The organism is Pseudomonas syringae group sp. J248-6, assembly GCF_032586995.1.
Taxonomy (GTDB): Bacteria; Pseudomonadota; Gammaproteobacteria; order Pseudomonadales; family Pseudomonadaceae; genus Aquipseudomonas; species Aquipseudomonas amygdali.
In genome coordinates, this window is the sequence record NZ_JAWHOP010000004.1 from 138572 (window position 1) to 196242 (window position 57671).

The window sequence follows — 57671 nt, forward strand, 5'->3', positions numbered from 1 at the left end:
GTGACCCGCTTGATCTGGGTGAAACGCCCTCTGTGCCGCCTGTCAGTGATGATCTCGAGCTTCCGGAAGACTTTGATCTGTCGCTGGCGGACGAGATTGAAACCGATCAGGCCAGTCAGGCATTCGCGACCGAAATCGACGACGTCAATGCCGAGCTGGACCGGCTTTCGCAGAATCTCGAGCATCCGCCGCTCGATGAACCAAGGTTCACGGCCGAAGATGCCGCGGCACTGGATGACGAACCGGACTTCGACTTCATGGCCGGCACTGACGAAGCCGCAACCAAGCTTGATCTGGCGCGCGCCTATATCGACATGGGCGATGCAGACGGTGCCCGGGATATTCTTGACGAAGTGGTCACCGAGGGCGATGACGGACAGAAAAGCGAAGCGCGTGAGATGCTTTCGCGGCTGGCCTGATCCCACTAAGGCAACCTGCAAACGGCCGCTTATGCGGCCGTTTGCATTTCAATTGTCCGGCTTGGTAGCGTGTTTTTCTTGCGACCGTATAATGACCGACTTTTCGCGAACCGACAGGCTGTACCACTTTGGCGAACATAGACAACCCGGCAGCTGAAATGGCTGCCGAGGGCTTTTCCCGAATCGCGCTGGGCGTTGAATACAAGGGCTCGCGCTATTGCGGCTGGCAACGTCAGGCATCCGGTGTGCTGACCGTGCAGGAAACTCTTGAAGACGCTTTGTCAAAAGTGGCTGCGTCACCGGTATCACTGATGTGTGCCGGCCGCACAGATGCTGGCGTGCATGCCTGCGGGCAGGTGGTGCATTTCGATACGCAGGCCGAGCGCACCATGAAGGCCTGGGTCATGGGCGCAAATATCAATCTGCCCCATGACGTCAGCGTAACTTGGGCCCGGGTCATGCCCGCTACGTTTCATGCCCGCTTCAAGGCCATTGCCCGTCGTTATCGCTACGTGATCTACAACGATCAGATTCGCCCGGCGCACCTGAATCAGGAAATCACGTGGAATCACCGCCCGCTGGATGTGGAGCGCATGGCACTGGCAGCCGAGTATCTGGTCGGTACTCATGACTTCAGCGCTTTTCGCGCCGGCCAGTGTCAGGCCAAGTCGCCAGTCAAACAGTTGCACCACCTGCGCGTGACGCGTCACGGCAAGATGATCGTGATCGACGTGCGCGCCAATGCCTTCCTGCATCATATGGTGCGCAACATCGCCGGTGTTCTGATGACCATCGGCACTGGCGAACGTCCGGTCGAGTGGGCGCGGGATGTGCTGGAAAGCCGGGTTCGGCGTACCGGTGGTGTGACGGCTCATCCTTATGGTCTGTACCTCGTGCAGGTCGAGTACCGTGATGAATTTCCGCTGCCCGAGCGTTTTGTAGGTCCGCATTTTCTTACGGGCTTTGCAGAACTGGACGGCTGACGACCCGAGCAGCATTTGCTAACATCCGGGACTTTCCGAAAGGTCTGAGGTTACTCACTACATGTCAGCCGTTCGCAGCAAGATCTGCGGGATTACCCGCATAGAGGATGCTCTGGCTGCAGCCGAGGCGGGAGCCGATGCAATTGGCCTGGTGTTCTACCCGAAAAGCCCGCGTGCGGTAACGGTGTTGCAGGCTCGCGCCATCATCGCCGCGTTGCCGCCGTTCATCACCACTGTCGGCCTGTTCGTCAACGCCAGCCGCTGCGAACTCAACGAGACGCTGGATGCGGTTGCGCTGGACATGCTGCAGTTTCATGGCGATGAAACGCCGGAGGAGTGCGACGGTTATCATCGTCCCTACATCAAGGCTTTGCGGGTCAAGGCGGGGGATGACATCGCTCAGGTTTGCCGTACCTATCGCAATGCGCGAGGCGTGCTGCTCGATACCTATGTAGAGGGTGTTCCTGGCGGTACCGGGGAAACCTTCGATTGGGCGCTGATTCCGGACGATCTGGATAAACCGGTCATTCTGGCGGGCGGGCTGACGTCGGCGAATGTGGCACAGGCCATTGCCCAGGTCCGGCCCTACGCCGTGGATGTCAGCGGCGGTGTCGAAAAGAGCAAGGGCATCAAGGATCGGGAAAAAATCCTTGCGTTCATGAGTGCAGTGCATGGCACCTGATGTGACGGTTGCCGGTCGGCCGCCGTCCATAAGCCTGTCCCTGCCACAAGGCATGCGGGTCGAATCAAGTAAGCGGTGGTGCCAGGGTGCAACGCCGTCGTTGTGAAAAATCGGGGGTGAGGGGTGTGCAGGTCCGGCCTTGGGTCGATCGCTATCCTTTCATCGTCGTCCATATACGAATTTATCTGAGGGCATGCGACTGGCGTTTGATTTGTCAGTCGTTCGAGCCACACCGGTACTGGAGATATAAAGCATGAGCAACTGGTTGGTAGACAAACTGATCCCATCGATCATGCGTTCCGAGGTCAAGAAGAGCTCGGTTCCCGAAGGCCTCTGGCACAAATGCCCGTCCTGTGAGGCGGTGCTGTATCGCCCGGAGCTGGAAAAGACCCTGGACGTCTGCCCCAAGTGCAACCACCACATGCGTATCGGCGCGCGTGCCCGCCTGAACATTTTTCTGGATGTCGAAGGCCGCGAAGAGCTGGGTGCCGATCTTGAGCCGGTCGACCGTCTGAAGTTCCGTGACGGCAAGAAATACAAGGACCGCCTGACCGCTGCGCAGAAACAGACCGGTGAAATGGATGCGCTGATTTCCATGAGCGGCACGTTGCTGGGCATGCCGGTGGTGGCTTCAGCGTTCGAGTTCTCGTTCATGGGCGGTTCCATGGGTGCCATTGTCGGCGAGCGTTTCGTGCGCGCCGCCAACTACGCCCTGGAAAATCGTTGCCCGATGATCTGCTTCGCCGCTTCCGGCGGTGCACGCATGCAGGAAGCACTGATCTCGCTGATGCAGATGGCCAAGACCTCGGCCGTTCTGGCACGTCTTCGTGAAGAAGGCCTGCCCTTTATCTCGGTGTTGACCGACCCGGTCTACGGCGGCGTTTCCGCCAGTCTGGCCATGCTGGGGGATGTCATCGTTGCCGAGCCCAAGGCGCTGATCGGTTTCGCCGGTCCTCGCGTGATCGAGCAAACCGTTCGCGAGAAGCTGCCAGAGGGCTTCCAGCGTAGCGAGTTCCTGCTGGATCACGGTGCTATCGACATGATCATCTCGCGTAGCGAGCTTCGTCCGCGTCTGGGTAACCTGCTGGCGCAGATGATGAACCTGCCGACGCCTCGTTTTGTAGCGCCGGTCATCGAGCCTATCGTCGTTCCACCGGCACCGGCCACGATATGACCTCTACATCCCTGAGCGACTGGCTCGCTTACCTGGAGCAACTGCATCCATCCGCCATCGACATGGGGCTGGATCGTTCCCGGCAGGTAGCGCAGCAGTTGGGGCTTACGCGTCCGGCTCCCAGGGTGATTACGGTGACGGGCACCAACGGCAAGGGGTCAACCTGTGCCTTTGTCGCTGCCTTGTTGCAGGCTCAGGGCTTGAAAGTCGGTGTCTACAGCTCCCCACATTTGATTCGCTATAACGAGCGGGTGAAAGTGCAGGGTGTCGAGGCCACCGACCTGGAGTTATGCGATGCGTTCGCGGCGGTTGAAGCGGCGCGTGGTGATGTAACCCTGACTTATTTCGAAATGGGCACGCTGGCGGCATTCTGGCTGTTCGAACAGGCCCGGCTGGATGCGGTGGTTCTGGAGGTCGGTCTGGGTGGTCGCCTGGATGCGGTAAATCTTGTTGATGCGGATTTCGCGCTGGTCACCAGTATCGGTGTTGATCACGCCGAATATCTGGGTAACACCCGTGAGTCGGTCGCCTTCGAAAAGGCCGGAATCTTTCGTGCCGGTTGCCCAGCGTTGTGCGGCGATCCGGAACCACCCGAGCCGCTGCTGGCCAAGGCTCGTGAGTTGGGTTGCCCGCTGCTGATGCGTGGTCGTGATTTCGACCTCTCGATAGGCAAGGACAGTTGGGACTGGCGTGGTGTTGCTCACGGCGAACAGGTCGAACTGCGCGGTCTGCCACTGCTGGACCTGCCTATGCAGAACGCAGCGTTGGCACTTCAGGCGTTTGCCTTGCTGGGGTACCCGCTGCAAACGGATGCAGTAGGGCAGGTTCTGGCGCAGACCCGGCTCGCCGGTCGTCTTGATCGCAGAACTGTCAGCTGGCAAGGCAAGCGGCTCAATCTGCTCCTCGATGTGGGGCACAACCCCCATGCGGCGCAATTTCTGGAGCAATGCCTCGCGCGCCAACCGGTTGCCGGCAAGCGTCGCGCCGTATTCGGCCTGTTGAGTGACAAGGACCTTGAAGGTGTAGTCGCGCATCTGGTCCCGGTCATCGATGAGTGGGCCGTTGCACCGCTTCCTACCTCGCGCAGCCGACCCGCAGAAGAGTTGCATTCGGCCTTGCAGAACCTTGGCGCCTGCGTGACGTCCTATCAGAGTGTTGCGTTGGCGCTGGAAGCTCAGTGCGCGCACGCCACGCCCGATGACGAGATTCTGCTGTTCGGATCATTTTACTGTGTTGCCGAGGCCCTGGAATGGTTGGCCCGGTACACCGATGAGGACGCTGCAAATGGCTTTGCTGGATAACGTATTCAAGCAGCGAATGGTTGGCGCACTGGTACTGATTGCTGTGGCGGTGATCTTCTTGCCCATGCTCTTCACACGTGAAGATGAAACGCGTCAGGTGCGGGTCGATGCACCGTCCGCACCCCAGGCACCTGCTGCTTCGCAGATCCGTGTCGACCCGGTGCCTGTTCCGGAGCCTCAGGCCCTGCCTCAGGAGCCTGTGCCCAACGACGATGACATGAGCAGCAGCCAGCCGCCGTCCATGCCGATCGCGCCTGCCCCAAGCACTCCGGCTGCACCCCCGGTTGCCAGCGCCCCGGCGCCGAAGCCTGCTGCCAAGCCGGCACCTGCACCTGCGCCTGCGGCAGCCCCCGCAGCCCCGGCGGCACCCGCCAAGCCAGCAGCACCTGCTGGCGTCGATGCCAACGGGCTGTCGATCAGTTGGTCGGTTCAACTGGCAAGCATGTCCAACCGTGCCAACGCCGACAACCTGCAAAAGACCCTGCGAACTCAGGGTTACAATGCCTACATTCGCACTGCCGATGGCGTTAATCGGGTATTTGTCGGCCCGCTTATCGAGCGTGCCGAAGCTGATCGTCTGCGTGATCAGCTCGACAAACAGCAAAAGCTCAAAGGCATTGTGGTGCGCTTTCAGCCTGAGCGGGGCTGACCGTTCGGCACCTTGTGCCCTTGCATCAAAGGAAAATGCCTCGCGCCGGTAATCGCTGCTTACCGGCAGGCGGGCGCTCTGCTAAAATGCGCCGCCTTATCCGTCTGCAGGCTGCAACGTGCCATTTACTCCGGTTGACTGGGCAATTCTGGGAATTGTCGCCATCTCCGCCCTGATCAGTCTGAAGCGCGGCTTCGTAAAAGAAGCACTGTCGTTGACGACGTGGATCATTGCAGGCGTTGTGGCCTGGATGTTCGGCGCAGGGCTGTCGCAGTATCTGGTCAATTACATAGAAACACCCTCGGCCCGCGTGATTGCGAGCTGCACCATTCTTTTTGTCGCCACCTTGCTGGTAGGCGCCATGGTCAACTTTCTGATAGGCGAGCTGATTCGCGTCACCGGGCTTTCCGGGACCGATCGTTTTCTCGGCATGGTCTTCGGCGCAGCGCGCGGAGGCCTGCTTGTCGTTGTGGCGGTAGGGCTGTTGAGCCTGGGGCCGGTGCAACAGGATCAATGGTGGCAGCAGTCCAGGCTGGTGCCGCAATTTCTCATGGTCGCTGACTGGTCGAAAAACCTGATTCTAGGGATGTCCAGCAAGTGGCTCGCCAGCGGCATCAGCGTACCCGCTGATCTGCCGTTCAAGGAACAGATCCTGCCGTCTACAATGCCGCAGGATGTGCTCGGTAAATCCAGTTCCACTAAGTAGGGGTTGTGTCGCATGTGTGGCATCGTCGGTATCGTCGGCAAGTCGAACGTCAATCAGGCGCTGTATGACGCGCTTACCGTCCTCCAGCACCGCGGCCAGGACGCTGCCGGTATCGTAACCAGCCACGATGGCCGGTTATTCCTGCGCAAGGACAACGGATTGGTGCGTGATGTGTTTCATCAACGTCATATGCAGCGCCTGGTCGGGCATATGGGCATCGGTCATGTGCGCTATCCAACGGCGGGCAGCTCGACGTCAGCAGAGGCCCAGCCGTTCTACGTCAACTCGCCTTATGGCATCACGTTGGCGCACAACGGCAACCTCACCAACGTCGAACAACTGGCCAAGGAGATTTACGAATCCGACCTGCGCCATGTGAACACCAATTCCGATTCGGAAGTGCTGCTCAACGTCTTCGCTCATGAGCTGGCCGTGCGTGGCAAGTTGCAGCCCACCGAAGAGGATATCTTCGCCGCAGTGACCGACGTGCATAATCGCTGCCGTGGCGGCTATGCGGTCGTGGCAATGATCACCGGCTACGGCATTGTCGGCTTCCGTGACCCGGACGCCATTCGTCCTATCGTGTTCGGCCAGCGTCATACCGACGAAGGCGTCGAATACATGATCGCGTCGGAGAGCGTGTCGCTGGACGTGCTCGGCTTTACCCTGATTCGCGACCTGGCACCGGGCGAAGCGGTCTACATCACTGAAGACGGCAAGCTGCATACCCGCCAGTGTGCGGCCAACCCCAAGTATGCACCGTGCATCTTCGAACACGTTTATCTGGCACGTCCAGACTCGATCATCGACGGCATTTCGGTCTACAAGGCGCGCTTGCGCATGGGCGAGAAGCTGGCCGACAAGATCCTGCGCGAGCGTCCGGATCACGACATCGATGTGGTCATCCCGATTCCGGACACCAGTCGTACCGCTGCGCTGGAACTGGCCAACCATCTGGGCGTCAAGTTCCGCGAAGGTTTCGTCAAGAACCGTTACATCGGTCGGACCTTCATCATGCCGGGCCAGGCAGCACGCAAGAAATCCGTGCGTCAGAAGCTCAACGCAATCGAGCTGGAATTCCGCGGCAAGAACGTGATGCTGGTGGATGACTCCATCGTGCGCGGCACGACCTGCAAGCAGATCATCCAGATGGCCCGCGAAGCCGGTGCCAAGAATGTCTACTTCTGCTCGGCGGCCCCTGCCGTGCGCTACCCCAACGTCTACGGCATCGACATGCCGAGTGCTCACGAGCTGATCGCCCACAACCGCTCCACTCAGGACGTTGCCGACCTTATCGGTGCCGACTGGCTGGTTTATCAGGATCTGAATGATCTGATCGAAGCGGTCAGTGGCAGCAAGAAGATCAAGATCGATAACTTCGACTGCTCGGTTTTCGATGGCAAGTACGTGACCGGTGACATCGACGAGCATTATCTGAACAGGATCGAGAGCGCGCGTAACGACGCCTCCAAGATCAAGACTCAGGCCGTGAGCGCGATCATCGATCTGTACAACAACTAAATTGGACAAGGAGTGGGCGGCATGACTCAGGAATGGGATGCAGGTCGGCTGGACAGCGACCTTGAAGGTGTGGGGTTCGATACCCTTGCCGTACGTGCCGGGCAACACCGCACCCCGGAAGGTGAACATGGCGACCCCATGTTCTTTACCTCCAGCTATGTCTTTCGCACGGCTGCCGATGCGGCCGCGCGTTTCGCTGGCGAGGTGCCCGGCAACGTCTACTCGCGCTATACCAACCCGACCGTGCGCTCTTTTGAAGAGCGCATTGCCGCGCTGGAAGGCGCCGAACAGGCCGTCGCTACGGCCACCGGCATGGCGGCGACCCTGGCGGTCGTGATGAGCCTGTGCAGTGCCGGTGACCATGTGCTGGTGTCGCGCAGCGTCTTCGGCTCGACCATCAGCCTGTTCGACAAGTACTTCAAACGCTTTGGCATCGAGGTGGATTACGTTCCGCTCGCAGAGCTGAGCGGCTGGGACGCGGCGATCAAGCCCAACACCAAAATGCTGTTTGTCGAGTCGCCGTCCAATCCATTGGCCGAGCTGGTGGACATCGCTGCATTGGCTGAAATCGCTCACGCCAAAGGTACGATGCTGATCGTCGACAACTGTTTCTGTACGCCGGCCTTGCAGCAGCCGCTGTTGCTGGGTGCTGATATCGTCGTGCATTCGGCTACCAAGTTTATCGACGGCCAGGGTCGCTGCATGGGCGGCGTGGTTGCCGGCCGCAGCGAGCAGATGAAGGAAGTGGTGGGTTTCCTGCGCACCGCCGGGCCGACACTCAGCCCGTTCAACGCGTGGATCTTCCTCAAGGGCCTGGAAACCCTGAACCTGCGGATGCGCGCCCATTGTGCCAATGCCCAGGCGCTGGCCGAGTGGCTCGAGCAGCAGGACGGTATTGAAAAGGTCCATTACGCCGGGCTCAAGAGCCATCCGCAGCATGAGCTGGCGCAGCGTCAGCAAAAGGGTTTTGGTGCGGTGGTAAGTTTCGAAGTCAAGGGTGGCAAGGATGGCGCATGGCGCTTCATTGATGCCACGCGGCTGATCTCGATTACAGCCAACCTGGGCGACAGCAAAACCACGATTACCCACCCGAGCACCACGTCTCATGGTCGTTTGGCGCCTCAAGAGCGTGAGGCAGCGGGTATTCGCGACAGTCTGATACGGGTTGCTGTGGGCCTGGAAGATGTGGCTGACCTGCAAGCCGACCTGGCTCGTGGTCTGGCGGCGTTGTGAGCGACAAGGCCGGTAACAAAAACAGTGGCGAGACGGGCGAAGAGTGGGCGTTGAAATTTGCCAGCACCCACAACGGCCGTGTCGCGCTGGTGACGGGTGCCGCGCGCGGCATCGGGCTTGGCATCGCGGCTTGGCTGATTGCCGAGGGCTGGCAAGTCGTGCTGACCGATCTGGATCGTGCAAGGGGCGTCAAGGTGGCGGGTGCGCTGGGTGAAAACGCCCTGTTCATTGCCATGGACGTTGCCAGTGAAGAGCAGGTTGCCGCAGGTGTGGCCGAGGTGCTCAGGCAGTTTGGCCGTCTTGATGCGCTGGTGTGCAACGCAGCGATCGCCGACCCGCATAACACTACGCTTGAAAGTCTTGAGCTGTCGCACTGGAATCGGGTGCTGGCTGTCAATCTTGGTGGCCCGATGCTGCTCGCCAAGCATTGCGCGCCTTACTTGCGCGCGCACTGTGGCAGCATCGTCAACCTCACATCGACTCGCTCCCGCCAGTCCGAGGCCGATACCGAAGCTTACGCGGCCAGCAAGGGCGGCCTGATGGCGCTGACGCACGCACTGGCAATCAGTCTGGGGCCGGAGATACGTGTCAACGCCGTCAGTCCCGGCTGGATTGATGCGCGCGACCCATCGTTGCGCAAGGCCGAGCCGTTGTCCGAGACCGATCACGCCCAGCATCCTGCCGGCAGGGTAGGGACGGTGGAAGATGTTGCCGCGATGGTTGCGTGGTTGTTGTCCAGAAACGCCGGTTTCGTGACCGGGCAGGAATTTGTGGTCGACGGTGGCATGACGCGCAAGATGGTCTACGCCGAATAGTTTTGTGCAGTCTGCCTACATTGACTCTTTGTTGTGCTTTTGATGTGTGGTAGCGGTTTTGCGATTGAGCCTGTTTTTTAAAAAACTTCAATCAGGCTATTGACTTAGGTTCGTTAGGTGCGTAAATTTCGCGGCCTCAACGAAGCAAAGGGTGATTAGCTCAGCTGGGAGAGCAGCTGCCTTACAAGCAGCGGGTCGGCGGTTCGATCCCGTCATCACCCACCATCGTTGAGTTTGAAAGCTGAAGTACGAGGGCTTTCAAAGTATCAAAAGGACGCAAGTCCACAATGCGCAGCGGTAGTTCAGTCGGTTAGAATACCGGCCTGTCACGCCGGGGGTCGCGGGTTCGAGTCCCGTCCGCTGCGCCATATTTGTACAGATCGGGTTCGCCGGGTCTGCGATTGAAAAGCCCAAGGGTCTTTTAATCAGAAGTACAGGAAGCAAACTACCGAAGGTTTGTTTCAAACAGGTTTACAGCGATACGCAGCGGTAGTTCAGTCGGTTAGAATACCGGCCTGTCACGCCGGGGGTCGCGGGTTCGAGTCCCGTCCGCTGCGCCATACATCGCTTCAAGGCCCTTGAACTCCTTGAAGCAAACACGAAAGCGACCCTCGGGTCGCTTTTTTGTTGTCTGCGTTTTGTCCGTAGGCGAGTAGGGTGGTTGTCCTGAACACGTGTTGTATCCAAATCCTTTTGATCTGTACGTTGATCCAGCGTCGGCCTTGTTGCAGACTTACCGCCATTTCCCAGTTCGCAGTCTTGCTGGCAGTCTTTTCCTTCCTCAGGATTTTCGATGTTTAAGCTACTGAACGTTCGTACCGCATTCTGGATCTCTGCCGTGTTGATGGCAGCTGGTTGTTCATCGCCGAAGCAGGCGGTGTATGACCACGAACATTTCGATGACGCCGGGACCTTCTCGCGTAGTTATCCCGCCACCGACCTGGCTTATTGCGAAGCGGGGCGGCGTGCCTTGTTGAGCCAGGGCTATATCATCACCAGCAGCGATCCGAAGATGATTGCCGGTCGCAAGAGCTTTCAACAGACCGGCGATGCGCATATTGAAATCAGCTTCAATCTGGTGTGCGCTGCTGATGCGAAGGATGGCAGTTCCACCATGTTCGCCAACGCTCTGCAGGACCGCTATGCGCTGAAGAAGACCAACAACTCGGCCAGCCTCGGGGTTGGAGTGCTGGGTTCCGTCTCGATGCCGATAGGCTCCACTGATGACTCGATGGTCAAGGTGGCCAGTGAAACCGTGTCATCGGCGAAGTTCTACGAGCGTTTTTTCGGTCTGGTGGAAAACTTCCTGCCACCGGAAGTGAAAAAGGCTGCGCATATTGTCGAGAAGCCCAAGGCAGATCTGGGTGTTCCTGATGTAGCCCCTGCCGCACCCGAGCCTGCCAAGGCGGCCAAGGCGGCCGAACCCGCCAAACTGGCTCCAGCAGCAACGGAGTCGCCCGCCAAGGCCGAACCCGCTGCCGAATCAGCCACGCCGCCTGCGGCAAGCGAACCATTGCCAGCGCCAGCCGAGCCTGCATCGTTCAAGGCGGAAACGGTCGACACACCGGCAGCCGAGCCAGCAGACAGCGCCAAGCCAGCCGAGGCTGAGCCCGCTCAATAACGGCTGTCGTGATCATGCACGGCGGACGCAGAGCGTCCAGAACTGCATCCCCACGCAGAGCGTGGGGACGATAATCAAGGTGTCCAGAGAACCTCTATCGCGCCCATGCTCCGCGTAGCTATGCCGGTCCGCATGAGGAACGAGGAGTATCTACGTCCTCAGCCCAGAAACAAGCGGTACGCCGGGTTCTCGCTCTCGTCCCAATACGGGTAACCAATCTCGTCCAGCGCTGCGCCCACCAGATGCCGCTCTTCCTCCGGCACCACCAGACCAGCGACCACACGGCCGTCTGCTGCGCCGTGGTTGCGGTAGTGGAACATCGAGATGGTCCAGCGTCCGCCCAGGCGGTTGAGGAAGTTGAACAGCGCGCCCGGCCGCTCAGGGAATTCGAAACGCAGCACCACTTCATCGTCGACGCGCTCGGCATGCCCGCCGACCATGTGGCGGATGTGCAGTTTGGCCAGTTCGTTGTCGGTCAGGTCCAGCACCGGAAAACCCTGCCCGGTCAGGCTGGCGATCAGTGCGCTGCGCGGGTCGTTCTCCGGGTGAGTCTGCACGCCGACGAAGATGTGTGCTTCACGGTCGGTGTGGTAGCGGTAGTTGAATTCAGTGATCTGGCGCTTGCCGATGGCCTCGCAGAACGCCTTGAAGCTGCCCGGTTGTTCAGGAATCGTCACGGCAATGATCGCCTCGCGGCCTTCGCCCAACTCTGCACGTTCGGCCACGTGCCGCAAGCGGTCGAAGTTGACGTTGGCCCCTGAATCAATCGCCACCAGCGTCTGGCCGCTGATGCCGCGCTGCTCGACGTATTTCTTGATCCCGGCCACGCCCAGCGCGCCGGAGGGCTCGGTGATCGAACGGGTGTCGTCGTAGATGTCCTTGATCGCCGCACATATTTCATCGGTGCTGACGGTGATCACTTCATCGACATAATGACGGCACACTTCAAAGGTGTGATGGCCGATCTGCGCCACCGCCACTCCATCGGCAAACAGCCCGACCTGGCTCAGCACCACGCGCTCCCCGGCGGCCATTGCCGCTTGCAGGCAGTTGGAGTCGTCCGGCTCTACACCGATGACCTTGATCTCCGGGCGCAGGTATTTCACGTACGCAGCGATACCCGCGATCAGACCGCCGCCACCGACCGGTACGAAGATAGCGTCCAGTTGCCCCGGCTGCTGGCGAAGAATCTCCATCGCCACGGTGCCTTGCCCGGCGATGGTGTCGGGGTCGTCATACGGGTGGATGTAGACGAAGCCTTGTTCGTCGACCAGCTTCAGCGAGTAGGCCAGCGCTTCCGGGAATGAATCGCCGTGCAGCACCACTGTGGCGCCCCGCGAGCGCACGCCTTCGACCTTGATTTCCGGGGTGGTGCGCGGCATGACGATGGTCGCCAGAATGCCCAGTTCACGCGCGGCCAGCGCCAGGCCCTGCGCGTGATTGCCCGCCGAGGCCGTGACCACGCCGCGTGCGGCCTCTTCTGCGGTCAATTGCGCCAGCTTGTTGTACGCACCGCGAATCTTGAAGGAGAATACCGGCTGTAGGTCTTCGCGTTTTAGCAGCACCTGATTGCCCAGCCGCTCTGACAGCTGGCGGGCGCCGTGCAGCGGGGTTTCGATAGCCACGTCATAAACGCGGGAGGTGAGGATCTTGCGGGCGTAATGGTTGAGCAGATCGTGCTGGCCTTGGCTCATCGCGTTGATCCCTCATACATGCGCAGCGCCGCAACAGATGGCAGAGCGATAATCAGGTTCAGTGAAGCACGAAGGGCGATAGAGCGAGGGATAACGATCATGTCTGACTCCTGGTTCAATAATGTTGCCCAGGAGACAGAAGAAACCCGCCTCCAGGGCGGGTTTTTGCAAACGTCGGCTAACCCGCCATGACTGGAATGACGGTAATAATAATCTGGCCGAGGTTTTGCTTGATGAGGTTCATGGCCCTGAGGTTAGGTCGACACGGGCCTGCAAGTCAATAGTGCCTGACTGGCAGCGTATAGCGACACGTGCTGAATCGGCGACGATCTTTTTCGTCTGTTTGATAGGGATCAACATTTTTATTTCACATTGGCACTTTAATGTTGATCTTGCGGTCAGTTATTTCAGCTTTAATTATCACCCATACTCAATCAGCCAAGAGGGCGAAGAAATGGACGAATACCAGGAAGAACTGCTTGAATACCGTGCATCGGAGCTGGACCCGGTAGAGCCTGCCGACGACGCTACCGAGCTATGAACGGCTTCATGCGCTTTGGCGCTGGCTGCGGCGGAACTCTCCCGGAGTCTGTCCGTTCCAGCGTTTGAAGGCGCGTTGAAAGGCTTCGGCAGAAGCGAACCCCAGCAGGTAGGCGATCTCCCCGAACGCCAGTTCAGTGTCGCGAATATAAGTCATCGCCAGATCACGCCGCGTGTCATTGAGCACGGCGCGAAAGCATGTGCCTTCCTCGGCCAGCTTGCGTCGTAGTGTCCAGGTCGGCAACTTGAGCCTTGCCGCCACTTCTTCCAGATCCGGTTCCCTGCCGCCGTTCAATAGCGGCCCAAGCAGTTGAATGATGCGTTCACGCAAGCTGCGGGTACGGGTCTGTTGCTCCAGCTCGGCTTCGCATAATTGCAGCAGATGCCGCCAGGTACTCGGGCAGTGGTCCGGGTTGCGTAATGCAAGGCAGTTCTGATCCAGGCGCAATTGATTGGTGGCGGCGGCAAATATCACCGGGCTGTCGCTCAGGCTGGCGTATTGCGCGGCGTAGTCAGGCGCTTCGAATTCGATCTCGACGCGTTGTGCACGCAGCCCTGTGCCCGCCAGTGTCGAGAGCTGAGCAAGCCAGCCCGCCAGGATCGAGTCCACAACAAAGCGGTTGTACGCGTTATAGGGGCTGATTGAATAGAAGCGCATCCAGGCGCCTTGCGCATCCTCGTGAAAGCTCGACTGACCGCGATAGTTGGACGCATACAATGGCTCGAAACGGATCAGCGTGCGGGCGGCCTCGCGCACTGTGGGAGCCTGGGCGGCGGTCACGCCCGCCAGACCTGCATGCGCTAAACGACTGAGCTGGCCCATGTGCAAGCCGAGCCCGGGCTGGCCGGTAAGCTGTATGGCAGCATGTCCCAGGCGCATATAGCGCGGGATCGACAGTCGCGCACCCGCCTGACTCAGGCGGGCGGGGTCCAGACCGTACTGCTCGAGCAGCGGATCAGGATTCTTGCCTAAGCGAGTGACCGCACCGGCCAGACTCTGGATGTAGCCGACCGACAGGTCACCAAGGCGCAGGGTCAAGGTAGGCATCGTCAAAGCCAGAGGTTGATCAGACGGGCACCGCCAGCGGGGCCATTGTCAGACGACGGTTCGGCAATTGTCTGACCTGCGTGGCTGGCAAAACTTTGCCCGGCAACGCCCTGATTCCAGAACTGCCCACGCATGAACACGCTGACTCCTGCCTGTGCACTGCTTTGCGCAGGACGGCCGATCAGGGTCAGGCGATGCCAGGCTTCGCCCTCGCTGGGATTGTCGGCTGCCATATCGATGTCTGAGTGCCGAGGCTTGCGCCACGGTTCGGACCAGGCGGCCTTGCCGATCACAAAAGCAGGCACCGCAATCAGTTGCGCGCCGCTCTGATTCAAGCGTGCGTAATTGTCCGCGTACCAACTGTCGCTGCCGATCAGCACGGCCAGACGCCCTGCGGGCGTGTCGAGCACATTCAATGGGGCGTCGCTCGCCGTGTGCACGTAGCGTTTCTGAAAACGGTCCGGGTACAGCTGACGCTGAGGCTGGCCGAGCGGCTGGCCATCGCTGCCGAATGTCAGGCTGCTGTTGTACAGGGCACCTTTACCGACTTTCAACTGACCGTTTTCGACACTCGGTTCCGGCAGCACAATCGAGCCTGCCACCAGTGTTACACCGAACTCTTTGGCCAGGCCGCCGAACAGTGCTTGGTAGTCACGTGCCATCGATCTTGCCTTGAGGCGCAGATGGGCGTCATCTACACGGTCTCGGCCTTCGGCACTGAGCATCGCCATGATGAATTGCAGCGGATTGCTCCAGGACAGCCAGTCCATCGCTTCATCGACCGTTGCGGCTTGATAAAGCTCATCCTTCTCGCCACTGGCGAACAGCCAGGTGCCGATATGCTCGGGGAGTACTACCACCGTTCTGTGGTTGATCAGCCCGTAATCGCGGGCCTGTTGCAGATAGGCTGCCAGCTTGCGGTGCAGTCGGTCAGTGTTCTGGTAGTCCGTGGGGAACAGCTCCGGCTCGATGCCAAGCAGGTTTCCGCGTTCACTGGGCTCGCCTTCATTGATTGCCAGGCGAATGCGCAGATCGGACAGGTAATGGCCCGCCGGACGTTGTCCGGTCCAGACTGCGTAACTGACAAGGCTGGCTACGCTCAGCAGGATCAGACAGATGGCGAAGAGTTTGCGCATAAAAAGGCCGGCTGGCTGCCATCAGGAAATTGTCGACTAGGGTAGGACGACGTCAGGCGCTTGCCAAGTGCCGCTGCGCGTTTGGATCAATAACTTGTCACTTTCGGTCATTGAGTGTGGGGCTGGATGCGTCTTTACTGTTGCCCATGAGAGGACCCGCAGAGGTCCTTGTTTTCCCGTGATTGCCTCGATGGAGCTTCGCCATGACTGCTGCTCATTACCCGCACCTGCTGGCCCCGCTGGACCTGGGCTTCACAACCTTGCGCAACCGGACCTTGATGGGCTCGATGCACACTGGTCTTGAAGAGCGGCCGGGTGGTTTCGAGCGCATGGCGGCTTATTTTGCCGAGCGGGCACGCGGCGGGGTCGGGTTGATGGTGACCGGCGGGATCGCGCCAAACGAAGAGGGCGGTGTCTACGACGGTGCGGCAAAACTCACCAATGCCGAAGAGGCGGAGCAGCATCGCATCGTTACCCGTGCGGTCCACGAGGCTGGCGGCAAGATCTGCCTGCAGATCCTGCATGCCGGTCGCTACGCTTATAGCCGCAAGCAGGTTGCGCCAAGTGCCATTCAGGCGCCGATCAACCCGTTCACGCCGCGTGAGCTGGACGAAGAGGGCATCGAAAAGCAGATCGCTGATTTCGTGACCTGTTCCACGCTGGCCCGCAGTGCCGGGTATGACGGTGTCGAAATCATGGGCTCGGAAGGCTATTTCATCAATCAATTCCTCGCCGCCCATACCAACCACCGCACCGATCGCTGGGGCGGCAGCTATGAAAACCGCATGCGCCTGGCGGTCGAGATCGTTACGCGGGTGCGTGAGGCGGTCGGTGCGGATTTCATCATTATCTTTCGACTGTCGATGCTGGATCTTGTGGAGGGTGGTAGCACCTGGGAAGAGATCGTCCAGCTGGCCAAGGCGGTCGAGCAGGCGGGTGCGACGCTGATCAACACCGGGATCGGTTGGCACGAGGCACGTATTCCGACCATCGCCACCAAGGTGCCGCGTGCAGCGTTCAGCAAGGTCACTGCCAAACTGCGAGGTTCGGTGAAGGTGCCGCTGATCACTACCAACCGCATCAATACCCCGGAAGTTGCCGAGCGCATCCTCAGCGAGGGCGACGCCGACATGGTCTCGATGGCTCGTCCTTTTCTGGCCGACCCGGAATTCGTCAACAAGGCCGCGGCGGGGCACGCCGAACGGATCAACACCTGCATCGGCTGTAATCAGGCCTGCCTTGACCACACCTTCGGCGGCAAGCTCACCAGTTGCCTTGTCAATCCGCGCGCCTGTCACGAGACTGAACTCAACTACCTGCCCACCCGGCAGGTGAAGAAAATTGCCGTGGTGGGTGCCGGTCCTGCCGGTCTGGCTGCTGCAACCGTTGCTGCACAGCGCGGACATGAGGTGACGTTGTTCGATTCGGCCAGCGAAATCGGCGGCCAGTTCAATATCGCCAAGCGCGTGCCGGGCAAGGAAGAGTTCTCCGAGACGCTGCGTTACTTCCGCAACAAAGTGGAAGAAACCGGCGTGCAATTGCGCCTTGGCACTCGCATAAAAGCCGAAGACTTGCTGGGGGCCGGCTTTGACGAGGTGATTTTGGCAACCGGCATCGCACCGCGCACTCCTGCCATCCCAGGTATCGATAACCAAAAAGTGCTCAGCTATCTGGATGTCATTTTGCAGCGCAAGCCGGTCGGGCGCAGCGTGGCAGTGATCGGCGCAGGCGGTATCGGTTTCGATGTGTCGGAATTTCTTGTGCATCAGGGCGTGGCCACCAGCCTGGATCGCGAGGCGTTCTGGAAGGAGTGGGGCATCGATACCACGCTTGAAGCGCGCGGCGGCGTGGCCGGGATCAAACCTGATGTGCACGCCCCGGCACGCCAGGTGTACCTGCTGCAACGCAAGAGCTCCAAGGTGGGCGACGGCCTGGGCAAGACCACCGGCTGGATTCACCGCACCGGGCTGAAAAACAAACAGGTGCAGATGCTCAATAGCGTCCAGTACCTGAAAATCGACGATGCCGGTTTGCATATTCGTATTGGTGAAGACGGCGAGGAAAAGCTGCTGGCGGTAGATAACATTGTGATTTGCGCCGGGCAGGACCCGCTGCGCGAGCTGTATGACGATCTGGTCAGCGCCGGGCAAAGCGTGCATCTGATCGGCGGTGCAGACGTTGCCGCCGAGCTGGATGCCAAACGCGCTATCGATCAAGGTTCGCGTCTGGCCGCTGCGCTCTGATTCAGCTTGTCTGTAAACTGCGCGGATGATTGTTGACGCCCTTGACTGGCAGCCCACTGCTGCGCTGCAACGCTTGAACCTGCCCTGGCTGCAAGATGCCGGGGTGGAGGTGTCAATCCTGCGCCTGGACCTTATTGACTCGCTGATCAGCGGCAACAAATGGTTCAAGCTCAGCGAACACCTGACCCAGGCTGTCGAGGCGGGTGCAGAGGGATTGATCAGCCTGGGCGGCGCACACTCCAATCATCTCCATGCGCTGGCGGCAGCGGGCAAGCGCTTCGGTTTCCCGACGGTGGGCCTGTTGCGTGGTCACGCCCAGCAGACGCCGACGGTACTGGACCTGCAAGCTTTTGGCATGCAATTGCACTGGCTGGGCTATGCGGGTTATCGAGCACGACATGCTGCAGATTTCTGGCTGCCCTGGCAGGCGCAATATCCTGAGCTGTATCCGATTGCCGAAGGCGGTGGCGGGCTTGCCGGTGCGCTGGGCTGCGCAAGGTTGCGGGAGATGGTCGATAGCCAGCTCGGGCACCTTGGCTGGGACGATTATCACGGCTGGTGGCTGGCAGTCGGCACCGGCACAACGCTTGCCGGTTTGCTGTTGGCCGAGGCCGGCGCCCATCCGGTATATGGCGCGATGGCGGTGCCGGACGATCATGGCGTCGCTCAAAACATCATGGCTGTGTTGAAAGAAGCCGCAGGGTCGCAGGTGAACGCCTCGCCGAACCTGCCCGCTGCCTGTGTTCTGCTGGAGGCCAGCCGCGGCGGTTTCGCCAGAACCGATGCCGCGCTGCTCGACTTCATCGCCAGCAGCGAGGCGCATAGCGGCATACCGCTGGAGCCCTTGTACACCGGCAAGGCTTTGCTGGCCCTGCACGATGAGGTGCTGGCCGGTCGGTTCAAGTCAGGCGGCCGTCTGGTCCTCGTCCATACCGGTGGCCTGCAGGGGCGGCGCGCGATGGGCCTGTAAGCCTTGTCGCAGAGCCTTTGGCATGAATTCTGCGCAGATCGGTGGCGAGACGTCGGCTATGACTACGTGGATGACACTTCTGGAGTGAGGCATCCGGGTCGCTGTCTCGATAATCGATCCATTCCAGATCAATACGCTGAGGTCAGCCATGACAACTACCGCCGCAGAGCAAGTCGATCCTGCCACGCTGAAAAAGGTCATCGTCGCGGCGGCCATCGGCAACTTCGTCGAATGGTTCGATTTCGCCGTGTACGGCTTTCTGGCAACCACCATCGCGCTGCAATTTTTCCCCAGCGGTGACAGCAGCGCCGCGTTGTTGAAAACCTTCGCCGTGTTTGCCGTGGCCTTCGCATTCCGGCCATTGGGCGGGATTTTCTTTGGCATGCTGGGTGACCGCATCGGGCGCAAGAAGACCCTGGCGATGACCATCCTGTTGATGGCAGGCGCGACCACGCTGATCGGTTTATTACCGACGTATGCGGCGATTGGCGTGATGGCACCGATTCTGCTGACGGTGATTCGCTGTGCGCAGGGTTTCTCGGCCGGTGGCGAGTATGCCGGGGCCTGCGCCTACCTCATGGAGCATGCGCCGCGCACGCAGCGGGCCTGGTATGGCAGCTTTGTGCCGGTGTCGACGTTTTCCGCCTTTGCTGCCGCAGCAGTGGTGGCTTACGCGCTGGAGTCGTCACTGTCGACCGAGGCCATGGGCAGTTGGGGCTGGCGCCTGCCGTTTCTGATTGCAGCGCCCTTGGGGCTGGTCGGCTTGTACTTGCGCTGGAAGCTCGACGAAACCCCGGCCTTTCAGGCTGTCACGCAAGAGCACGCCGTGGCTCACTCGCCACTCAAGGACACCTTGCGCCATCATGCAGCGGCCATGTGTTGTCTGGGAGCGTTCGTGTCGTTGACGGCGCTGTCGTTCTATATGTTCACCACTTACTTTGCGACCTACCTGCAAGTGGCTGGCGGGTTGAGCAGGGCGACGGCGCTGCTGGTGTCGTTGATCGCACTGGCCTTTGCGGCTGCTCTCTGTCCGCTGGCCGGTGCCTATTCGGATCGGGTAGGCCGTCGGGTCACCATGGCAACCGCCTGTACTCTGCTGATGGTCGTGGTTTTTCCGTCATTCCTGATGGCCAGCTCCGGCTCGTTCATTGCCTCGATCGTCGGGGTCATGCTGCTTGCTGTGGGCGCAGTGCTGTGCGGTGTAGTGACGGCAGCGCTGTTATCGGAAACCTTCCCGACCCGCACCCGCTATACCGCCTCGGCAATCACCTACAACATGGCCTACACCCTGTTCGGCGGCACCGCGCCGCTGGTGGCGACCTGGCTCATCGGTGTCACGGGCAGCAACCTGTCGCCAGCGTTCTACCTCATCGCCGTAGCCGTATTGGCGATGGCTGGCGGCCTGTCCTTGCCGGAAACCTCGAAAATATCGTTGCATGATGTGCCTGTTACAGGCGATGAGCCGGTGACGCGGTCGATTGCCTGAGCTTCACGATCGGCATGCCGTATAAATAGCAGCTACTAACGCAGTGCGTTTCAACCGCGATGGCACTGGCGACGCAGAGTGCGACCTTAGTGACAGGGCGATGGAATCCGACGAAGTCGGGCCGGAAACAGGAGCGAGGGGCTTTGGTTACTATGGCCCCTCAAAGTAACTCGCCGAGGGGCGAAAAAGGTGACCTGAGTCGAACCCCAATCCACCTGACATCGCAGAACTGCTGTGCTCTCAGCCGCGTTCCCGCGCCATCAATTCAACAGCGCAGTCGTCTCGGGCACAAAGTCGAATGAGCTCAGACTGAAACCCTGCTCATCCACCTGCAACACCCAGCCCTGACGATCCCAGTCGCCCAGCACAATGCGTCTGGCTGCCTGATCGCCAATCTGCAACTTATGAATCGCGGGGCGATGAGTGTGGCCGTGTACTAAGGTGCGCACGCCGAACTGCTGCATGATCCGCGGCACCTCGTCTGGCGTCACATCGACAATATCATTGGCCTTCATACGGGTTTGCGCACGGCTTTCATTGCGCAACTTGCGCGCCAGCTTGTGCCGGGTGCCCAGCGGCAAATGGCGCAGAATGAAAAGCGTCAGCGGATGGCGCAGATAACGGCGCATCCGGATGTAACCTTCATCGCGGGTGCACAGGCTATCGCCATGCATCAACAACACGGGCTCACCGTTCAACTGCACGACGCTCGGATCGCTCAACAGGGTGCAACCCGCTGCCTTGCAGAAACCCTTGCCGATCATGAAGTCGCGGTTGCCGTGCATCAGAAAAATTCGTGTGCCGCTGTCACTCAATGCGCGCAGGGCTTTGCAGATTGAAAGCTGAAACGGTGACATGGCGTCGTCACCGATCCAGACTTCAAAGAAATCCCCGAGGATATACAGCGCCTCGGCTTCGCGGGCGCGGCCCGCGAGCAGATCCAGAAACGCCCGGGTAATGTCCGGGCGCTCCTGTTCAAGGTGCAGATCGGAGATCAGCAGTATCACTCAACGATCTCGGCTTTCTTGATGATCACGTCTTCTACAGGCACGTCCTGATGACCGGCTTTGCTGGAAGTCGCAACGCCCTTGATCTTGTCGACGACGTCGGTGCCTTCGATGACTTCGGCGAACACCGCGTAACCCCAGCCCTGAACGGTCTTGGCGCTGTGGTTCAGGAAGGCGTTGTCAGCCACGTTGATGAAGAACTGCGCAGAGGCCGAATGCGGCTCCATGGTGCGGGCCATGGCCACAGTGTATTTCTTGTTCGGCAGGCCGTTATCGGCTTCGTTCTGAATGCTCGGGCGCTTGTCTTTCTTTTCTTTCATGCCTGGCTCGAAACCGCCGCCCTGGATCATGAAGTTGCCGATTACACGGTGGAAAACCGTGTTTTCGTAGTGGCCAGCGTTAACGTATTCGATGAAGTTGGCTACAGTCAGTGGCGCCTTTTCTGCGTTCAGTTGCAGAACGATGTCGCCGTGGTTGGTGGTCAGCTTTACTTTGGACATGTGGAAAGTCGCTCTATAGTCATGCATGAATGGGCACATTATGACCCTGACGCGCAGTTTACGGACGAGGTTACATTTTTCAGCGCTTTTGCAGCTTTTATGCCCTCAAATGTGCACTCTGTTGTCAGGGACTTGACAGCTTCGGCTATGATAAGCGCTTTGATTTAGTCGGCCTACCCTGGCCGCGCACGTATGTCCAAGGATCCTATGAGCAAGCCCACTCCAGAACCCGCTGCCCATTCCAAGGCAGGCCCAGCCGTACCGACCAATTTCCTGCGTCCTATCGTGCAGGCAGACCTGGACTCGGGCAAGCACAGCAAAATCATCACGCGCTTTCCGCCAGAGCCCAACGGTTACCTGCACATCGGTCACGCCAAGTCGATCTGCGTGAACTTCGGTCTGGCCAAGGAGTTCGGTGGCGATACGCACCTGCGTTTCGATGACACCAACCCGGCCAAGGAAGACCAGGAATACATCGACGCCATCATGAGCGACGTCAAGTGGCTGGGCTTCGAGTGGGCGGGCGAAGTGCGCTACGCCTCGCAGTATTTCGACCAGTTGCACGACTGGGCGGTCGAGCTGATCAAGGCAGGCAAGGCTTACGTTGACGATCTGACCCCCGAGCAGGCGCGCGAATACCGTGGCACCCTGACCGAGCCGGGCAAGAACAGTCCGTTCCGTGAGCGCAGCGTCGAGGAAAACCTCGACCTGTTCGCGCGCATGAAGGCGGGCGAATTCGAAGACGGCGCTCGTGTACTGCGAGCCAAGATCGACATGGCCTCGCCGAACATGAACCTGCGTGACCCGATCATTTACCGCATTCGTCATGCGCATCACCATCAGACCGGCGACAAGTGGTGCATCTACCCGATCTATGACTTCACCCACGGTCAGTCGGATGCCCTCGAAGGCATCACCCACTCGATCTGCACCCTGGAGTTCGAAAGCCATCGTCCGTTGTACGACTGGTTCCTCGATAACCTGCCGGTGCCGTGCAAGCCGCGCCAGTACGAGTTCTCGCGCCTGAACCTGAACTACACCATCACCAGCAAGCGCAAGCTCAAGCAACTCGTTGACGAGAAACACGTCAATGGCTGGGATGACCCGCGCATGTCGACTCTGTCGGGCTTCCGTCGCCGTGGCTACACGCCGAAATCGATTCGCAATTTCTGCGAAATGATCGGCACCAACCGCTCTGACGGCGTTGTCGATTTCGGCATGCTCGAATTCAGTATTCGCGATGACCTGGACCACAGCGCCCCGCGCGCAATGTGTGTGCTGCGCCCCCTGAAAGTGGTCATCACCAACTACCCGGAAGGTCAGGTCGAGAAGCTGGAACTGCCGCGCCATCCGAAAGAAGACCTGGGCATGCGCGAGCTGCCGTTTTCGCGGGAGATTTACATCGATCGCGACGATTACATGGAAGAGCCGCCAAAAGGCTACAAACGTCTTGAACCCAATGGTGAAGTACGCTTGCGTGGCAGCTATGTGATCCGTGCCGACGAAGCGATCAAGGACGCAGAGGGCAACATCGTCGAACTGCGTTGCTCCTACGATCCTGACACCCTGGGCAAGAACCCCGAAGGCCGCAAGGTCAAGGGCGTTGTGCACTGGGTGCCTGCGGCCGAGAGCGTTGAATGTGAAGTGCGTCTGTATGACCGCCTGTTCCGCTCCGCCAACCCGGAAAAAGCCGAAGACGGCGCGAGCTTTCTGGACAATATCAACCCCGATTCCCTGCAAGTGCTGACCGGTTGTCGTGCTGAACCATCATTGGGACACGCGCAACCGGAAGACCGTTTCCAGTTCGAACGCGAAGGTTATTTCTGCGCGGACATCAAGGACTCGAAACCCGGTCAACCAGTCTTCAACCGCACGGTCACGTTGCGGGATTCCTGGACCTGAGATGTCCGAGGGGCAGATAGTGCTTTCTATTTACAACACGCTCACCAAGAGCAAAGAAGTATTCAAACCGCTGGATGGTAACAAGGTGCGCATGTACGTCTGCGGGATGACCGTATACGACTACTGCCACCTGGGCCATGGCCGCAGCATGGTGGCGTTCGATCTGGTGACGCGCTGGCTGCGCTTCAGCGGTTATGAACTGACCTATGTGCGCAACATCACCGACATTGACGACAAGATCATCAATCGTGCGCGTGACAATGGTGAGTCATTCGACGCGCTGACTGCGCGCATGATCGACGCCATGCACGAGGACGAGGCGCGCCTCAACATCCTCAAGCCGGACATGGAGCCGCGTGCCACCGATCACATCGCTGGCATGCACGCCATGATCCAGACCCTGATCGACAAGGGCTATGCCTACGCGCCGGGTAACGGTGATGTGTATTACCGGGTCGGCAAGTTTCAGGGCTACGGCAAGCTGTCGCGCAAGAAGATCGAAGACCTGCGCATTGGTGCGCGGATCGAAGTGGACGAGTCCAAGGAAGACCCGCTGGACTTCGTGCTCTGGAAAGGCGTCAAGCCCGGCGAGCCGAGCTGGGAGTCGCCGTGGGGCGCAGGGCGTCCGGGCTGGCATATCGAATGCTCGGTCATGTCGACCTGCTGCCTGGGTGACACCTTCGATATTCATGGTGGCGGCAGCGATCTGGAGTTTCCGCACCATGAAAACGAAATCGCCCAGAGCGAGGCGGCCACTGGCAAGACCTACGCCAACGCCTGGTTGCACTGCGGCATGATCCGCATCAACGGCGAGAAGATGTCCAAGTCCTTGAACAACTTCTTTACCATTCGTGACGTGCTGGAGAAATACCATCCGGAAGTGGTGCGTTACCTGCTGGTATCCAGCCATTACCGGAGCGCGATCAACTATTCCGAAGACAGCCTGCGTGAGTCGAAGGCGGCACTGGAGCGTTTCTATCACGCGCTCAAGGGCCTGCCGCTCGCCGAGCCTGCGGGTGGGGAAGCGTTCGTCGAGCGTTTCAGCACGGCGATGAATGATGACTTCGGCACGCCGGAAGCGTGTGCGGTACTGTTCGAAATGGTCCGTGAGATAAACCGCCTGCGTGAATCCGATGTCACCGCAGCGGCGGGTCTTGCGGCGCGCTTGAAGCAGTTGGCCAGTGTGCTGGGTGTTCTGCAGCTGGAAGCCGACGACTTTTTGCGCGCTGGCGCGGAAGGGCGGGTCGATGCAGCGCAAGTGGAAGCGCTGATTCAGGCACGTCTGGCTGCGCGCGCGGCGAAGGACTGGGCCGAATCCGATCGGATTCGCGACCAGATCACCGCCATGGGCGTACTGCTGGAAGACGGCAAGGGCGGCACGACCTGGCGCCTTGCGGACTGATCAAGCAAGGCGGCTAGTGACGCGGAGCATGTGAACGATAATGACCCGGAAGACTATCGTGCCCATGCTCCGCGTGGGCATGCTGTTCTGGACGCTCCGCGTCCGATCCTCGATGTACGGTCTGCCAAAAGCCAAAAACTAGACAATCCGCTGTTCCCGCAACCGCTTGTACAGCGTGTTGCGGCTTACCCCCAGGCGTTTTGCCAGCTGTGAAATATTTCCGCCAGCCGCTTGAAACAGTTGGCTCAGGTCTTCTGTCGTGTGAAGCCGCACAGTGGATTCCTGAGTTTTCACCGGCTCTCGGCAGTCCTCATCCATGCCCATATCCAGCAGAAAATCCTCCGGCAAGTGCTCGGTGCTGATCGGCTGTTCATCTGCCAAAGCCAGCGCCACCTGAATCACGCTGTTGAGCTGACGAATGTTGCCCGGCCACGGGTGATGTTCGAATAGTTCGAGCACTTCTCTGGAAAACCCCGCCCGTTGATGAGCGTCGCGATGCCGCTCCCAGATACGCTGGATGAGTGCATGTTTGTCGGTGCGCTCGCGCAGTGCCGGGAGTTCGATGCTCAAGCCGCTGATCCGGTAATAAAGGTCCTGGCGAAAGTGCCCCGTCTGAACCTGATCGCGCAGGCTGCGATTGGTGGCTGAAATCAAGCGTATATCTACCGCAAACAACTCACTGCTGCCTAGTGGCTGGACGCAGCGCTCTTGCAGCACACGCAACAGTCGCGCCTGTACCGGCAGGGGCATGTCGCCGACTTCGTCCAGAAACAGCGTGCCTTTATCGGCTTTGCGGATCAGGCCAATGCTGCCTTTTTGACTGGCACCGGTGAACGCCCCTCTTTCATAGCCAAATAGCTCGGCTTCGACCAGTTCGGCCGGGATCGCCGCGCAGTTGACAGCGATCAGCGGCTGAGTGGCTCTGGTACTGGCTTGATGCAGGGCTTTGACAAACACTTCCTTACCGACCCCGGTTTCCCCGTGGATCAGCAGCGGAATGTCTTTTTCCAGCAGCCGCTGCGCCTGATTCACGGCTTTCTCGATTTTTGCGTCACCCAAGCTGATCGCTTCCAGGTCCAGGCTACGCGGCGCGACAGGTGCCTGAACCGGCTGGACGCTGTGCAGCTTCAGCGGCTTGCGGGTCGGACGCTTGAGCAGACATTGAAAGCGATTATTGCCAAACGCGTGCAGTGCAAACGGCCGCGCTTCTGTCTCGCTGAGCAGTTGCAGGATAGGGCACTTGAACAGCGTTTCGATACTGGCACCGGACGGCGTCGTCCCCAACAAATTGTCAGCGCGTCGATTGGCGCAAAGGATCTGGCCGCTTTCATCAAAAATCAGCAGGCCTGCCCATTGGCTGTCGAGATTGTTCAGGCCCGTATTGAAAATCAACTGATAGTGCGAGTCGCGGAACTGATCGAGGATCAGTCGGTTTTCCACCGACTGGCTCATCATTTTGACCATACCCAGCGTATGCGAGGGGGGCAGGAAACTGTCACTGGACACATCCAGCACGGCAATGATGCGTCGATCAGCATCGAAGATCGGTGAAGCCGAACCGGTCATGAAGCGATTGGCCTTGAGGAAATGCTCGTCCGGTTCAATGTGAATGGCCTGCTCACAGGCCAGTGCTGTGCCGATGGCATTGGTGCCGGTGCCCCGTTCGCTCCAGCTGGCACCAGCCATGAAGCCTTGTGCCTGGGAAGACTCGACGAAGCGTTGCGCGCCCCAGGATTTGAGCAACTGGCCTTGAGGGTCGGCCAGCAGAATCAGGCAATTGGAGTTGCTCAGAATGTTTTCGTAGACCGGCAGGACTTCCTGATGGGTGGTCTGCACCAGCCCGTGATGGCGCTCCAGCAGCCTGGAAACCTCAGCGCCCGGCAGTTGGCCGAATGAAGGACGCGTCTGATGGCTGAGACCGAAATCCCGGCAGCGCCTCCATGAATCCTGAATGATGATGTCGTGAACGAGCGAAGCGCTGGATTGAGACATGAGGATGCCTGCGAATATGACGTGTTGTTTTTGTTTTTAGGTCCCGTCGGCGTGACCATCCTTGCCCGCAACGTCCGTCCAGTGTCGTTCAGTTTTGTTCAAAGTCAATGTTCATTTTGTTCAAGTGTTCAGTGTTTACTGTTCATTATTGTTCAGCTGTGAAAGGGCTTTCGCCCCCTGAATACGGGGGAAGGCTCTGTTTCGCGGCTCGCAAGCAATCTGGCCGAACTGGCACGAATGTCGCTATCTGCAAACAGTCACGCATTCACCCTTAAGAAAAAAACAACAAAGGGCACGCCATGTCTCTCACGCTAGAGCACGTCAGTCGCGCGGTCGATGGTCAGGTCTGGATCGACGACGCCTCCCTGAGCTTTGAGCCAGGATCTTTCAACGTTCTGCTGGGGCGAACCCTGTCCGGCAAAACCAGCCTGATGCGCCTGATGGCCGGGCTGGACAAGCCTGACAGCGGGCGGGTGCTGATGAACGGGGTCGATGTTACAAATCGACCGGTTCGTCTGCGCAATGTCTCGATGGTTTATCAGCAGTTCATCAATTACCCAAGCATGACGGTGTTCGAAAACATCGCCTCGCCGCTGCGTCAGGCCGGTCTGTCCAAGGACGTGATCCACAGCCGTGTGCAGGAAACCGCGAAGATGCTGCGCATCGAAAAGTTCCTGCAACGCCACCCGCTCGAATTGTCCGGTGGGCAGCAGCAGCGCACCGCGATGGCCAGGGCGCTGGTCAAGGACGCCGAGTTGATCCTGTTCGACGAGCCTTTGGTCAACCTTGATTACAAGCTGCGTGAAGAGCTGCGTCAGGAAATGCGCGAGCTGTTTGCAGCCCGCCATACCATTGCCATCTATGCCACTACCGAGCCCAATGAAGCGCTGGCGCTGGGTGGCACCACCACCATCCTGCATGAAGGGCGGGTGGTGCAGAGCGGCAAGACTCCCGAGGTCTATCACCGGCCGAGCACGGTATTGGCGGCCGAGCTGTTCTCTGAACCGCCGATCAATCTGATGCCGGGCCGTATAGACGGCAATGAAGTCAGCTTCGCCAACTTTGTGCATTTCCCGCTCAACGTCGACCTGCGGGCCGTCGGTGATGGTGAATACCGCTTTGGTGTGCGTCCCAGCCATTTGAGCCTTGTGCCTTCCAACGATGATGATCTGGAGCTGGCGGTCACCGTCGAGCTGGCAGAGATCAGCGGCTCGGAAACCTTTCTGCATGTGCGCAACGAGCTGTTTTCACTGGTTTTGCACCTGCCGGGCGTGCATGCCTACGACGTTGACGCATCGATTCGGGTGTACATCCCGACTCACAAATTATTTGTATTCGATCAGCAGGGCGGCCTGATTCAGGCGCCGGGCCTGCGTATGGCGAGGGTTGCCTGATGGCCGAGATCCGCTTGCAGAACCTGGCGCACAGTTACAGCGCCAAGCCTGGTCCTGACGACTATGCAATTCGCGAGATGAGTCACATCTGGGAGCAGGGCGGGGCTTACGCGCTGCTCGGGCCTTCCGGGTGTGGCAAGTCAACCCTGCTCAATATCATTTCGGGGCTGCTCAGTCCGTCGCAGGGCCAGGTGCTGTTCGACTCGAAAGTAGTCAATGAGCTGCCCCCGGAGCGTCGCAACATCGCTCAGGTTTTCCAGTTTCCAGTGATCTACGACACCATGACGGTGTTCGATAATCTGGCCTTTCCGTTGCGCAATCAGGGCCTGGACGAGGCGCGGATTCTCATCAAGGTCAACGAAATTGCCGATGTCCTGGACCTGCAGCCGCTGCTGAAAAAGAAAGCGCGCAACCTCAGCGCGGACGAAAAGCAGAAAGTCTCCATGGGTCGCGGTTTGGTGCGCGATGACGTGTCGGCGATCCTCTTCGACGAGCCGCTGACCGTGATCGACCCGCACCTGAAATGGAAACTGCGCCGCAAGCTCAAGCAGATCCACGAGCAATTCAATATCACTATGGTCTACGTCACCCACGATCAACTGGAGGCGTCGACCTTCGCCGACAAGATTGCGGTGATGTATGGCGGACAGATCGTCCAGTTCGGCACACCGCGGGAGCTGTTTGAAAAGCCTTCGCACACCTTTGTCGGCTATTTCATCGGCAGCCCTGGCATGAACCTGATTGACGTCACGCCTCAACCGGGCGGTGTCGGTTTTGCCGACATTCATCTGCCGCTGCCTGAGTCGTTGCAGCAAAAGCTTGCCAGCACACCGTGGAAAAGTCTGAAAGTGGGCATTCGTCCAGAGTTCGTGCATGTCTGGGACGGGCCTTACGACGATGCGATGTGCGCCGACGTGACCTATGTGGAAGACCTCGGTACCTACAAGATCATTACCCTGAAACTGGCCGGGCAACTGCTCAAGGTTCGTTTGCAGGAAGACAAACCGGTGCCGCACGGTCAGGCCTGGATCAGCTTTCCAGGTCAATGGCTGATGCTCTATGCCGACGATTACCTGCTTGAAGCCGGCCCGGTCAGTGAGGTGTCCCATGCGTAAGGTGCAGAACAACAAAGCCTGGTGGCTGGTGATGCCGGTGTTTCTGCTGGTGGCATTCAGCGCGATTATCCCGATGATGACCGTGGTCAACTACTCGGTGCAGGACATCTTCGACCAGTCCAGCCGCTATTTTGTCGGTACTGACTGGTTTCGCCAGGTCTTGCAGGACCCGCGCCTGCACGATTCGCTGCTGCGCCAGTTCATTTACTCGGGTTGCGTGCTGCTGATCGAGATCCCGCTGGGTATCGCGATCGCTCTGACCATGCCCACCAAAGGTCGCTGGTCATCGTTGTGCCTGATCGTGATGACCATTCCGTTGCTGATTCCATGGAACGTGGTCGGCACCATCTGGCAGATCTTCGGCCGTGGCGATATCGGCTTGCTGGGTTATACGTTGAACAACGTGCTGGGCATCAACTACAACTACGCCGCCAACGCTTCGGATGCCTGGGTGACAGTGCTGGTCATCGACGTCTGGCACTGGACCTCGCTGGTGGCCTTGCTGTGCTATTCAGGGTTGCGAGCCATTCCGGATGTCTACTATCAGGCGGCGCGGATTGATCGTGCCTCCGGCTGGGCCATCTTTCGGCATATCCAGCTGCCGAAGATGAAAAGCGTGCTGCTGATCGCGGTGATGCTGCGCTTCATGGACAGCTTCATGATCTACACCGAGCCGTTCGTGCTCACCGGTGGCGGTCCTGGCAACTCCACCACCTTCCTCAGTCAGACCCTGACCACCATGGCGCTCGGGCAGTTCGACCTGGGGCCTGCGGCGGCGTTCTCGCTGGTGTACTTCCTGATCATTCTGTTGGTGTCATGGGTGTTCTACACCGCCATGACTCACAGCGAAAAGAATTGAGGGGCTGGTCATGAGTCTGCGCAAAATCATACCGCTGTGGATTTACCTGTTGTTTCTGCTGGTGCCGATTTACTGGCTGATCAATATGTCGTTCAAGACCAATACCGAGATCCTCGGTGGCCTGACCCTGTGGCCGCAGGACTTTACCCTGGCCAACTACAAGGTGATTTTCACCGACGAAAGCTGGTACAGCGGTTACCTGAACTCGCTGTACTACGTGTGCCTCAATACCGTGATATCGCTGAGCGTTGCGCTTCCGGCAGCCTACGCGTTTTCACGCTATCGTTTTCTCGGCGACAAGCACCTGTTCTTCTGGCTGCTGACCAATCGCATGGCGCCACCGGCCGTGTTCCTGCTGCCGTTTTTCCAGCTGTACTCGTCCATCGGCCTGTTTGACACGCACATCGCCGTTGCTCTGGCGCATTGCTTGTTCAACGTTCCGCTGGCGGTGTGGATTCTGGAGGGCTTCATGTCCGGCGTTCCCAAGGAGATTGATGAAACGGCCTACATCGACGGTTATAGCTTTCCGAAGTTTTTCGTGAAGATTTTCATTCCGTTGATTGGCTCGGGTATCGGTGTTACCGCGTTTTTCTGCTTCATGTTCTCCTGGGTCGAGCTCTTGCTGGCGCGCACCCTGACATCGGTCAATGCCAAACCGATTGCTGCGGTAATGACCCGTACAGTCTCGGCGTCGGGTATTGATTGGGGCGTGCTGGCGGCGGCGGGGGTGTTGACTATCCTGCCGGGTATGCTGGTGATCTGGTTCGTTCGCAACCATGTGGTCAAGGGCTTTGCTCTTGGTCGTGTCTGAGGAGTCGAAAAAATGGAGTGGATGTCCTGGACACTGCCCACTGCGGCCTTTTTCATCAGCATCGCATTGCTGCTGGCGGGGATGACCGTATGGGAATTGCGCTCGGCAAGTATCGAGCGCCGTGGTTTTCTGCCGATTGCCACCACGCGTGGCGACCGTTTGTTCATTGGGCTTCTGGGTAGCGCTTACCTGCATTTGCTGGTGATCGGCGCGACCGACTGGAGTGTCTGGATTGCTTCAGGGGCCTCCCTGGTGTGGCTGTTGGTGGTGATGCGTTGGGGTTAGAGGGCGGCCGGGCGCGATTGCCGGGGTGATCCGGTCGGCGATATTCGAAAAGCGGGACTACATAAAAGCAACATTGGAGATGACTATGTTCAATAAGAAAAACAAGCTGCAACATAGCGTGACGCTGGCGACCATGATGATGCTCAGCGGGTTGAGTGTTTCGGCGTGGGCAGATCAGTACGAAGATGCGGCGAAGAAGTGGGCGGCCAGTGAATTCAAGCCGAGTACGCTTTCCGATGCAGAACAGTTGAAAGAGCTGGAGTGGTTCATCAAGGCCGCCGAGCCGTTCCGTGGCATGGACATCAAGGTGGTATCGGAAACCCTGACCACCCACGAGTACGAATCGAAAACCCTGGCCAAGGCCTTCACTGAAATCACTGGTATCAAAGTCACCCATGACTTGCTGCAAGAGGGTGATGTGATCGAAAAACTGCAGACCGCCATGCAGTCGGACAAAAGTATCTACGACGGCTGGGTCAACGACTCGGACCTGATCGGTACGCACTTCCGCTATGGCAAGGCGCTGTCGCTGACCGACCTGATGGCCAGTCCGGAAGGCAGCAAAGTCACCTCGCCGACTCTGGACCTGAAAGACTTCATCGGCACCTCGTTCACCACCGCGCCGGACGGCAAGCTTTATCAACTGCCTGATCAGCAATTCGCCAACCTGTACTGGTTCCGTGCCGACTGGTTCGAACGTCCCGACCTGAAAAAGAAGTTCAAAGACAAGTACGGCTATGAGCTGGGCGTCCCGGTCAACTGGTCGGCCTACGAAGACATTGCCAAATTCTTCAGCGAAGACGTCAAGGAGATCGACGGCAAGAAAGTCTTCGGGCACATGGATTATGGCAAGAAGGACCCGTCGCTGGGCTGGCGCTTCACCGATGCCTGGTTCTCCATGGCCGGCAGTGGCGACAAGGGCCTGCCTAACGGTTTGCCGGTGGACGAGTGGGGCATCCGTGTAGAGGATTGCCATCCGGTCGGCTCCAGCATTACCCGCGGTGGCGATACCAACGGGCCAGCGGCGGTGTTCGCGACCCAGAAATACATCGACTGGCTGAAAGCCTACGCACCGCCTGAAGCTGCGGGCATGACCTTTTCGGAGTCCGGGCCGGTTCCGTCGCAGGGTAACGTCGCGCAACAGATCTTCTGGTACACCGCCTTTACTGCCGACATGACCAAGCCCGGCCTGCCAGTCATGAACGCCGATGGCACGCCGAAATGGCGCATGGCACCTTCGCCAAAAGGACCTTACTGGAAAGAAGGTATGAAGCTCGGTTATCAGGACGTAGGGTCATGGACCTTCCTGAAATCTTCCGACGAGAAGAAGCGCCTGGCGGCATGGTTGTATGCGCAGTTCGTGACCTCGAAAAGCGTTTCGCTGAAGAAGACCATTGTCGGTCTGACGCCGATTCGCGAGTCCGACATCAACTCCAAGGAGATGACCGCGCTGGCACCCAAACTGGGTGGTCTGGTGGAGTTCTATCGCAGCCCGGCGCGTGTGCAGTGGTCGCCTACCGGGACCAACGTGCCTGATTATCCGAAACTGGCACAGTTGTGGTGGAGCCACGTTGCCGAGGCGGTCACCGGCGAGAAGACAGCACAGCAGGCGCTGGACGGTCTGGCCAAGGATCAGGATGCCATCATGACGCGCATCGAACGTTCCAAGGTTCAGGAAGCCAGCAAGTGTGCGCCGAAGATGAATCCCGAGACCTCTGCCGAGGAGTGGTATACCAAGGCTGAGCAAAGCGGTGGCAAATTCCTCGCACCGCAACGCAAGCTGGCCAACGAGAAACCGAAGGGTGAAACCATCGCTTACGCTGACCTGCTGAAGAGCTGGGAGGCTGGCAAGAAGTAAGGTTTTGTCGAGGTAAAAAAACGGCACCTTGAGGGTGCCGTTTTTTATTGCTGCAGGCTGATCAGTCGTGCAGGGTTTCTGCGGCGTACAGCGTGTTTTCCAGCAGGCAGGCACGGGTCATGGGACCAACGCCGCCAGGGACCGGGGTGATCCAGCCGGCGCGGGGCAGGGCAGTCTCGTAAACCACGTCGCCAACCAGCTTGCCATCGTCCTGACGGTTGATGCCGACGTCGATGACAATCGCGCCGGGCTTGATCCATTCGCCCTTGACCAGGCCGGGCTTGCCAGCGGCAACCACCACCAGATCGGCACGGCTTACATGGCCTGCCAGATCCTTGGTGAAACGGTGGGTCACGGTGACGGTGCAGCCCGCCAGCAGCAATTCCATCGCCATGGGGCGGCCGACAATGTTCGACGCGCCAACCACCACAGCATCCAGCCCGTACAGATCGACTCCGGTGCTTTCCAGCAGGGTAATGATCCCTTTGGGTGTGCACGGTCGCAGCAGGGGAATGCGCTGGGCCAGACGGCCGACGTTATAAGGATGGAAACCGTCCACGTCCTTGTCCGGGCGGATGCGCTCGAGCAGCAGCGATGCGTCCAGATGGGCTGGCAAAGGCAATTGCAGGAGGATGCCGTCGACAGCGGCGTCTTCATTGAGGCGGTCGATCAGATCGGTCAGCGCAACCTGAGTGGTATCAGCGGGCAAGTCATAGGCCTGGGAGATAAAGCCGACTTCCTCGCAGTCCTTGCGCTTGTGAGAGACATAGACCTGAGAGGCAGGGTCGCTGCCGACCAGAATCACCGCGAGGCCCGGCGTGCGCAGACCTTGCTGGCTACGTTCGGCGACACGTTTGGCGATCTGCTGGCGCAGGCTGGCGGCGATCGCCTTGCCGTCGATTAGTTTTGCAGTCATGACGCGTGATTAACCATCGAGAGGAAATAAAATGAGCGCGCATTCTCGCATGACATGGCGCGAGGGCAAAGGCGCATGCTGTGGATATTCCGCTAACTCCTTTATCTAGCTGAATTTTTTTCAAAAAAAGGTTGACGACCCCAGGGGCCGTCTATAAGATTCGTCGCACTTGCCGGGCAGAGCCCAGCACTGGTTAAGCTAGCACTGGTTGATTAGGTCAGGCAGAGTTGCAAATCAGCTCGGTGTGATTGAAAGCCTTTTAGTTTGTTCTCGCAAGAATACAAATTATATAAGTGCCCGTAGCTCAGCTGGATAGAGCATCCGCCTTCTAAGCGGATGGTCGCAGGTTCGAGTCCTGCCGGGTGCGCCATTCAAGGCAGCTTTGGCACAGCAAGTAAGTTGTATAGTCACGCGCAATATGGTGGGCGTAGCTCAGTTGGTAGAGCACAGGATTGTGACTCCTGCGGTCGTGGGTTCGAACCCCATCGTCCACCCCATATTAAGAAGGGCGCCAGATTTATAGTCTGGCGCCTTTGCTTTAAAAGTCTGAAATGCGGATGTGGTGGAATTGGTAGACACACTGGATTTAGGTTCCAGCGCCGCAAGGTGTGAGAGTTCGAGTCTCTCCGTCCGCACCAGGATAGCTGTAGTCGAGTGCTAACGCTTCGGTTGCAAAAGCTACAAAAAGAAAGCCGCCTAGTGCGGCTTTTTTTGTTTTGGCGTATTCGTTCCATCGCCTCGCGGGTCCGGCGGCCATACTGCCGCCGGTCGAGTGGGGCGTGCTATGTAGATGGATTCGGTCATCGTCCGGCGCAGAGGTTTCCTTATATAGGGGCCGTGCCAGACACGTCGCGAGTGATGCGAGGTGTTTTCCTTTCTCCTCCGGCTGTAGTCCGATTCCTTCTTGTTAACCCGCCCTTTTTCAGTAGGGTGACTTCTTGAGTTTGACCCACTAGAATGCATGCCCTTGATTCTGGGGTCGGAAACGGCCGGCTAACGTCTGTGCAACGAGGAATATCCATGCAAGTTTCTGTTGAAAATACTTCCGCTCTTGAGCGCCGCATGACCATTGGCGTGCCTGCCGAACGCATCGAGACTGAAGTCAACAAGCGTCTGCAGCAGACCGCACGTAAAGCCAAGATCCCGGGCTTCCGCCCAGGCAAGGTGCCTATGAGCGTGATCCGTCAGCGTTATGAAGACGGCGCACGTCAGGAAGCACTGGGCGATCTGATTCAGGCTACTTTCTACGAAGCTGTGGTTGAGCAGAAGCTGAACCCGGCCGGTGCTCCTGCTGTAGAGCCGAAATCTTTCGAAAAAGGCAAAGACCTGGAATACGTGGCTACTTTCGAAGTATTCCCGGAATTCACCGTTGCCGGTTTCGACACCATCGCCGTAGAGCGCCTGTCTGCCGACGTGGCGGACAGCGATCTGGACAACATGCTGGAAGTGCTGCGCAAGCAGAACGTTCGTTTTGAAGTGGCCGACCGTGCTGCCCAGAACGAAGACCAGCTGAACATTGATTTCGTGGGCAAGGTCGACGGCGAAGTGTTCGCTGGCGGTTCTGCTACGGCTACCCAGCTGGTGCTGGGTTCCGGTCGCATGATTCCTGGTTTTGAAGACGGTCTGGTTGGCGCCAAGGCTGGCGAAGAGCGCGTTCTGAACGTGACCTTCCCCGAGGACTATCAGAACCTTGAGCTGGCCGGCAAGGCTGCCGAGTTCACCGTGACCGTCAATACCGTTTCCGAGCCAAAGCTGCCTGAGCTGAACGAAGAGTTCTTCAAGCAGTTCGGTATCAAGGAAACCGGTATCGAAGGCTTCCGCACCGAGGTTCGCAAGAACATGGAGCGCGAGCTGCGTCAGGCGATCAAGTCCAAGGTCAAGAATCAGGTCATGGACGGTCTGCTGGCTGCCAACCCGATCGAAGTGCCTAAAGCGCTGCTGGAAAACGAAGTCAACCGTCTGCGCGTCCAGGCTGTTCAACAGTTCGGCGGCAACATCAAGCCAGACCAGTTGCCGGCTGAGCTGTTCGAAGAGCAGGCCAAGCGTCGCGTCGAGCTGGGCCTGATCGTTGCCGAGGTCGTCAAACAGTTCGACCTCAAGCCTGATGATGCTCGCGTACGTGAAATGATCCAGGAAATGGCATCCGCCTATCAGGAGCCTGAGCAGGTTGTTGCCTGGTACTACAAGAACGAGCAGCAAATGAACGAGGTACGTTCTGTTGTGCTTGAAGAGCAAGTTGTAGATACTGTTTTGCAGAAAGCTAGCGTGACCGACAAATCGGTCTCCTACGAAGAAGCTGTCAAGCCGGTGGAAGCTCCAAAAGCCGACTGATTTCTCTTTTCGTGCGAAAACACCCACAAGCCAGCCTTCGCGCTGGCTTGTGCGTATTCAAGACTCGACTATTTGGGAGTGAATGCAGGACATGTCCCGCAATTCTTATATTCAGCAGAACTCTGACATCCAGGCCGCTGGCGGCCTGGTCCCGATGGTTATCGAGCAGTCCGCCCGTGGCGAACGCGCCTATGACATCTATTCGCGCCTTCTCAAGGAGCGAGTCATCTTTATGGTTGGTCCGGTAGAGGACTACATGGCCAACCTTATCGCGGCACAACTGCTCTTCCTTGAAGCGGAAAACCCGGACAAGGATATCCATCTCTACATCAACTCGCCGGGCGGTTCGGTGACAGCAGGCATGTCGATCTACGACACCATGCAGTTCATCAAGCCGGACGTTTCGACTATCTGTATCGGTCAGGCTTGCAGCATGGGTGCCTTCCTGCTGGCCGGTGGTGCAGAAGGCAAGCGTCATTGCCTGCCCAACTCGCGGATGATGATTCACCAGCCGCTGGGCGGTTTCCAGGGTCAGGCGTCGGATATCGACATCCATGCCAAGGAAATCCTGCACATTCGTCATCGTCTCAACTCGCTACTGGCGCATCACACCGGCCAGAGCCTCGAAACCATCGAGCGCGACACCGAGCGTGACAACTTCATGAGCGCAGAGCGTGCGGCTGAATACGGCCTGATCGACTCCGTGATCAACAAGCGTCAAATGCCTGCCTAAGCGGCTCAAAATGTAGGGGGTCGGCACAACCGACCGCCTGCGGACTTGAAAAAGCCCGCAATAGCCTTCATCTTGTGTTGCAAGCCTACCGGATTGGATCGATCGAATGACTGACACCCGCAACGGCGAGGACAACGGCAAATTGCTCTATTGCTCCTTCTGTGGCAAAAGCCAGCATGAAGTGCGCAAATTGATTGCCGGCCCCTCGGTCTTTATCTGCGACGAGTGCGTCGACCTGTGCAACGACATCATCCGCGAGGAGGTGCAGGAAGCACAGGCCGAAAGCAGCGCGCATAAATTGCCTTCGCCTAAAGAAATCAGCGGCATCCTTGACCAGTATGTAATCGGTCAGGAACGTGCCAAAAAGGTCCTCGCAGTAGCGGTGTACAACCACTACAAGCGTTTGAACCAGCGCGACAAGAAGAATGACGACGTTGAACTGGGCAAGAGCAACATCCTGCTGATCGGCCCTACGGGCTCCGGCAAGACGCTGCTGGCCGAAACACTGGCCCGTCTGCTCAATGTGCCGTTCACCATCGCTGACGCCACCACCCTGACCGAAGCCGGTTATGTGGGTGAGGACGTTGAAAACATTATCCAGAAGCTGTTGCAGAAATGTGATTACGATGTCGAGAAGGCTCAGATGGGCATTGTCTACATCGATGAAATCGACAAGATTTCGCGCAAATCCGACAACCCTTCGATCACTCGTGACGTTTCCGGCGAAGGCGTGCAGCAAGCCTTGCTGAAGCTGATCGAGGGCACCGTGGCTTCCGTTCCTCCGCAAGGTGGTCGCAAGCATCCGCAGCAGGAATTCCTGCAAGTGGACACACGCAATATTCTCTTTATTTGCGGTGGCGCCTTCTCGGGCCTGGAAAAGGTCATTCAGAACCGTTCCACCCGTGGCGGCATCGGCTTCAATGCCGAAGTTCGCAGCAAGGAGGAGGGCAAGAAGGTTGGCGAGTCCCTGCGTGAAGTCGAGCCTGACGATCTGGTCAAGTTCGGTCTGATCCCTGAGTTCGTGGGCCGTCTGCCAGTGCTTGCAACGCTGGACGAGCTGGATGAGGCTGCTTTGATACAGATCCTCACCGAGCCGAAGAATGCGCTGACCAAGCAGTATGCCAAGCTGTTCGAGATGGAAGGCGTGGACCTCGAGTTCCGCACCGACGCGTTGAAGTCGGTTGCCCGTCGCGCGCTGGAGCGCAAGACCGGTGCCCGTGGCTTGCGTTCCATCCTCGAAGGCGTGCTGCTCGACACCATGTACGAAATTCCGTCGCAAAGTGACGTGAGCAAGGTGGTGATCGATGAGAGCGTTATCGATGGTACGTCCAAGCCGCTGCTGATCTACGAAAACAGTGAGCCGCCTGCCAAGGTTGCCCCTGACGCGTAACACACGCAGGTGTATGGGCGTGTGAAGTAATACGGAAGGGGGCCTTTTTGGCCCCCTTTTGCATTTTTCAGCCGTTCATTCGTTTTGTATGAAGAAATTGATCTTGGCGGGTCGTGGCTCTAGAGCTTGTTTTTTTTGGACGCTACCCCCATCTTGGCTTCAAGCTAATTCCATCTGTCCCGGCCAATTGGCCGCCGTAGAGGCGAAATCATGAAGACCACTATTGAATTGCCTCTCTTGCCATTGCGTGATGTCGTGGTTTATCCGCACATGGTTATCCCGCTGTTCGTGGGGCGCGAGAAGTCTATCGAAGCCCTTGAAGCGGCAATGACGGGCGACAAGCAGATTCTGCTGCTCGCGCAAAGAAACCCGGCTGACGACGATCCTGATGAAAAGGCGTTGTACAACGTCGGCACTATTGCCACCGTACTGCAGCTGCTCAAGCTGCCTGATGGCACCGTCAAGGTGCTGGTCGAAGGTGAGCAGCGTGGTTCGGTAGAACGCTTCATCGAAGTCGATGGCCATTACCGCGCCGACGTCGCGTTGATCGACGAAGTCGATGCCCCGGATCGCGAATCCGAAGTATTTGTGCGCAGCCTGCTGGCTCAGTTCGAGCAGTATGTGCAGCTTGGCAAGAAAGTCCCCGCAGAAGTCCTCTCGTCGCTCAACAGCATCGATGAGCCCGGTCGCCTGGTTGACACCATGGCAGCGCACATGGCGCTCAAGATCGAGCAGAAGCAGGAAATTCTCGAGATTATCGACCTGTCGGCCCGTGTCGAGCACGTGCTGGCCTTGCTGGATGCCGAAATCGACCTGCTGCAGGTTGAAAAGCGCATTCGCGGTCGTGTGAAAAAACAAATGGAGCGCAGCCAGCGCGAGTACTACCTGAATGAGCAGATGAAGGCCATTCAGAAAGAACTGGGCGATGGCGACGAAGGCCATAACGAAATTGAAGAGCTGAAAAAGCGCATCGACGCTGCCGGACTGCCCAAGGACGCTCTGACCAAGGCGACTGCCGAGCTGAACAAGCTCAAGCAGATGTCGCCGATGTCGGCCGAGGCGACCGTGGTGCGCTCCTACATCGACTGGCTGGTTCAAGTGCCGTGGAAGGCCCAGAGCAAGGTGCGTCTGGACCTTGCGCGCGCTGAAGCGATCCTCGATGCCGACCATTATGGTCTGGATGAGGTCAAGGAACGCATTCTCGAATACCTCGCCGTGCAAAAGCGCGTGAAGAAGATTCGTGGCCCTGTGCTGTGTCTGGTAGGTCCACCGGGTGTGGGTAAAACCTCCCTGGCCGAGTCCATCGCCAACGCAACCAATCGCAAATTCGTGCGTATGGCACTCGGTGGCGTGCGTGACGAGGCTGAAATTCGTGGTCATCGCCGGACTTACATCGGTTCGATGCCAGGAAGATTGATACAAAAGATGACAAAGGTGGGCGTCCGCAACCCGCTGTTCCTGCTTGATGAAATCGACAAGATGGGCAGCGACATGCGCGGCGATCCGGCGTCGGCATTGCTTGAGGTCCTGGACCCTGAGCAAAACCATAACTTCAATGATCACTACCTCGAGGTCGACTACGATCTTTCCGATGTAATGTTCCTGTGCACGTCGAACTCGATGAATATTCCGCCAGCCTTGCTGGACCGGATGGAAGTCATTCGCCTGCCGGGTTACACCGAAGACGAAAAGATCAACATCGCCGTCAAATACCTCTCGCCCAAGCAGATCCAGGCCAATGGCTTGAAGAAAGGCGAGATCCAGTTCGACGAGGAAGCAATCCGCGACATCATTCGCTACTACACCCGTGAAGCGGGCGTGCGCGGTCTAGAGCGCCAGATTGCCAAGGTTTGCCGCAAGGCGGTCAAAGAACACGCCATGGAAAAACGCTTCTCCGTGCAGGTTACTGCCGAGATGCTCGAACACTTCCTGGGTGTGCGCAAATTCCGCTACGGACTGGCCGAGCAACAGGATCAGATCGGTCAGGTCACAGGTCTGGCGTGGACTCAGGTGGGCGGTGAATTGCTGACCATCGAGGCTGCGGTTGTATCGGGCAAGGGCCAGTTGATCAAGACCGGTTCGCTGGGTGATGTCATGGTCGAATCCATTACCGCCGCGCAGACCGTGGTGCGCAGTCGTGCCCGTAGTCTGGGCATTCCAGCCGATTTCCACGAGAAACACGACACGCATATCCACATGCCGGAAGGCGCGACGCCCAAGGATGGACCAAGCGCTGGCGTAGGTATGTGTACTGCCCTGGTATCGGCGCTTACACAGATCCCGGTACGTGCCGATGTGGCAATGACGGGCGAGATTACCCTGCGCGGGCAGGTGCTGGCGATTGGTGGTCTGAAGGAAAAACTTCTGGCTGCGCATCGCGGCGGAATCAAGACGGTGATCATTCCGGAAGAAAACGTGCGTGATTTGAAGGAGATTCCTGACAATATCAAGCAGGATCTGCAAATCAAGCCCGTTAAATGGATTGACGAAGTCCTGCAAATTGCGCTGCAATACGCGCCGGAGCCGTTGCCGGACGTGGCTACAGATCTGGTCGCAAAGGAAGAAAAACGCGAGTCTGACTCTAAGGACAGAATTAGCACGCATTAAGACTGGGCAGGCTTCCTTGACAGCTTTTTAGAGCCCTTGTTATAAAGCGGCTCTTTAAAGCAAGCACCAGCAAGCCTTCCAGCGCTCGTTTTGCTTAACACCTAAAACTTAGAAACATACTCAATATAGAGATAAGGGGACTTAGAGTGAACAAGTCGGAACTGATTGATGCTATCGCTGCATCTGCTGATATCCCGAAAGCTGCTGCTGGCCGTGCGCTGGACGCAGTGATCGAATCCGTCACTGGCGCTCTGAAGGCTGGCGACTCGGTTGTTTTGGTTGGCTTTGGTACGTTCTCCGTGACTGATCGTCCTGCTCGCATCGGTCGCAACCCTCAGACTGGTAAGACGCTGGAAATCGCTGCTGCTAAAAAACCAGGTTTCAAAGCCGGTAAAGCCCTCAAAGAAGCTGTCAACTAAGCCTCTCGATGCCTTTGCCCGCTGGGTCGGGTCTGTCCTGATCCAGTAGCGGAGTGGTGGTGCATTCGGTTGCAACACCGAGGGGTTCGAGCCCTACCGCTCCGTCAGTTACGAGAAGGCGCATCCTCGGATGCGCCTTTCTTCTATCCGCTTTCTACCCACGCTCCGCGGTTGGTTAGTCAGTTCAACCGTTTTGGGGGACGCAATGCTGCAGAACATCAGGGACAATTCACAAGGCTGGATTGCCAAGACAATTATCGGAATCATCATCGCTTTGATGGCCTTCACCGGCATCGAGGCGTTGTTTACCGCTACCAGCAACAAGCAGAACGCGGCTGAAGTGAACGGCGAGGACATCTCTCAGAATGAGTTGAGCCAGGCCGTCGACATGCAGCGCCGCCAGTTGGCTCAGCAGCTCGCGCAGCAGTTGGGCAAGGATTTCGATCCTGCGATGCTGGATGAAAAACTGTTGCGTGAATCAGCCCTCAAAGGTTTGATCGACCGCAAGCTGCTGCTGCAAGGCGCAACGGATGCGAAATTCTCGTTTTCCGACGCGGCACTGGATCAGCAGCTTTTGCAGACGCCCGAGTTTCAGGTCGATGGCAAGTTCAGTGCTGACCGTTTCGATCAGGTGATTCGCCAGCTGGGTTACAGCCGTCTGCAGTTCCGCCAGATGCTTGGCCAGGAAATGCTCATCGGTCAGGTGCGTGCAGGTGTTGCCGGCAGTGCCTTCGTCACCGATGCACAGGTTGACGCTTTTGCCCGTCTGGAAAAGCAGACCCGTGATTTCGCTTCGCTGACCCTGCCTGCCGATACCACGGCTGTCAAAGTGACGGACGACGAAGTCAAGGCTCACTACGACCAGCATGCCAAGGAGTTCATGAGCCCTGAGCAGGTTGTGCTTGATTACATCGAATTGAAGAAGTCGTCTTTCTTCGACAAGGTGCAGGTCAAGGATGAGGACTTGCAGGCGGCTTATCAGAAAGAAATCGCCAATCTGTCAGAACAGCGTCGTGCTGCGCACATCCTGATCGAGGTGAACGACAAGCTGAACGACGAACAGGCCAAGGCGAAGATTGAAGAAATTCAACAGCGTCTGGCCAAGGGTGAAGATTTTGCTGCGCTGGCCAAGGAATATTCGCAGGACCCTGGTTCGTCCAGCAAGGGCGGTGATCTTGGTTACGCAGGCAAGGGTGTCTATGACCCTGCGTTCGAAGACACGTTGTATGCCTTGAACAAGGACCAGGTGTCGCAGCCTGTGCGTACCGACTTCGGCTGGCACCTGATCAAGCTGCTGGGCGTCGAGGCTCCATCGGTGCCGACATTTGCCAGTCTGAAAGACAAACTGACCACCGATTTGAAATCGCAGCTGGTCGAGCAGAAGTTTGTCGAAGTGACCAAGCAGCTGGAAGATTCTGCATTTGAATCGTCCGACCTGTCTCAACCGGCACAGGATCTGGGCCTTAAGGTTCAGACCACTGCGCCATTTGGTCGTGAAGGCGGTGAGGGTATTACAGCCAACCGCGCGGTCATCCAGGCTGCGTTCAGCCCGGAAGTGCTGGAAGAAGGCTCCAACAGCAACACGCTGGAGCTGGATCCGGAGACCGTCGTGGTGGTGCGCTCCAAAGAGCACCTGCAACCTCAGCAGTTGCCGCTTGAGAGCGTTGCCAGCTCGATTCGCGCTCAACTGGTCAAGGAGCACGCTACAGCTGCTGCCAAGGCCAAGGGCGAGGCTCTGCTGGCCGGGCTGCGTGATGGCAAGATCCCGTTGGCTGCGAAGCAGGATGGACGTGACTGGAAATCGATGGAAGCAGTCACTCGCAGTCAGGAAGGCGTTGATCCTCAAGTACTGCAGACGCTGTTCCGCATGCCCAAGCCTGATGGCAAGGGCAAGCCGGAATTCGCCAGCATTACTGCAGCCGATGGCAGCTTCGTGATTGTGCGTCTCAACGGCGTGAATCAGGCTGCTGCACCGACTGATGCGGAAAAGGCGCAATACCGTCGATTCCTCGCGTCGCGTGCGGGTCAGCAGGATTTCGCTGCGTACCGCGCACAGCTGGAAAGCAAGGCGAAGATCGAGAAGTTCTAAGTATCTCGAAACCCGCACAAAAAAGAAGGCCGCTCACTGAGCGGCCTTCTTTTTGAGTGCAGGAAAGTTGCCTGCCGGAAAATGCCGCTCGCGAGGAGCGGCGCTTGCCGTCTTACTCTTCCATGCTGCCCATCGCGGTGGTGTTGAAACCGCCGTCGACGTACATGATCTCACCACTGATGCCCGACGCCAGGTCAGAGCACAGGAACGCGCCGGCATTGCCGACTTCGTCGATGGTCACGTTGCGGCGCAGAGGGGTCTGCGCTTCGTTGGCAGCCAGCATTTTGCGGAAGTTCTTGATACCCGAAGCAGCCAGTGTGCGGATCGGGCCGGCGGATACGGCATTGACGCGAGTACCTTCCGGGCCGAGGCTGCCGGCCAGGTAACGAACGCCTGCTTCCAGACTGGCCTTGGCCATGCCCATGACGTTGTAGTTGGGCATGGTGCGCTCTGCGCCCAGGTACGACAGGGTCAGCAGGCTGCCATTGCGGCCTTTCATCATTTCGCGACCAGCCTTGGCCAAGGCCACGAAGCTGTAGGCGCTGATGTCGTGAGCGATGCGGAAACCTTCGCGAGTGGTGGCGTCGGTGAAGTCGCCGTCGAGCTGGTCACCCGGAGCAAAGCCGACCGAGTGAACGATCACGTCCAGGCCGTCCCACTTCTTGCTCAGCTCTTCAAAGACCTTGGTGATCTCTTCGTCGCTGGCCACATCGCAAGGGAAGCACAGCTCAGGACCTGAGCCCCAGCCTGCGGCGAACTCTTCGACACGGCCCTTGAGCTTGTCGTTCTGGTAGGTGAAAGCAAGCTCTGCACCTTCACGATGCATGGCGGCAGCAATGCCGGATGCGATGGACAGTTTACTGGCGACACCGACGATCAGGACGCGCTTACCGGCGAGAAAACCCATGTGTTGTTCCTCTTCAGGTTAATCGACAGCTACCGGTGCCAAAAAGGCGGCTTCCAGCAGCTGCTGTGTATAAGGATGTTGCGGTGCGGCGAAGATGTCCTGCGCTGCACCCTGTTCGACCACTTGGCCTTGCTTGACCACCATCAACTGGTGGCTTAGCGCTTTGACGACAGCCAGGTCATGGCTGATGAACAAATACGTCAGATTGTACTTGGCTTGCAGCGAGCGAAGCAGCTCGACGACCTGACGCTGTACGGTCCGGTCGAGGGCTGATGTCGGCTCGTCCAGCAAGATAAGCGCCGGTTTCAATACCAGCGCACGTGCAATGGCGATCCTCTGCCGTTGGCCACCGGAGAACTCGTGAGGGTAGCGGTGCCGGGTATCCGGATCCAGGCCAACCTCCCTGAGTGCTTCGATGATCGCCGTCTGTTGCTCGGCGGGCGTGCCCATACCGTGGATTCGCAAGCCTTCGCCAACGATTTCACCCACTGACATACGCGGGCTCAAACTGCCAAACGGGTCCTGGAACACCACCTGCATCTGCCTGCGCAGCGGACGGATCTGCTGTTGCGACAGAGATTCTAGCGCGTTGCCCTTGAAACGTATGGTGCCCTGGCTGCCGATCAGTCTAAGAATCGCCAGCCCCAGCGTCGATTTGCCCGACCCGCTTTCACCCACGATGCCCAGTGTTTGCCCTTGCGGCAGGCTGAAGCGTATGCCGTCCACCGCTTTGACGTGGTCGACCGTGCGCTTGAGCAGGCCCTTCTTGATCGGGAACCAGACTTTCAGGTCCTCGACTTCAAGCAGCGGAGCGCCGGCCGGGTTGGTCGAAGGACCGCCGCTGGGCTCTGCGCTGAGCAACACTTTGGTGTAAGGATGTTGCGGCGAACGGAACAATTCTTCGCACGATGCCTGTTCGACGATGCAACCGCGCTGCATGACACATACTCGGTTGGCTATTTGCCTGACCACGTTCAAATCGTGGCTGATAAGCAGCAACGCCATGCCCAGACGAGCCTGCAATTGCTTGAGCAATTCAAGAATTTTCAGCTGCACCGTGACATCCAGTGCAGTGGTCGGTTCGTCGGCAATCAGCAGCTCCGGCTCGTTGGCCAGTGCCATCGCTATCATCACACGCTGGCGCTGGCCGCCTGACAGCTCATGTGGCAAGGCTTTGAGACGTTTGTGTGGCTCTGGGATGCCTACCAGCTCAAGAAGCTCCAGCGTGCGTTTGGTGGCGTCCTTGCCGCTCAGACCCTTATGCAGGCCAAGTACCTCGTTGATTTGTTTTTCGACCGAGTGCAGCGGGTTCAGCGAGGTCATCGGTTCCTGGAAGATCATGGCGATACGGTTGCCACGGATCGAGCGCAGTTTTTTCTCTTCCACCTTCAGCAGGTCTTCACCGGCGTAGCGGACAGTGCCGCTCGGATGACTGGCAATGGGGTAGGGCAGCAGGCGCAGGATCGAGTGCGCTGTCACTGATTTGCCCGAGCCGCTTTCGCCGACCAGTGCGAGGGTTTCACCCCGACGGATGTCAAAGCTGATGTTCTCGACCACCCGTTGCCGTGAGTCGCCCGTCACGAACTCGACCGCCAGATCGCGGATTTCGATCAGATTGTCATTGCTCATCTTATTTCCTTGGGTCGAAAGCATCGCGGGCGGATTCGCCGATGAACACCAGCAGGCTCAGCATGATGGCCAGCACAGCGAACGCGCTGATGCCCAGCCAGGGTGCCTGCAGGTTGGATTTGCCCTGCGCCACCAGTTCGCCCAGCGAAGGCGACCCGGCGGGCAGGCCGAAGCCCAGGAAGTCCAGTGCAGTCAAGGTGCCGATGGCCCCGGTGAGGATGAACGGCATGAAGGTCATGGTCGAGACCATGGCGTTGGGCAGGATATGGCGGAACATGATCGCGCCGTTCTCCATGCCCAGGGCCCGCGCGGCCCTTACGTATTCCAGATTCCTGCCACGCAGGAACTCGGCACGCACCACGTCTACCAGATTCATCCAGGAAAACAGCAGCATGATGCCCAGCAGCCACCAGAAGTTGGGTTGCACGAAGCTGGCGAGAATGATCAACAGATACAGCACGGGCAGGCCCGACCACACTTCCAGAAAACGCTGGCCCAGCAGGTCGACCCAGCCGCCATAGAAACCCTGCAGGGCGCCGGCGATGACGCCGATGATCGAACTGAGGATGGTCAGGGTCAGGGCGAACAGCACGGAAATCCTGAAGCCGTAGATCACTCGTGCCAATACATCACGGCCCTGATCGTCGGTGCCCAGCAGGTTTTCCCGGGACGGTGGCGCAGGGGCTGGGACTTTCAGGTCGTAGTTGATGCTCTGGTAACTGAAAGGGATGGGTGCCCACAGGGTCCAGCCATCCTTCGCCGCGAGCAATTCCTTGATGTATGGGCTCTTGTAATTGGCTTCCAGCGGGAATTCGCCGCCGAAGGTGGTCTCCGGGTAACGCTCCAGCACCGGGAAGTACCAGTGACCGTCGTAGCGCACGGCAAGCGGTTTATCGTTGGCGATCAGTTCGGCGCCCAGGCTCAGGCCGAACAGGATGAGGAACAGCCACAGTGACCACCAGCCGCGTCGGTTGGCTTTGAAGCGTTCGAAGCGACGGCGATTGAGAGGAGACAGCTTCATATCAATGCTTCCTGCTTTCGAAGTCGATGCGCGGGTCTACCAGGGTGTAGGTGATGTCGCCGATCAGCTTCACCACCAACCCCAGCAGGGTGAAGATGAACAGGGTGCCGAACACCACCGGGTAGTCGCGGTTGATAGCGGCTTCAAAGCTCATCAGGCCCAAGCCGTCCAGCGAAAAGATCACTTCCACCAGCAGCGAGCCGGTGAAGAAGATACCGATGAACGCCGACGGAAAGCCGGCGATCACCAGCAGCATCGCGTTGCGAAACACATGGCCGTAGAGCACCTTGTGGTTGCTCAGGCCCTTGGCTTTGGCGGTGGTGACATATTGCTTGCTGATTTCATCGAGAAAGCTGTTCTTGGTCAGCAGGGTCATGGTGGCGAAGTTGCCGATCACCAGCGCGGTGACTGGCAGCACCAGATGCCAGAAGTAGTCGAAGATCTTGCCCAGGGTGCTCAGTTCGTCGTAGTTGTTCGAGGTCAGCCCGCGCAGCGGGAACCAGTTGAAGTAGCTGCCACCGGCAAACACCACGATCAGCAGAATCGCGAACAGAAACGCCGGGATGGCGTAGCCGACGATGATCGCCGAGCTGGTCCACACGTCGAACTGACTGCCGTGGCGAGTGGCTTTGGCGATCCCCAGCGGGATCGACACCAGGTACATGATCAGCGTGCTCCATAACCCCAGAGAGATGGAGACCGGCATCTTCTCGACGATCAGGTCGATCACCTTGGCATCGCGAAAGAAGCTGTCGCCGAAATCCAGCGTGGCGTAGTTCTTGATCATGATCCACAGGCGTTCCGGTGCCGATTTATCGAAACCGTACATGCGTTCGATTTCTTTGATCAGTGCCGGGTCCAGGCCCTGCGCGCCACGGTAGTTGGAGCCTGCCACCGAGACCTCGGCACCGCCACCCGCAATTCGGCTGGTAGCGCCATCGAAGCCTTCGATCTTGGCGATCATCTGCTCGACCGGTCCACCGGGTGCGGCCTGAATGATGACGAAGTTGATGACCAGAATGCCGAGCAGGGTAGGGATGATCAGCAGCAGCCGTCGCAGAATATAAGCCAGCATGTTATTGCTCCGCGTTCGCAGGCTTGGCCTGATCAGTGGCTGACGGGGTCGCGGTGGCGGGTTTGACATCCGGCTTCGCCCACCAGGTCATCAGGCCGATATCGGAAAGCGCCTTGGCCTTGGGATGATCGATGTGGTTCCAGTAGGCCACCCGCCAGGTTTTGATGTGCCAGTTGGGTACAACGTAAAAGCCCCACAGTAATACGCGGTCCAGCGCTTTGGTATGGATGATCAGGCTTTCCCGGGAGTCGGCGTTGATCAGACCGTTGACCAGCGTGTCGACTGCCGGGTCCTTGAGGCCCATGAAGTTGCGGCTGCCCGGATTGTCAGCGCTGGATGAGTCGAAGTACACGCGCTGCTCGTTACCGGGTGAGCTGGACTGCGGATAGCCAGTGACGATCATGTCGTAGTCCCGCGAGCGCAGGCGGTTGATGTATTGCGACACGTCGGCGCGGCGAATCACCAGCTCGATGCCCAGATCACTCAGGTTACGTTTGTAAGGCAACAGAATGCGCTCGAACTCGGTCTGGGCGATCAGAAACTCCAGCTTCACCGGGTTGCCCTGGGCATCGACCATCTTGTCGTCGACGATCTTCCAGCCCGCTTCCTGCAACAGCTGGAAGGCCCGGCGTTGCTGTGGACGGATCATGCCGCTGCCATCGGTGACCGGCAGGCTGAAGGGTTCGGTGAACACTCGATCCGGGATCTTGCCGCGCAACGGTTCAAGGATTTTCAGTTCTTCGGCAGACGGCAGACCGCTGGCGGCCATTTCCGAGTTGTCGAAATAGCTTTTGGTGCGGCTGTACGAGCCGTTGAACAGCTGTTTGTTGGTCCACTCGAAGTCCAGCAGCAGAGTCAGCGCCTCACGGACCCTGACGTCTTGAAACACCGGCTTGCGCAGGTTGAAGACAAAACCCTGCATGCCCGTCGGATTGCCATTGGGCAGCTCTTCCTTGATCAGCCTGCCGTCCCGGACTGCTGGCGTGTCATACGCAGTTGCCCAGTTCTTGGCGCTGGTTTCCACCCAATAGTCGAACTGCCCGGCCTTGCCCGCTTCCAGCGCGACGGTGTTGTCGCGGTAGTAGTCGGTGGTCAGCACATCGAAGTTGTAGAAGCCCTTATTGATCGGCAGGTCCTTGGCCCAGTAATCCTTGACCCGTTCATAGCGCACCGAGCGCCCGGCTTTTACATCGGCGACCTTGTACGGCCCGCTGCCCAGCGGGAAGTCCAGGTTGCCCTTGCTGAAGTCGCGATCTGCCCAGAAATGTTTGGGCAGCACGGGTAACTGGCCAAGAATCAGCGGCATCTCCCGATTGCCCTTGTGCTTGAATTTGAACAGCACGCGCAGCGGGTCTTCGACGACCACCTGATCGACGTCGGCGTAGTAACCCTTGTACATGGGCGACCCGTGCTCCATCAGTGTCTTGAAGCTGAACTCCACGTCTTCTGCACGCATCGGGTGGCCGTCATGAAAGCGCGCTTCCGGGCGCAGGTAGAAGCGTACCCAGCTGTTGTCCGGGGCTTTCTCGATTTTACCGGCAACCAGCCCGTACTCACTGAACGGTTCATCCAGGCTTGCACGGGCCAGGGTGTCGTAGATCAGGCCGATGTCATCTGCCGGCACGCCCTTGTTGATGAACGGGTTGAGGCTGTCGAAACCGCCGAAGCCTGCCTGGCGGAACGTGCCACCCTTGGGGGCATCCGGGTTCACGTAGTCGAAGTGCTTGAAGTCGGCCGGGTACTTGGGCGGCTCGTCGTACAGCGTCACGCCATGCTGAGGCGCAGCCTGTACCGTGCAGGCGAGGCTGGCCAACAGCAGGCCGGCCGCTTGCGCGCGCAGGGAATGCAATGGGTTCATCGGGGCTTCTCCAGAGTCTTGAGCCACCACGCACGCAGCCCCAGGGTGTAGGGCGGGGTGGTAACCATGGCGAATCGGTTGCGATAGGCAAGCCGATGATTGTTCAGATACCAGTTGGGAATGCTGTAGTGCTGAGCCAGCAGCACGCGGTCCAGCGCTCGCGCAGCCGCGACCTGTTCATCGCGGGTTTGCGCGCCGAGCAGTTTGTTCAGCAGGGCGTCGACCACCGGGTTGGCAATGCCGGCGTAGTTCTTGCTGCCGTTGATCGCGGCCTGGCTTGAATGAAAATATTGCCACTGCTCAAGACCAGGGCTCAGCGTCTGTTGCAGGGTCATGAGAATCATGTCGAAGTCGAAACGGTCCAGGCGTTGTTTGTACTGGGCGCGATCGACGGTGCGCAGCCCTGCATCGATACCCAGGCGCCGCAGGTCTTCGATGTAGGGTTGCAGGATGCGTTCGAGGTTGGGGTTGACCAGCAGGATCTCGAAACGCAGCGGTTGCTTGTCGGCGTTGAGCAAGCCCTTGTCCGACAGCGTCCAGCCAGCATCGGCAAGCAGTTTCAAGGCCTTGCGCAGGGTGTCGCGCGGGATGCCGCCGCCATCGGTTTTCGATGGGGCAAATGGCTGGGTAAACAGACTGGCGGGCAACTGATCACGATAAGGCGCCAGTAATAACCATTCAGCCCCGCTCGGCAGGCCCGTCGCGGAAAACTCGCTGTTGGGGTAATAGCTGGTCGAGCGCTCATAAGCGTCGCTGAACAGTGTGCGGTTGGTCCATTCGAAATTGAACAGCAGCCCCAGTGCTTCGCGTACGCGGATATCGGCGAAGGCCGCGCGCCGCGTGTTCATGAACAGGCCCTGAGTCTGGGTCGGTATGCGGTGCGGGATCTGCGCCTTGATTACCTGACCGTTTGCCACTGCCGGGAAGTTATAGCCATTGGCCCAGTTCTTGGCCTGATGCTCGATATAGATATCGAATTCGCCGGCCTTGAAAGCTTCGAACGCCACATCGCTGTCACGGTAGAACTCGACTTCCACCCGGTCGAAATTGTATTTGCCGCGGTTGACCGGCAGTTCCTTGCCCCAGTAATCCTTGACCCGCTCGAACACCAGCTGACGTCCGGGCTGCACGCGGGTGATGCGGTAGGGGCCACTGCCCAGCGGCGGTTCGAAGGTAGTCGCCTTGAAGTCTCTGTTCTTCCAGTAATGCTGGGGCAGCACTGGCAGTTCCCCAAGACGCAGAATCAGCAACGGATTGCCAGAGCGCTTGAAGACAAACCGGATGCGATGGCGATTGAGAATGTCGACGCGCTGCACTTCCTGCAAGGCGGTACGGTATTGAGGATGACCGTCCTTGAGCAGCGTTCGGTAGGAAAACGCCACGTCGTAGGCGGTGATGGGTTTGCCGTCGTGAAAGCGCGCCTGTGGGCGCAGGTTGAACACCACCCAGCTGCGGTCCTCGCTGTATTCCACGGACTGGGCGATCAGCCCGTAGCTGGAGGTCGGTTCATCGCCGGACGGGTCGTACTGCCCTGTGCCCACCATCAACGGCTCGTTCAGTTCGTTAACGCCGTATTGCAGGAAGTTTCCGGTCGAGACCGGGCTGCTGCCCTTGAATGTGTAGGGGTTGAGCGTGTCGAACGTGCCAAACGCCATCATTCTCAAGGTGCCACCTTTCGGCGCCTCGGGATTGACCCAGTCGAAATGAGTAAAGCTGGCCGGGTACTTGAGAACACCAAACTGCGCATAGCCATGACTTTCTGTGATGGCTGCGTTGGCGCAGAAGCTCAAGGCTAGGCTGATGGTTAGCAGGAAGGGACGTATCACGATCCGGGCGACTTGGGCTTTCGGGTCGCTAACAGTAACAGCTTGTTCCAGCTGGAAAAAGACTGCAGGTGATGGCGTCGCCGGGGCTGCATCGGCCACCCGCCCCAAGGTTATCGAAGGGCAAGTGGCCGCGGTCATCAGTGCGGCAGGTAAACGGTCAGGGTCTGACCGGGTTTGAGGGCCTGCCCGCTACGTGGATTCCAGCGCTTGAGATGTTGCATCTCGACGTTAAAGCGCTTGGCGACCAGGTACATCGAGTCGCCTTTCTGGATCTTGTACTGCATGGATTTCTTTTCGCCATCTTTGGCGCTGGCGACCGTTTTGCTGCTGGATTTGCTGGTGTCCTGCATGACCAACGTCTGGCCGACCTTGAGCTTCTTGCCGGTCAGCTTGTTCCAGCGTTGCAGGTCTTCGACATCCACCTTGTTGGCTTGCGCGATGGTGGTCAGGTTGTCACCGCTGCGCACCTTGTAACTTCGGGCACGTGACGGCTTGTCGTTGCTGGCCAACGCTTCGAACACGGGCTGTGAATTCTGCATGCCCGGCTTGACCGGTATGCTCAGTGATTGACCGACCTTCAGGCGGTTGCCGGACAGCTTGTTATTGCCCTTGAGCGAGCTGACCGTGACCTGATAGCGACTCGCCAGGCTTTCCAGAGTATCGCCCTTGCGTACGCGGTAAGGCTGCCAGGCAACCAGTTCTTCCTGTTTCATGGTAAGCAGGCTGGCCGTCAGCAGTTGCGCCTTGGACGTCGGCACCAGCAGATGCTGAGGCCCATCGACGGTCAGGCGCTTCTTGTAGGCAGGGTTGAGCTGGATAAGCTCGTCTTCGTCAATATCGGCAGCGCTGGCGACTTTGGACAGATCGACGCGCTTGTTGAGTTCGACGACTTCGAAATAGGGCTGGTTGGCGATCGGATTGAGGTTGACGCCATAGGCTTCCGGTGACAGTACCACCTGGGACAAGGCCAGCAGCTTGGGCACATAGTCACGGGTTTCCTGCGGAAGTGGAAGATTCCAGTAGTCGGTCGGCAGGTTGAGCTTGTCATTGCGTTCGATGGCACGGCTTACTGTGCCTTCGCCCGCGTTGTAGGCCGCGAGTGCCAGCAACCAGTCACCGTTGAACATGTCATGCAGACGGGTCAGGTAATCCAGTGCGGCAACGGTCGAAGCCTGGATATCGCGACGTCCGTCGTAAAAACTGGTCTGGCGCAGGTTGAAGTAACGCCCGGTAGAAGGGATGAACTGCCACAGGCCTACAGCCTGGCTGCGTGAAACGGCCATCGGGTTGTAGGCACTTTCGATGACCGGCAGCAGGGCCAGCTCCAGCGGCATGTTGCGTTCTTCAAGGCGCTCGACGATGTAATGCATGTACAGGCTGCCACGCTCGCCAGCGTTTTCCAGAAAGGAAGGGTTGTTGGCGAACCACAGGCGCTGCTGATCGATACGGGGGTTCTGATCGTTGCCTTGTTGCAGTTGAAAGCCCTGACGCATGCGCTCCCACACATCTTGTGGCGGGGCGAGGGGAGTAGTGGGCTTGTGAGACAGGAAAATCGGTTTTTGCTTGATGCCGGCGGCCAGATTAGGCGTGCGATGGCTGCTGACCGGGTCGACGCTGGCAGTGCTCTGGCAACCGGCCAGAAGCGCACTCGCGGTGACAGCCATGGCCTGAGCCAACCGAGTCAATGCGTCCGAATGTGAAGGCTTGCTGATAGATGACGACATTGTTCGGGGGGTACATCCAGACGAAAATGTCGGGCGATTCTAGGAAGCAGCCTGCCGTCGGTCAACCTTTCAGAATTTTATTGCGGTTTTATGGTCGGGTCAGAACTTATCTTTCCATGCCCTCAAGCTGGCAAAGACCGCACTCTGCGAGGTGTTTTGCCCGCCGCTCCGTTCGTCCGCTTTTTCTTTAACAGATGTTTCCCGGGTTCGCAGGAACGGGTTGGTGCGTTTTTCCAAGGCCAGGTTTGAAGGAAGGCTGATGCGATTTTCGTTGCGCCAGCGGGTGACTTCGGCGAGGCGTTGGGCAATATCCTGATTATCTGGCTCGACGGCCTGGGCGAAGCGCAGATTACTCAGCGTGTATTCGTGGGCGCAATAAATCAGCGTGCTGTCCGGCAGTTTGGCCAGACGGTCGAGGGAGTCATGCATCTGCTCTGGCGTACCCTCGAACAGGCGCCCACAGCCTGCAGCGAACAGTGTGTCGCCGCTGAACAGCAAGGGCGTTGTAGCGTCTTCATGATAGAAGGCGATATGACCGAGCGTATGACCGGGAACTGCATGCACCACAAACTCAAGGCCAAGCACTGTCAGTCGGTCATGGTCGACCAGTGCGATATCGCGTGCCGGAATAGTCTCAGCCGCAGGGCCGAGTACGCGTGCCCGGGTCGCCTGCTTGAGTTCCGCCACGCCGCCGACATGATCATTATGGTGGTGGGTGATGAGAATATCGGTCAGCCGGTAGTCCGGATGCTCCGCCAGCCAGCCCAGCACCGGTTTCGCGTCGCCAGGATCGACCACGGCGCATTGCTGGCTCGAAAGGTCTTGTAACAACCATATGTAGTTGTCATTGAAAGCAGGAAGGGCGTGGATCTGTATCATGGCGCAGTTCGCATAGCGGCGGACAATGGTGCATCTTAGAGTCTGTTGCCGCTGTACGCGAGCACCTCTGGAGGAGAACTCATGACCGATGAAGCGTTCGCTCAGGCTGATCCTGAGTGGCTTGCATTGATCCGCGCTGCCCGTGAATGGCTTTCGGGGCCGCTGGGGCAGCTTCTGCTCGAAGAGGAACGGCGTATTCTCGACGAAGAACTGGGGCGGTATTTCGGCGGCTATCTGGTGCATTACGGCCCGTCGGCGCAAGCACCGCCGGTTGCCCCGCAGGTGCAGCGCAATGTGCGGCTCGGCGCACCGTTGCCGGGCGTCGAGATTGTCTGCGAAGAGCAGGCCTGGCCACTGAGCGAGCACGCGGCGGATGTCGTGGTACTGCAACACGGCCTGGATTTCTGCCTCTCGCCCCACGGGCTGCTGCGCGAAGCGGCCAGCAGTGTTCGGCCGGGCGGGCACTTGCTGATTATCGGCATCAACCCCTGGAGCGCCTGGGGTATGCGCCACGTATTCGCTCGGGATGCGCTGCGCAAGGCGCGCTGCATCTCATCCTCGCGGGTCGCCGACTGGCTGAACCTGCTGGGCTTCGCGCTGGAGAAACGGCGCTTCGGATGCTATCGTCCGCCCCTTGCTTCAGCGGCATGGCAGTCACGCCTTTCTGGGCTCGAAAGCCTCGGCGAGGGACGTCAGAGCCCCGGTGGCGGCTTCTATCTTCTGGTGGCGCGCAAACTGGTGGTAGGCCTGAGGCCTGTACGTCAGGTACGCCGCGACCCTATCGGCAAGCTGATTCCCATGCCGATGGCCAAGGTCAGTCGCAACACTCAGGATCATTCCTGAGCAATGCCATGCTGCACACGAAGCCCATCATTCTGGAAAGGTCGTAATGAGCGATAGCGTTGAACTCTTCACCGACGGTGCCTGCAAGGGCAATCCTGGCCCGGGCGGGTGGGGCGCCCTGCTGGTGTGCAAGGGTGTCGAAAAAGAGCTATGGGGTGGCGAAGCCAATACCACCAACAACCGCATGGAGCTGACGGGTGCCATTCGCGGGCTCGAAGAGCTCAAGCGTCCTTGCGAAGTGACGCTGGTGACCGACTCTCAGTACGTGATGAAAGGCATTACCGAGTGGATGGTCAACTGGAAGAAACGCGGCTGGAAAACCGCGGCCAAGGAGCCGGTCAAAAATGCCGATCTGTGGCAGCTTCTGGATGAACAGGTCAACCGGCATACCGTGAAATGGCAGTGGGTACGAGGCCATATCGGCCATCCCGGCAACGAGCGTGCCGACCAGCTCGCCAACCGTGGCGTTGACGAAGTGCGTGGCATAAAGAGCTGATAGTCGTCAGTCGACGTTCAATCAAAGACTCTGTACGAAATCGAGAATGACATTGCCTGCCGCGTGCGGTGCCACGAGCACGCGGCCCGGTATGTCACGATACGGTGTTTCATGACCCTGTATTTCATGGCCCTGTATTTCATGACCCCGTATTTCATGATAAGCCACGTCATTACGCGCCAGTATCGCGCGTAATGCACTGAGGCTCGTGGTGTGCAGCCGAATGGCAATCGCATGGGGGCGCTCACTGGCAATTGCGGGTAGTTCGACGCCCGGAAATTCCAGGGCAGCTGTCGCCGCGTCGATGGCACGCAATACGCCGCATCGGGTATCAGCCTCCAGCACAGTACCGTTGTATTTCACTGCATCGCCATAGATAGCTCGCCAGCGGGGTTCAAGCCGTTTGGGGTCTGCCAGATAAGTGATTGCCAGAATCCCGTCTGCGCCATTGGGGTGGTTCTGCCAGCCACGCACCCAGATCAGTTCAGGACGATGCTGATGGCAGATAAAGTTGGAGGCGTCCGGGAGTTCCGGGTCGATGAAGAGCGCCAACGAAACAACAGCTTCATCGTCGCGACCATCGGGGAGCGTCATTTTTCGACGAAAATCAATACGGCCCTGGCTTTCAAGCCCTGCAGCCGCCATACGCGCGTGGTCAGCGTCGGCATCTTTACTGTGCAGCGCCACCAGCGAAACGCCTTCCTCGCCTCGGTCGAGGAATTGACCCAACTGACGTCCGAAGCAGAAACCGTTTACCGGGTTGGTGCCGAATTTCGAAGCATCTTCGACGCCGATCAATTCGATGAAGTTACTGGGAAACATCATCAACGAGGTGACGGTTCCCCAAGGGTGGTAGCTGACCGGCGAAGGTGCGAAGCCGATTCTGCGGTAGAGCTCCAGAGCCTCGGCATGATTGCGCACGGTGACAAGAGGATGATCGATACCCTGCGCAAATTGAGCAACGGCTGTCATGGTAATAGCTCTTGATTAGCCTTTGGATTTTGTCGTAAAGGTCGCCAGAAAAGCAGGGGCATTACCCACCACCTTTGCCGGTGTGCCAGCGACGACCGTTCCAGCGCCCACAGCTTTGAGTACGACCGAGTTGGCCGCCACAATGGCATTGGCCCCTACTTCGATGTTCCCCAGAACGGTTGCTCCGGCGCAAATCAGTGCGCCTCTGCGGATTTTCGGGTGTCGGTCGCCTGCTTCGTTGAGAGTGCTGCCCAGCGTGACACCGTGCCAAAGGCTCACTTGATCTTCGACTACAGCGGTTTCCCCGATGACAAGGCCGATGCCGTGGTCGACAAACAAGGATTTGCCGAGCCGCGCCGCCGGGTGAATATCGATGCTCCAGGTGTTGGCCGCCCAGTTCTGTACTAGCACCGCGCTTTGCTCATCGCCCTCAGCCCACAGTGCATGGGCGATGCGGTATGCCTGAACGGCCTGTATGCCACGGAAGGTCAGAAAGGCCGTGAGGTGATCCGGGCAGGCAGGATTGACTGTTTCCAGATGGTTGATATCGGCAGCTGCTGCCTGAGCGATGGACGGCCTGGCCTTTATGATCGCCTTGAACCAGTCTTCC

General features: G+C 58.6%; 48 protein-coding genes and 6 tRNA genes (2 of these 54 running past the window's edge). 37 read left to right on the forward strand and 17 right to left on the reverse strand.

Annotated elements, in window-relative coordinates; all coding sequences use genetic code 11:
- The 14 genes from RYC17_RS07110 to RYC17_RS07175 form a co-directional block, all read left to right on the forward strand.
- On the forward strand, positions 1-419 hold the final stretch of the coding sequence (locus RYC17_RS07110) for a FimV/HubP family polar landmark protein (RefSeq protein WP_058401684.1). Its footprint begins 2416 nt before the window's first position; 419 of the gene's 2835 nt are visible here — the last part of the coding sequence; the start codon falls outside the window, past its left edge; its stop codon occupies positions 417-419.
- Between the two features lie 158 nt (positions 420-577).
- A complete protein-coding gene (gene truA / locus RYC17_RS07115) occupies positions 578-1402 on the forward strand; it encodes a tRNA pseudouridine(38-40) synthase TruA (RefSeq protein ID WP_011168144.1) in 825 nt (274 codons plus the stop codon).
- 61 nt (positions 1403-1463) lie between these two features.
- Positions 1464-2084, forward strand: coding sequence for a phosphoribosylanthranilate isomerase (locus RYC17_RS07120; RefSeq protein ID WP_058401685.1), 621 nt, complete (start codon positions 1464-1466; stop codon positions 2082-2084).
- Positions 2085-2337: 253 nt separating this feature from the next.
- Positions 2338-3258 (forward strand): acetyl-CoA carboxylase, carboxyltransferase subunit beta, encoded by a 921-nt coding sequence (gene accD, locus RYC17_RS07125; protein WP_002552709.1) that lies wholly within the window; start codon positions 2338-2340, stop codon positions 3256-3258.
- Complete coding sequence (gene folC, locus RYC17_RS07130) at positions 3255-4559, forward strand: bifunctional tetrahydrofolate synthase/dihydrofolate synthase (protein WP_058401686.1); 1305 nt, start codon at positions 3255-3257, stop codon at positions 4557-4559. Before accD ends, folC begins: the two co-directional genes overlap by 4 nt.
- A complete protein-coding gene (locus tag RYC17_RS07135) occupies positions 4543-5208 on the forward strand; it encodes an SPOR domain-containing protein (RefSeq protein ID WP_058401687.1) in 666 nt (221 codons plus the stop codon). Before folC ends, RYC17_RS07135 begins: the two co-directional genes overlap by 17 nt.
- 118 nt (positions 5209-5326) lie before the next feature.
- A complete protein-coding gene (locus tag RYC17_RS07140; RefSeq protein ID WP_002552712.1) occupies positions 5327-5914 on the forward strand; it encodes a CvpA family protein in 588 nt (195 codons plus the stop codon).
- A gap of 12 nt (positions 5915-5926) precedes the next feature.
- Positions 5927-7435: an amidophosphoribosyltransferase gene (gene purF, locus RYC17_RS07145; RefSeq protein ID WP_004657889.1), complete on the forward strand. Its 1509-nt coding sequence runs from the start codon at positions 5927-5929 to the stop codon at positions 7433-7435.
- Positions 7436-7456: 21 nt separating this feature from the next.
- On the forward strand, positions 7457-8668 hold the full coding sequence (locus tag RYC17_RS07150; RefSeq protein WP_058401688.1) for an O-succinylhomoserine sulfhydrylase: 1212 nt from the start codon (positions 7457-7459) through the stop codon (positions 8666-8668).
- 50 nt (positions 8669-8718) lie between these two features.
- Positions 8719-9483: an SDR family oxidoreductase gene (locus RYC17_RS07155; protein ID WP_161939121.1), complete on the forward strand. Its 765-nt coding sequence runs from the start codon at positions 8719-8721 to the stop codon at positions 9481-9483.
- A 149-nt stretch (positions 9484-9632) separates the two neighbouring features.
- A tRNA-Val gene (locus RYC17_RS07160) sits at positions 9633-9708 on the forward strand.
- A gap of 66 nt (positions 9709-9774) precedes the next feature.
- Positions 9775-9851 (forward strand) — tRNA-Asp (locus RYC17_RS07165).
- Between the two features lie 115 nt (positions 9852-9966).
- A tRNA-Asp gene (locus tag RYC17_RS07170) sits at positions 9967-10043 on the forward strand.
- Positions 10044-10276: 233 nt separating this feature from the next.
- Entirely contained in the window at positions 10277-11104 is an 828-nt protein-coding gene (locus RYC17_RS07175; protein WP_058402709.1) for a DUF2242 domain-containing protein, read from the forward strand.
- 158 nt (positions 11105-11262) lie between these two features.
- Here the strand turns inward: RYC17_RS07175 and ilvA are convergent, their stop codons facing one another.
- Entirely contained in the window at positions 11263-12798 is a 1536-nt protein-coding gene (gene ilvA / locus RYC17_RS07180) for a threonine ammonia-lyase, biosynthetic (RefSeq protein ID WP_410478450.1), read from the reverse strand.
- A gap of 283 nt (positions 12799-13081) precedes the next feature.
- Here ilvA and RYC17_RS07185 point away from each other — a divergent pair, with 283 nt between their 5' ends.
- A complete protein-coding gene (locus tag RYC17_RS07185; RefSeq protein ID WP_080396360.1) occupies positions 13082-13339 on the forward strand; it encodes a hypothetical protein in 258 nt (85 codons plus the stop codon).
- A gap of 6 nt (positions 13340-13345) precedes the next feature.
- On the opposite strand, the gene RYC17_RS07190 is transcribed toward RYC17_RS07185, so the two are convergent.
- On the reverse strand, positions 13346-14386 hold the full coding sequence (locus RYC17_RS07190; RefSeq protein WP_316902678.1) for an AraC family transcriptional regulator: 1041 nt from the start codon (positions 14384-14386) through the stop codon (positions 13346-13348).
- A gap of 2 nt (positions 14387-14388) precedes the next feature.
- Positions 14389-15522, reverse strand: coding sequence for a nitrilase-related carbon-nitrogen hydrolase (locus tag RYC17_RS07195; RefSeq protein WP_316902679.1), 1134 nt, complete (start codon positions 15520-15522; stop codon positions 14389-14391).
- 203 nt (positions 15523-15725) lie between these two features.
- Between RYC17_RS07195 and RYC17_RS07200 the strand changes: the two genes are divergently transcribed.
- The 3 genes from RYC17_RS07200 to RYC17_RS07210 all read left to right on the forward strand — a co-directional run bounded on the left by RYC17_RS07200 (position 15726) and on the right by RYC17_RS07210 (position 20221).
- The gene (locus RYC17_RS07200) at positions 15726-17765 is read left to right on the forward strand and encodes an NADPH-dependent 2,4-dienoyl-CoA reductase (protein ID WP_002552719.1); all 2040 of its coding nucleotides are present in this window, start codon (positions 15726-15728) and stop codon (positions 17763-17765) included.
- A gap of 25 nt (positions 17766-17790) precedes the next feature.
- Positions 17791-18735 (forward strand): 1-aminocyclopropane-1-carboxylate deaminase/D-cysteine desulfhydrase, encoded by a 945-nt coding sequence (locus tag RYC17_RS07205; protein ID WP_316902680.1) that lies wholly within the window; start codon positions 17791-17793, stop codon positions 18733-18735.
- 148 nt (positions 18736-18883) lie between these two features.
- A complete protein-coding gene (locus RYC17_RS07210; protein ID WP_316902681.1) occupies positions 18884-20221 on the forward strand; it encodes an MFS transporter in 1338 nt (445 codons plus the stop codon).
- A 260-nt stretch (positions 20222-20481) separates the two neighbouring features.
- On the opposite strand, the gene lpxH is transcribed toward RYC17_RS07210, so the two are convergent.
- Complete coding sequence (gene lpxH, locus RYC17_RS07215; protein WP_058401919.1) at positions 20482-21228, reverse strand: UDP-2,3-diacylglucosamine diphosphatase; 747 nt, start codon at positions 21226-21228, stop codon at positions 20482-20484.
- Positions 21225-21728 (reverse strand): peptidylprolyl isomerase, encoded by a 504-nt coding sequence (locus tag RYC17_RS07220; RefSeq protein ID WP_058401920.1) that lies wholly within the window; start codon positions 21726-21728, stop codon positions 21225-21227. The genes lpxH and RYC17_RS07220 overlap by 4 nt, the downstream gene beginning before the upstream one ends.
- A 207-nt stretch (positions 21729-21935) precedes the next feature.
- Between RYC17_RS07220 and RYC17_RS07225 the strand changes: the two genes are divergently transcribed.
- Positions 21936-23630, forward strand: coding sequence for a glutamine--tRNA ligase/YqeY domain fusion protein (locus RYC17_RS07225; protein WP_058401921.1), 1695 nt, complete (start codon positions 21936-21938; stop codon positions 23628-23630).
- A gap of 19 nt (positions 23631-23649) precedes the next feature.
- Complete coding sequence (cysS, locus tag RYC17_RS07230; RefSeq protein WP_316902682.1) at positions 23650-25032, forward strand: cysteine--tRNA ligase; 1383 nt, start codon at positions 23650-23652, stop codon at positions 25030-25032.
- A 138-nt stretch (positions 25033-25170) separates the two neighbouring features.
- Here the strand turns inward: cysS and RYC17_RS07235 are convergent, their stop codons facing one another.
- The gene (locus RYC17_RS07235) at positions 25171-27024 is read right to left on the reverse strand and encodes a sigma-54-dependent Fis family transcriptional regulator (protein ID WP_316902683.1); all 1854 of its coding nucleotides are present in this window, start codon (positions 27022-27024) and stop codon (positions 25171-25173) included.
- Between the two features lie 299 nt (positions 27025-27323).
- Here RYC17_RS07235 and RYC17_RS07240 point away from each other — a divergent pair, with 299 nt between their 5' ends.
- From RYC17_RS07240 to RYC17_RS07265, 6 genes are all read left to right on the forward strand, one after another.
- Complete coding sequence (locus RYC17_RS07240) at positions 27324-28418, forward strand: ABC transporter ATP-binding protein (protein WP_002552727.1); 1095 nt, start codon at positions 27324-27326, stop codon at positions 28416-28418.
- Positions 28418-29533, forward strand: coding sequence for an ABC transporter ATP-binding protein (locus tag RYC17_RS07245; RefSeq protein ID WP_316902684.1), 1116 nt, complete (start codon positions 28418-28420; stop codon positions 29531-29533). Before RYC17_RS07240 ends, RYC17_RS07245 begins: the two co-directional genes overlap by 1 nt.
- A complete protein-coding gene (locus RYC17_RS07250; protein WP_002552729.1) occupies positions 29526-30392 on the forward strand; it encodes a carbohydrate ABC transporter permease in 867 nt (288 codons plus the stop codon). Before RYC17_RS07245 ends, RYC17_RS07250 begins: the two co-directional genes overlap by 8 nt.
- Before the next feature lie 10 nt (positions 30393-30402).
- Positions 30403-31203, forward strand: a complete 801-nt coding sequence (locus RYC17_RS07255; RefSeq protein WP_003315280.1) for a carbohydrate ABC transporter permease — start codon at positions 30403-30405, stop codon at positions 31201-31203.
- A gap of 12 nt (positions 31204-31215) precedes the next feature.
- On the forward strand, positions 31216-31488 hold the full coding sequence (locus tag RYC17_RS07260; RefSeq protein WP_002552730.1) for a DUF2160 domain-containing protein: 273 nt from the start codon (positions 31216-31218) through the stop codon (positions 31486-31488).
- 85 nt (positions 31489-31573) lie between these two features.
- The gene (locus RYC17_RS07265) at positions 31574-33346 is read left to right on the forward strand and encodes an ABC transporter substrate-binding protein (protein ID WP_044321923.1); all 1773 of its coding nucleotides are present in this window, start codon (positions 31574-31576) and stop codon (positions 33344-33346) included.
- Positions 33347-33407: 61 nt separating this feature from the next.
- Here RYC17_RS07265 and folD read toward each other — a convergent pair whose 3' ends face one another.
- Positions 33408-34262 carry a bifunctional methylenetetrahydrofolate dehydrogenase/methenyltetrahydrofolate cyclohydrolase FolD gene (folD, locus tag RYC17_RS07270; RefSeq protein ID WP_044321922.1) on the reverse strand — a complete coding sequence of 285 codons (855 nt, stop codon included), beginning with the start codon at positions 34260-34262 and terminating at the stop codon, positions 33408-33410.
- Between the two features lie 293 nt (positions 34263-34555).
- Here folD and RYC17_RS07275 point away from each other — a divergent pair.
- The 9 genes from RYC17_RS07275 (at position 34556) to RYC17_RS07315 (ending at position 43831) form a co-directional block, all read left to right on the forward strand.
- A tRNA-Arg gene (locus RYC17_RS07275) sits at positions 34556-34632 on the forward strand.
- 51 nt (positions 34633-34683) lie between these two features.
- Positions 34684-34759 (forward strand) — tRNA-His (locus RYC17_RS07280).
- Between the two features lie 56 nt (positions 34760-34815).
- Positions 34816-34900, forward strand: a tRNA-Leu gene (locus RYC17_RS07285).
- Between the two features lie 382 nt (positions 34901-35282).
- Positions 35283-36593 carry a trigger factor gene (gene tig / locus RYC17_RS07290; protein ID WP_002552733.1) on the forward strand — a complete coding sequence of 437 codons (1311 nt, stop codon included), beginning with the start codon at positions 35283-35285 and terminating at the stop codon, positions 36591-36593.
- A 91-nt stretch (positions 36594-36684) separates the two neighbouring features.
- A complete protein-coding gene (gene clpP, locus RYC17_RS07295; RefSeq protein WP_002552734.1) occupies positions 36685-37326 on the forward strand; it encodes an ATP-dependent Clp endopeptidase proteolytic subunit ClpP in 642 nt (213 codons plus the stop codon).
- A 106-nt stretch (positions 37327-37432) separates the two neighbouring features.
- Complete coding sequence (gene clpX / locus RYC17_RS07300) at positions 37433-38716, forward strand: ATP-dependent Clp protease ATP-binding subunit ClpX (RefSeq protein WP_002552735.1); 1284 nt, start codon at positions 37433-37435, stop codon at positions 38714-38716.
- A 210-nt stretch (positions 38717-38926) separates the two neighbouring features.
- Positions 38927-41323, forward strand: coding sequence for an endopeptidase La (gene lon / locus RYC17_RS07305; protein WP_002552736.1), 2397 nt, complete (start codon positions 38927-38929; stop codon positions 41321-41323).
- 146 nt (positions 41324-41469) lie between these two features.
- Positions 41470-41742, forward strand: coding sequence for an HU family DNA-binding protein (locus tag RYC17_RS07310; protein WP_002552737.1), 273 nt, complete (start codon positions 41470-41472; stop codon positions 41740-41742).
- Between the two features lie 205 nt (positions 41743-41947).
- Positions 41948-43831, forward strand: coding sequence for a SurA N-terminal domain-containing protein (locus RYC17_RS07315; RefSeq protein ID WP_058401923.1), 1884 nt, complete (start codon positions 41948-41950; stop codon positions 43829-43831).
- A gap of 112 nt (positions 43832-43943) precedes the next feature.
- Here RYC17_RS07315 and fabI read toward each other — a convergent pair whose 3' ends face one another.
- The 8 genes from fabI to gloB form a co-directional block, all read right to left on the reverse strand.
- A complete protein-coding gene (gene fabI / locus RYC17_RS07320; RefSeq protein ID WP_004660733.1) occupies positions 43944-44738 on the reverse strand; it encodes an enoyl-ACP reductase FabI in 795 nt (264 codons plus the stop codon).
- Between the two features lie 18 nt (positions 44739-44756).
- Positions 44757-46367, reverse strand: coding sequence for an ABC transporter ATP-binding protein (locus RYC17_RS07325; protein WP_058401924.1), 1611 nt, complete (start codon positions 46365-46367; stop codon positions 44757-44759).
- A gap of 1 nt (position 46368) precedes the next feature.
- On the reverse strand, positions 46369-47388 hold the full coding sequence (locus RYC17_RS07330; RefSeq protein WP_002552741.1) for an ABC transporter permease: 1020 nt from the start codon (positions 47386-47388) through the stop codon (positions 46369-46371).
- Between the two features lies 1 nt (position 47389).
- Entirely contained in the window at positions 47390-48463 is a 1074-nt protein-coding gene (locus tag RYC17_RS07335) for a microcin C ABC transporter permease YejB (protein WP_058408477.1), read from the reverse strand.
- A 1-nt stretch (position 48464) separates the two neighbouring features.
- Entirely contained in the window at positions 48465-50321 is a 1857-nt protein-coding gene (locus RYC17_RS07340; RefSeq protein WP_058408476.1) for an extracellular solute-binding protein, read from the reverse strand.
- A complete protein-coding gene (locus RYC17_RS07345) occupies positions 50318-52147 on the reverse strand; it encodes an extracellular solute-binding protein (RefSeq protein WP_316902685.1) in 1830 nt (609 codons plus the stop codon). The genes RYC17_RS07340 and RYC17_RS07345 overlap by 4 nt, the downstream gene beginning before the upstream one ends.
- Positions 52148-52284: 137 nt before the next feature.
- Positions 52285-53871 (reverse strand): lytic transglycosylase domain-containing protein, encoded by a 1587-nt coding sequence (locus tag RYC17_RS07350; RefSeq protein ID WP_316902686.1) that lies wholly within the window; start codon positions 53869-53871, stop codon positions 52285-52287.
- Positions 53872-53970: 99 nt separating this feature from the next.
- Entirely contained in the window at positions 53971-54750 is a 780-nt protein-coding gene (gene gloB, locus RYC17_RS07355) for a hydroxyacylglutathione hydrolase (protein ID WP_058401928.1), read from the reverse strand.
- 81 nt (positions 54751-54831) lie between these two features.
- Here gloB and RYC17_RS07360 point away from each other — a divergent pair, with 81 nt between their 5' ends.
- Both RYC17_RS07360 and rnhA read left to right on the forward strand, forming a co-directional pair.
- Complete coding sequence (locus RYC17_RS07360; RefSeq protein ID WP_058401929.1) at positions 54832-55593, forward strand: methyltransferase domain-containing protein; 762 nt, start codon at positions 54832-54834, stop codon at positions 55591-55593.
- A gap of 46 nt (positions 55594-55639) precedes the next feature.
- Positions 55640-56089, forward strand: coding sequence for a ribonuclease HI (rnhA, locus tag RYC17_RS07365; RefSeq protein WP_058401930.1), 450 nt, complete (start codon positions 55640-55642; stop codon positions 56087-56089).
- A 21-nt stretch (positions 56090-56110) separates the two neighbouring features.
- On the opposite strand, the gene RYC17_RS07370 is transcribed toward rnhA, so the two are convergent.
- The gene (locus tag RYC17_RS07370) at positions 56111-57061 is read right to left on the reverse strand and encodes a VOC family protein (protein ID WP_058401931.1); all 951 of its coding nucleotides are present in this window, start codon (positions 57059-57061) and stop codon (positions 56111-56113) included.
- A 15-nt stretch (positions 57062-57076) separates the two neighbouring features.
- Positions 57077-57671: the 3' portion of a serine O-acetyltransferase EpsC gene (gene epsC / locus RYC17_RS07375; protein WP_005782269.1), read on the reverse strand. The gene runs 170 nt beyond the window's last position; only the last 595 of its 765 coding nucleotides appear in the window; its start codon lies beyond the right edge, outside the window; the stop codon is at positions 57077-57079.

Bases quoted from the DNA above. Each gene is read 5' to 3' on its own strand.
- truA (WP_011168144.1), top strand. From the start codon at position 578: ATGGCTGCCGAGGGCTTTTCCCGAATCGCGCTGGGCGTTGAATACAAG.
- RYC17_RS07120 (WP_058401685.1), top strand. From the start codon at position 1,464: ATGTCAGCCGTTCGCAGCAAGATCTGCGGGATTACCCGCATAGAGGAT.
- accD (WP_002552709.1), top strand. From the start codon at position 2,338: ATGAGCAACTGGTTGGTAGACAAACTGATCCCATCGATCATGCGTTCC.
- folC (WP_058401686.1), top strand. From the start codon at position 3,255: ATGACCTCTACATCCCTGAGCGACTGGCTCGCTTACCTGGAGCAACTG.
- RYC17_RS07135 (WP_058401687.1), top strand. From the start codon at position 4,543: ATGGCTTTGCTGGATAACGTATTCAAGCAGCGAATGGTTGGCGCACTG.
- purF (WP_004657889.1), top strand. From the start codon at position 5,927: ATGTGTGGCATCGTCGGTATCGTCGGCAAGTCGAACGTCAATCAGGCG.
- RYC17_RS07150 (WP_058401688.1), top strand. From the start codon at position 7,457: ATGACTCAGGAATGGGATGCAGGTCGGCTGGACAGCGACCTTGAAGGT.
- RYC17_RS07175 (WP_058402709.1), top strand. From the start codon at position 10,277: ATGTTTAAGCTACTGAACGTTCGTACCGCATTCTGGATCTCTGCCGTG.
- ilvA (WP_410478450.1), bottom strand. From the start codon at position 12,798: ATGAGCCAAGGCCAGCACGATCTGCTCAACCATTACGCCCGCAAGATC.
- RYC17_RS07190 (WP_316902678.1), bottom strand. From the start codon at position 14,386: ATGCCTACCTTGACCCTGCGCCTTGGTGACCTGTCGGTCGGCTACATC.
- RYC17_RS07195 (WP_316902679.1), bottom strand. From the start codon at position 15,522: ATGCGCAAACTCTTCGCCATCTGTCTGATCCTGCTGAGCGTAGCCAGC.
- RYC17_RS07200 (WP_002552719.1), top strand. From the start codon at position 15,726: ATGACTGCTGCTCATTACCCGCACCTGCTGGCCCCGCTGGACCTGGGC.
- RYC17_RS07205 (WP_316902680.1), top strand. From the start codon at position 17,791: ATGATTGTTGACGCCCTTGACTGGCAGCCCACTGCTGCGCTGCAACGC.
- RYC17_RS07210 (WP_316902681.1), top strand. From the start codon at position 18,884: ATGACAACTACCGCCGCAGAGCAAGTCGATCCTGCCACGCTGAAAAAG.
- RYC17_RS07220 (WP_058401920.1), bottom strand. From the start codon at position 21,728: ATGTCCAAAGTAAAGCTGACCACCAACCACGGCGACATCGTTCTGCAA.
- RYC17_RS07225 (WP_058401921.1), top strand. From the start codon at position 21,936: ATGAGCAAGCCCACTCCAGAACCCGCTGCCCATTCCAAGGCAGGCCCA.
- RYC17_RS07235 (WP_316902683.1), bottom strand. From the start codon at position 27,024: ATGTCTCAATCCAGCGCTTCGCTCGTTCACGACATCATCATTCAGGAT.
- RYC17_RS07240 (WP_002552727.1), top strand. From the start codon at position 27,324: ATGTCTCTCACGCTAGAGCACGTCAGTCGCGCGGTCGATGGTCAGGTC.
- RYC17_RS07245 (WP_316902684.1), top strand. From the start codon at position 28,418: ATGGCCGAGATCCGCTTGCAGAACCTGGCGCACAGTTACAGCGCCAAG.
- RYC17_RS07250 (WP_002552729.1), top strand. From the start codon at position 29,526: ATGCGTAAGGTGCAGAACAACAAAGCCTGGTGGCTGGTGATGCCGGTG.
- RYC17_RS07255 (WP_003315280.1), top strand. From the start codon at position 30,403: ATGAGTCTGCGCAAAATCATACCGCTGTGGATTTACCTGTTGTTTCTG.
- RYC17_RS07260 (WP_002552730.1), top strand. From the start codon at position 31,216: ATGGAGTGGATGTCCTGGACACTGCCCACTGCGGCCTTTTTCATCAGC.
- RYC17_RS07265 (WP_044321923.1), top strand. From the start codon at position 31,574: ATGTTCAATAAGAAAAACAAGCTGCAACATAGCGTGACGCTGGCGACC.
- folD (WP_044321922.1), bottom strand. From the start codon at position 34,262: ATGACTGCAAAACTAATCGACGGCAAGGCGATCGCCGCCAGCCTGCGC.
- tig (WP_002552733.1), top strand. From the start codon at position 35,283: ATGCAAGTTTCTGTTGAAAATACTTCCGCTCTTGAGCGCCGCATGACC.
- clpP (WP_002552734.1), top strand. From the start codon at position 36,685: ATGTCCCGCAATTCTTATATTCAGCAGAACTCTGACATCCAGGCCGCT.
- clpX (WP_002552735.1), top strand. From the start codon at position 37,433: ATGACTGACACCCGCAACGGCGAGGACAACGGCAAATTGCTCTATTGC.
- lon (WP_002552736.1), top strand. From the start codon at position 38,927: ATGAAGACCACTATTGAATTGCCTCTCTTGCCATTGCGTGATGTCGTG.
- RYC17_RS07315 (WP_058401923.1), top strand. From the start codon at position 41,948: ATGCTGCAGAACATCAGGGACAATTCACAAGGCTGGATTGCCAAGACA.
- fabI (WP_004660733.1), bottom strand. From the start codon at position 44,738: ATGGGTTTTCTCGCCGGTAAGCGCGTCCTGATCGTCGGTGTCGCCAGT.
- RYC17_RS07325 (WP_058401924.1), bottom strand. From the start codon at position 46,367: ATGAGCAATGACAATCTGATCGAAATCCGCGATCTGGCGGTCGAGTTC.
- RYC17_RS07330 (WP_002552741.1), bottom strand. From the start codon at position 47,388: ATGAAGCTGTCTCCTCTCAATCGCCGTCGCTTCGAACGCTTCAAAGCC.
- RYC17_RS07335 (WP_058408477.1), bottom strand. From the start codon at position 48,463: ATGCTGGCTTATATTCTGCGACGGCTGCTGCTGATCATCCCTACCCTG.
- RYC17_RS07340 (WP_058408476.1), bottom strand. From the start codon at position 50,321: ATGAACCCATTGCATTCCCTGCGCGCGCAAGCGGCCGGCCTGCTGTTG.
- RYC17_RS07350 (WP_316902686.1), bottom strand. From the start codon at position 53,871: ATGTCGTCATCTATCAGCAAGCCTTCACATTCGGACGCATTGACTCGG.
- gloB (WP_058401928.1), bottom strand. From the start codon at position 54,750: ATGATACAGATCCACGCCCTTCCTGCTTTCAATGACAACTACATATGG.
- RYC17_RS07360 (WP_058401929.1), top strand. From the start codon at position 54,832: ATGACCGATGAAGCGTTCGCTCAGGCTGATCCTGAGTGGCTTGCATTG.
- rnhA (WP_058401930.1), top strand. From the start codon at position 55,640: ATGAGCGATAGCGTTGAACTCTTCACCGACGGTGCCTGCAAGGGCAAT.
- RYC17_RS07370 (WP_058401931.1), bottom strand. From the start codon at position 57,061: ATGACAGCCGTTGCTCAATTTGCGCAGGGTATCGATCATCCTCTTGTC.